Here is a 43,832-nt window from a genome sequence, read left to right as displayed (position 1 = left end):
GTTTAGTCGCGTCGGATTCCTCCACCACTACCAACCGATGTCCAGCGACGAACAAACCCACGTGTTGGGCCACCGCTCGATCCTGAAGGAGAACCCCGGTGACCGACCCCGCTACGCCCGAGCCCTCGACCGGCGAGGCGCGTGCCGAGCAGGGTACGCCCGCCGAGGCGGATCTCGAGATCGTGGCCCGCCAGCTCGGCCGTGAGCCACGCGGGGTCCTCGCGATCGCTTATCGCACGCCCGACGGCCAACCGGCGGTCGTGAAGACCGCGCCGCGCCTGCCCGACGGCACCCCTTTCCCCACGCTCTACTACCTCACCGATCCGCGCCTGACCGCCGAGGCGAGCCGGCAAGAGGCCGCCGGACTGATGCGCGGGATGACCGAACGCTTGGCCGCCGACCCGGAACTGGCCGCCGCCTACCGCGCCGCGCACGAGAGCTACCTGTCCGAGCGCGACGAAATCGAGTCGCTGGGAACGGATTTCAGCGGTGGCGGGATGCCGGAGCGGGTCAAATGCCTGCACGTGCTGATCGCGCATTCGCTGGCCAAGGGCCCGGGGCTGAATCCGCTCGGTGACGAGGCGGTCGCGCTGGCCGCCGATACCGGACTGCGCGGCACCGCGATTCCGCAGGACTGGCCGAAATACGAGCAGTACCAATCGAATACCGATGCGGGAGACAGTGATGAGTGACCGGGTTGCCGCCGTCGACTGCGGCACCAATTCCATCCGGCTCCTGATCGCCGATGTCGGCGCGGACGGCCACCTCACCGACGTGCACCGCGAAATGCGGATCGTGCGACTCGGCAAGGGCGTCGACGCCACGGGCGAACTGAATCCGGAAGCGATCGAACGCACCCGCGTCGCCCTGCACGACTACGTCGACCGCATGATCGAGACCGGGGTGAGCCGGGTGCGGATGGTCGCCACCAGCGCCACCCGCGACGCACGCAACCGCGACGACTTCTTCACCATGACCGGGGTGGAACTGGGCCGCGTGGTGCCGGGCGCCCAGGCCGAGGTGATCACCGGCGACGAGGAGGCGCGGCTCTCGTTCGCGGGCGCGGTCGGCGAATTGTCCAGTGCCGAAGGGCCGTTCGTGGTCGTCGATCTCGGTGGCGGGTCCACCGAGGTGGTGCTCGGCGACAGTTCCGGCGTGCAGGAGGCCTACTCGGCCGACATCGGCTGTGTGCGGATCACCGAACGCTGCCTGCACGGTAATCCGCCGACCGGCGAGGAGGTCGCGTCCGCGCGATTCATCGCCTCACAGCAGCTGGCCCAGGCCTTCGGCGTGGTTCCGGTCGAACGCGCCCGCACCTGGGTCGGTGTGGCCGGCACCATGACCACGATCGCCGCGGTCGCACTGGACCTGCCCGAATACGATTCGGATCGGGTGCATCTGACCCGTCTCACGTTCGATCAGCTCCGCCAGGTCTGTCACCGTCTGATCGGGATGAACCACGACGAACGCGCCGCTCTCGGCCCCATGCATCCGGGCCGGGTCGACGTGATCGGCGGCGGTGCGGTGATCACCGAGGTGCTGGCCGACGAGCTGGCGCGCCGGGCGGGGATCTCCGAGCTGATCGTGAGCGAGCACGACATTCTCGACGGGATCGCGCTGTCGATCGCCTGAGGCGGGCCGGAGGCGGCGCCGCCTGAGGGTGCCGCGACATCCCCGCGTGATCGGCGTTTTGTGCGATCGGTGTCCCTCGTTGCTGGACAATTGCGTCTCATGAGCAGGGTGGAACCCGTCCCGGGAGAGCAGGCGTCGCCGGAGACACGCACGATATTCGGCCATCCCATCGGGCTGGTCAATTTGTTCGGAGTCGAGCTGTGGGAACGGTTTTCGTTCTACGGCATGCTCACCATTCTCGGGTACTACCTGTACTACTCGCTGACCGACGGCGGGCTGGGGCTGGAGAAATCCACCGCGACGGGCATCGTCGGCGCCTACGGCGGGCTGGTGTATCTGTCGACCGTGCTCGGCGGCTGGCTGGCCGACCGGGTGCTCGGAATGGAGCGGACCGTCTTCTACGGCGGCGTGGTCGTGATGGCCGGGCATATCGCGCTGGCGGTGCTGCCGGGATTGACCGGTGTCGGCGTGGGGTTGGTGCTCGTCGCGCTCGGCTCCGGGGCGTTGAAGGCCAACGCGTCCTCACTGCTGGGCACGCTCTACGAGAAGGGTGACCCGCGTGCCGACGGCGGTTTCACGCTGTTCTATCTCGGCGTGAATCTGGGCGCGTTCGTCGGCCCGCTGATCACCGGGCTGCTGCAGACCCACCTCGGATTCCACTACGGATTCGGGGCGGCGGCGGTCGGCATGGCGCTCGGACTCACCCAGTACGTGATCTTCCGGCGCAATCTGGGTACCCACGGGCGGGAAGTGCCGAACCCGTTGCCGCGCAGCCAGATCGGGAAAGTGATCGCCTTCGTGCTGGTCCTCGTGGTGGTGGTCGCCGTCGCGATGTGGACCGGGCTGGTCCGGTTGTCGAATCTGTCGTGGGTAACCACCGGCGTGATCGCGGCGGTATCGATACTCTATTTCGGATTGATGTTGACCAGTCCGAAAGTGGTTGCGGTGGAACGAGTCCGAGTGCGGGCCTTCATACCGCTGTTCATCGCCAACGCCGTGTTCTGGTCGCTGTTCCAGCAGATCTTCACGGTGCTGGCCGTCTACTCCGACGAGCGGATGAACTGGACGCTGTTCGGCTGGACCGCGCCGGCGAGCTGGATCGGCTCGGAGGAACCGATCTGGGTCATCGTGCTGTCGCCCTTGTTCGCGCTCATGTGGACCCGCCTGGGCACCAGAGCCCCCACCACGCCCCGAAAGTTCGCCTACGGCGTGATGGGGATGGGCGCATCGTTCCTCCTGTTCGTCCCCCTGGCCGGCTTCGAGGACAAAACCGTTCCCGCCCTGCTCGTCTTCGTGATCCTGGCCGGCTTCGCCATCTCCGAACTGCTGCTGTCCCCGATCGGCCTCGCGGTTACCACTCAGCTCGCCCCCGAGGCCTTCCGAGCCCAGATGATGGCCCTTTACTTCTTCTCCGTCGGCATCGGCACCTCGATGTCCGGCGTCCTGTCCGAGTTCTACGACACCAGCCACGAAGTCGCCTACTTCGGCATCACCGGCCTGGTCGCGATCGCAGTGGGAATCGTCGTTTACTTCCTAGCCCCGCAGGTCAGCCGCTTGATGGAAGGCGTGCACTGAGCAAATCCCCGGACAATTCCGAGACGGACGTACGACTTAGGTACGCTATCCCAGCCGCCCCCGTAGCCCAATTGGCAGAGGCAGCGGACTTAAAATCCGCACAGTGTCGGTTCGAGTCCGACCGGGGGCACCGAGAAGGTGCCCGGTGGATCGGGCGCAGCGTCCTGGTTGGGCCCCGCGGGAGGACTTGGAACCCTGTGGTGCGTTGCCGCGTCCTATAGTCCGTAGCGAAGTTGTCTGTCGAGCGGGAGGACGTCGGGTGCAGCGACGAGTGGCAGGGGTGGCGGTCGCGATCGGGGCGGTGCTGGCGGTGATGACAGCGGGGTGTAGCTCGACTACGGACGGTGCGGCTACCTCGACCACGAGCGATGCTGCTGCGGCAGTGTGGGATCCGTGCACTGGGATTCCGGAGTCAGCGCTCACCGGCGCAAAGGTCGATCCGAGCACAAAGCAATCCGGCATCGCCGGGGTGCATCAGTCGGGCTGGGAGATCTGTGGTTGGAAAGGTGCGAAGTATGCGATCACTGTCTACTCCACCGCCAAGCACTCGCCTCAGGAGATCGCCAACAAAGCCGGCAATATTGAACAGCGCCCAGTTACGATGGCTGGACGGCAGGGGACCGAATTCGGTGAGCAAGGGGCGGATCGCAACTGTGATGTCGTGTTTCAAACCAGCCAAGGCTCGGTCCAGTTGCAGGTAATCGGTCGGCTGTCCGACGACGTGCCGATCGACCCGTGCCCGACGCTAGCAAACATCGGCGACTCGATCGTGCCGTCGATTCCGCAATAACAGGGGGACAGCGGCGGATGGCCAGCGATCTCACAACCTGGCAGCAGCGAGCAGCCGAAGCCCGGGCCGGTGACCTATACCTCGACGACGAGCAAGTCGCCCGCGATTGCCTGGCGGCATGTAACAAGCGGATCGAGGATTTGGAGGACATGAACATACTTGTTGACCGGGTGAAAATGGTTACCGGTTTCGGTGATTTCGATATGGGCCACATGCTCGAAGGGCAGTTTAAACTTCAGGCCAGCGGCGATGATAACTCCATCGACAAGATCGTTGCCGACCACATCGAGACCGTGAAGAATATGCGGGAGGTCATGGCGATTTCGCTGGCTCGGCTCACCGGCCAGGACTACACGAACTCGACCACACTGAACGGGATCATCGACCAGAACCCCGCGCCGCAGAAGTAGAAGGACTGGACGTTCTGGACCGAACTGCCTTGTCGCACTTCCTATTCGGGGAACCACGGGACGAGGTTCTCGCCGATTCGTGCCAGCAGTTCACAGAGGTCCGGTGGATTATCCAATGCTGCGCGGATCAGTACCTGAAGTTGGATCACGCCCTGCTGTGCAGCGAATGCAACGTTGCAGTTGAGATGTTTCGATGCTCCGTCAAGGCTGAATTGCCGACCGCTGCGGCCGGCGATCGTCACGTCGGTGAAATCGACGTTGCCGGGCTTGTTCTCGAACTGATCGACGGTGCGCGCGGTCGAGTAGACGGTGATCGAGTACTCGGGGCCGCGCCATCCGCAGATCCTCCAGCCGATCTGCTCGATACCGGCGATTCCGGATTCGCTGCTCGACGCATCGCCGTTCGACACGCGCAAGGCATCGGCGGGTATGCCGGTAGACGGGTCCCACAGAGCGGTTGTCTCGGCGGTCGGTGTGGCTCCGGCGGTAAGCCGGCACCCAGCCGCTTGCACCGCTGTGCATATCGCCGTCGCTATGACATGTCGCCGTATTGATTCCTCTACTCCGCCACTCGGACACAGATCAGCCTGAACTGGAGCGCCCCCATGCGGTTCGGATGCTTCCGCGATTGTTTGTAGGACGAAGCGGACTGCCGCATCGAGGCCCCATGTGATCGCGATCGCGACTGCCGCCGGCGCGCGCTGCGCCCACTTGTCGGCGAGGTCGATGCGCCAGGCAGGGTAATTGGGCTTCATTGTTCTCCCTATCATCGAGAGGTTGTGTTCGTGCCGTGCAGGTGCGTGTACGACCAAGGCACAACACAGCTGGTTGCGCGGTGTGCGGAGGCGGCAATGGGCACGCCCGCGTGGCATTTCGACAGCGGACCGCGTCTGCGAGACTGTGGTCTCGGTTAGCCGCTGGTGGCCCAGCGGGCGAAGGACAGCCTTGGGTGGACGGTTTCGACGTCGGCGAGCATCATCACCGCGTTCAGGGTGAGGAAGTCGAAATGATGTGTGGACGGGGCGATTACGGCTTCGGCGCCGGTGGCGCGGACCTGGTCGACCAGGGGGATGCGGCTGGATTCCGGGGCCCAGACAAGGCGGTAGCCGAGACGGGTGGCCAGGCGGCGTACTTGGGCGGTGTCCCAGTCCGGGGCGGTGGATTCGGGATGTACCCAGCCGAGCGCGATCGGATGAGCGGGCGTCACCGCTGGGAGTCCTTGCGGCGGCGTTCACCTCGCAGGGGTAGGCGCGCTAACGCGAAGGTCAGTCCGAGCAGTGCTGCGATGAGCAGCAACAGGATCCAGTCACAGCCTTTCATAACGCACCCCTCCATCCCCTCGGCGGCAAGAGCGCCCACCGCCGAGGAGCCGGGGGTTCGGCCGGCTACGGACCCGGCGATGGGGCCGTATCTCAAGGTATGAGAGGAGTCACGCGCCTTCTGTCCTGAAAGGACAAGGGCGACAAGGGATGCGCTCGGGAAGAGCGCTCGGGGCAGCGCTCGTATACGCCGTGTGGGATCGGCGTACGGACCCGCAGCTCGGACAAGGTGTGCGGGGTCGCGCCAGAAATCGGCGTGCAGGGCCCAGGTGCACGGACTCGGCGTGCGGGCCATGTGCGCGGGCTCGGCGTGCGGGGATGACCTGCGGACTCGATGCTCGGTCGAGGCGCGCCGGGGGCCGACGCGCGGCCCCGCTCTCGGACTCGCCGTGTGGGTTGGGCGCGCGGAATCAGCGGCGGATCTCGCTGAGGTCGGGGCGATGCCGTCGCGTGGACTCGGGATCCGGGGCAGCGCTTGGGCTCAGTGCTCGGGTTCGGCGTGCGGGGGTTAGCGGCGGGTCTCGCCGGAGCGCGATGCCGATTCGCCGCGTGAGGCCGCGTGGTTCGCGGGGGGACCGGCATCGCAGCGGCGGCGCGGAATTGGTCGGCCACTGCTTTTCGGGGAAATCGTCTGCGTAGATGCGTTCGCTCGCCACCGCGGCGGCTGTGGCGCAGGTTTCCGGACTGGCGTCTAGGGCGTTCTGTTCGGATGAGGACGGTGATCTCTCGTCGCGCGGACGAGGCGCTCGCACTTGTCGCGTGGGGTCGACGAGCGGACCCGACGCTCGAACCTTGCTTGCGGCCTGTGGGATCGGCGTGCGGACGTGGCATGTGGGGTCGTCGGTCGAACTCGGCGTGCGGATTCGACGGCTAGGAGGGCAGGGGCCGGCGTGCGGACTCGACGCTCGGGTTCGGCGGGCAGGTCAGCGGCGGGTGTCGCCGGAGTCGGGGGCGATGCCGATTCGCCATGCCAGGCCGCGTAGTTCGCGGCCGCCGGCATCGCGGCGGGCGGTGCGGAGTTGGTCGGCTACCGCTTCCCGCACGAAGACGTCGGCGTGGACGCGTTGGGGTGCAAGGCGTTCCGCTCGCATCAGGGTGGCGATTCCTTCTTCCCGCCGGCGGCGATCCGTCAGAAGTGCTCGGCCGATCTCCATGTGGAATTCGGCCTGCCTCGAAGCGCTCGGCAGCGCAGCCACGTTCACCCGGTGCGCTTGATCGGCCACCTTCCTGCTGTCGCCGAATTCGTTCCCGATCGTGGCCTTCCAGATCCCGACATTCGCGCGACCGAAGAACATATGTCCGAACGAGCCCACCTCCGTATCGAGGCGTCGAGCGATATCGTCGGCCTCGCCGAGATGTGTTTCGGCGGTGTCTCGATCGCCCTGTACGGCTGCTGCCAGGGCCGCGGACAGATGAAGCATCCCGTACGCCTGCACGACATCATCGTCATCGAGATGTGGGCGCAACTCGTCGGCCACGCGCACGGCGCGCCGATACTGTTCCGGCCGTGACAATCCGCCTGTTGCGTCTCCGCGCAGCCATGCCGTGAATCCCTGCCATGCAGGCGATTCCAGAGCCTCGGCGCAGTGCTGCGCCTCTTTGGCTGCCAGCAGAGGAAGGCCGCGGCCGCCGAGGCGCTTACTCGTCCACATCGCAGCTGCATAGCACCAGATCATCCCGATCAGGGTTTCGCGTCGATGTACGGGAGAACGGACATAAACCGCATGCAGTTCACCGAGCAGCTTCGGCATCAACTCCGCCTGCGCAGCGTAATCCGCTGTGCCCTGCGACAGTTCGATCAGCCGCTGGATGTCCGCAGCGATGGCCAGCCACTCCCGCATCGGTAGCCCGGGGTCTTCACCCAGTTCGAAGATGTCGAGCACGTTTTCGATCGCGACCAGTCCGGCATAGGCCGCATCGTTGGCGCTCGGGTGCTCGGCTTGCCATGGCACCGGTGAGAACTCGCTCGGCGCCACGCGTAGCGCGGCCGCGATCGCCTCGAGGGTGCGCCGGTTCTCCAGCGACTTCTCGCCTCGCTCCAACTTTCCGAGGTATCCGTAGGAGATTCCGGCGAGTCCGGCGGCGGCTTCGAGGCTCAGGCCGCGCCAGGCGCGGATTTCGCGCAGGCGGCGGCCGAGGTCGTTCGGCGGGATGCCGCTGTCGTCGTATTTCTGCCCCACACCCATGGTTACCACGCTACGACCAGAGGCTCGTTCGTGCAGTAAGACCGTTGATATGCGCGGGGATCATGAGGCCCCGCTTCGAAGCCGCGCGTCGGCTGCACCACGGCTCCGGCTGTCCGGTCCCGGCGGTGTTGGGGCAGGTGGATGAGCCGGGGCTGTTAGCGCGAAGCAGCACCTGTCGACTTCGCGCTCGAGGCCGATCCAGCGGGGCGCGGTTGCAGTTCGATGAGTTCGGACAGCTTGAGGGTCAGGCATGGGGAACATCCGGACGCCAGCCCGGCGGTAAGGCGCCCATTTGGCCGAAAGTCTTCACGTAGACCGGCAGGTGGCGAAATATATTGCGGGAGAGCCTGTTCAGGGACATCGTCTGCTCTGCGGTCGTCGGTGACATCGCTCACGGCCGGTACGGAAGCTCGGTCGGTGGCGATTTCATGGTCGGGCCGAACTCCCTGCACGGCTCGATCCGTCGAGAAACGGTGAATTAATCGTGCAAACCGACCCTGATTGTGCGGCTTTCTCGCATTCTTGCGGAGGTTTGCACGGATTGTTCGCCCCATCCACAGGCGCGTGCTGATCCACAGGCCTGCCGTTCGCCCAGGTGAGCTTCGGATCCCCCTGTCACCGAGCCGGAATCATCGGTGACCGTGATTCGAACCAGGGCGGAGTTGATGCGCGAAGTCTCGGCGGCCACGATCACCGCTCGCTGTCGCCGCGGGGAATACACACGTGTGTTGCCGGGGATCTATGCGGTCGGGAGGGTTACCCAGCGCACCAGGTGTGAGGCGGTGATCGCATGGTTGCCGGAGGCGGTGTTGAGTCATCGCACTGCGGCGTGGTTGTGGGGAATGTTGCCGGAACCCGAATCGGTCGAGGCGACTGTGCCTCGGGCGCGGTATCGAGCGACGCCGGAGTGGCTTCGGTTGATCCGGCGCAATTTACGGTCCGACTGGATCGATGAGGCCTGGGGGTTTGCGGTGACAACTCGGTCCCGCACGTTGCTCGATTGTCTGCCGATCCTGCCCGCCGCCGAGGCGGGCCGCATGGTCGACAACCATGCCCGTGCGGTGGCCCCCGCCTTGTCGGACCTGACCGCCGGCCAGTACGGCTCGGCGCATTTGCGGGAGCATTTGCGTTGCGCCGCATTCGATGCCGCCTCGGAGCCGGAGCGAATGTTCGCTCGCGCGCTGGCGCGGCGAGGTCTTCGTCTGCTCCTGAATCAGCCGATCGGACAGTACATCGGTGATCTCGTCGATGAACGGTCGCGGACGATCATCGAGATCGACGGTCGTGAATTCCACAGCGATGCACTGAGGTTCCGACTTGATCGGCGGCGTCAGAATGCCCTGCTGGGCGCCGGATGGTTCGTGTTGCGATATGCCGCCGCCGATGTGAACAGGTACCTCGATGCGTGCGTCGAGGAGGCAGCGCGGGTGATTCGACGCAGGCGCAGAAGCCGCAGATAGTGCGGACCACTTTGCCATCTGATACGCCTTGGCTCATCCATGCGGCCGGACAGCGCTCGGATAGCTCGCGGCGCCGCGCAAGGAATTCCGCCCGCATCCGCCACGCGGGTCTGCCCACGTATCCGGAGCATCGGGTGCGGATACGTGAGCAAGGGCTGGAGTCGCGGAGGATCACTCGGCGACAACCGGAGTCGATCGTCCCTTCCAGACCAGGAGCGCGGCCTGGGCGATGAAGAAGACGCCGCCGCCCGTGGCGTATACCGACAGCACATCCAATGTCGGTGCGTCACCGAAAGATTGGCCGATGTAGAACAGGCCCACCAGGAACGAGAGGCCGCCGGCGATCAACATCGGCCACTGTTTGCCCAGTTCGGGACTGCGGCGGTACAGGCCGACGGCGACCTGGGCCGCACCGGAGAGGACCGCCCATACGCCGAAGGTGGCGAGGGTTGGGCCTACGCCGCCGGTGATTGCGGCGGTACCGGCCGCGACGGCTGCCAAGGTGCTCAGGGCGGCGTTGAAGGCGGTTACCCAGCGTTCGGGGCCCGCATCGGTCGCTTTGTAGTCGATCAGCGACGAGACGGCGTCGATCAACGGGTACGCCGCCAGCAAGGCGACGGCGAGGGCATCGAGGGTTTCGTGTGCGGCGGCGAAGACGGCGGCCCATGCGAGGGCGAGCACGCCGCGGCTCACGTACAGGCGGATCAGTGCGGCGCGTTCGGTTTTCGCGGTAGCGAGGGTGGGGGTACTCATCGGATTCTCCTCGGTTGGAACGACAGAACTCACTGTCGTCCGGGAATCCGGCGGCGACATCCGTCGCATCACGCTGATGACGACGTAATTGCGGGGGCCGGGGCTGATTACGTCGCCGACAGCGTCATCCGACGGATGCCTGGCTGCGGGCCGGCCACGCAGAGTGGATCGCATATCCGCACCACTCGTTCGAAGGGCGTAATCACATGGTCGTAGTCGGACGTGGCCGCACGCGGCGGCGCGTTGTCCGGACGGTTTCGGCGGTCGCGGCGGTTGTCGTCGCGGGGAGTGTGGTCGTTGCCTGCGCTGCCGAAACGACATCCCAGGCCGGTCCCGGCGAGGATGCGCCGAAACCGACGATCGTGCTGGAGCACGGCGCGTTCGCGGACGCCTCCAGCTGGGACGGTGTCATAGAGAAGCTGCGCGCCGACCACTATCCCGTTGTCGCCGCGGCGAATCCGCTCCGCGGGCCCGCCGCGGACGCCACCGGGTTGCGTGGCTTGATCAGCCATATCAACGGGCCGGTGATTCTGGTCGGGCATTCCTACGGCGGGTCGGTCATCAGTGCGGCGGGTGCCGGGAATGATCAGGTCAAGGGCCTGGTCTATGTGGCGGCGTTCCTGCCGGCGACGGGGGAAACAGCACTGGGATTGACCAATCGGTTCCCAGGTTCCACCTTGCCGGGCACGCTCGATCCCGTGCCGATCACGAATATCGACGGCAGCACCGGCACAGACCTCTACATTCAGCAGGACAAGTTTCGTGACCAGTTCGCCGCCGACGTCGCCCCGGACCGCGCCGCCCTGATGGCGGCGACGCAGCGGCCGATCGCACAGTCCGCGCTCGAGGAGAAGGCCGCGGTCGCCGCGTGGACCGAGAAGCCCAGCTGGGATGTGATCACGACCGAGGACAAGAACATCCCGGTTGCGGCCCAGCGCTTCATGGCCGAACGCGCCCACGCCCATGTGACCGAGGTAGCCGCATCGCACTCTGTCGCGGTGTCCCAGCCCGATGTGGTGGCCGGGGTGATCGAACAGGCGGCCCGGGACTCCCACTGAGCGACGGTCGGCCGAGGCAGCCGGGAGCAGCCGGCCGGCTCGACCCGAGCACCGCCCCTCGTCCGAGACCCGGATCGGTTACACCCGCCGCGCCTCCAGCAAGTGAACGGGGAGGCGCAGCCCACCGGTCTCGTCCACGTCTGGACGAAAACCCTTCGAGGCAAACAGTTTCCGGATCTCCTCCGGCGGATTCACTGCCTCGATGAACTCCGGTCTCAGGGTCGTGATGTTCCAGTCCGGTGTGGTGAATTCGCTGCGTAGTTCGGGCTCGGACAGCGGGTAAGGCGCGTACAGCCGCGCGTGTTCCGTTGTGGCGAAGCTGAATTGGATCAGGCGGCCGCCCGGCTTCGTCACTCGGGCGAGGGCGGCGATGTGGGAGCGGCGCTGGGTGGGGGAGAGGCAGTGGAGGAGGGCGCTGCTCACCACCGTGTCGAAGTGGCTGTCGTAGCCCGCGAGGGTGGTCGCGTCGGCGACGGCGAAGGTGACGGGGAGATCGCGGCCCGCGGCGCGGCTGCGGGCCTGGTCGATCGCGGTGGGGGCGATGTCGAGACCTGTCACTCGGTAGCCGAGTTCGGCGAGGTGGATGGCTGTGTCTCCCGGGCCGCAGCCGACGTCGAGCACCTCGCCGGTGATCCGGCCGGCGCGTTCCATGGCGGTGAGCAGCGGTTGCGGGCGGCCGATATCCCACGGTGGTTTCTCCAGTCGAAGGCCGGGGGCCAGGGCGGCGCCGCTGTAGAGCTGCTCGAAATCGACCGTCGTGGGATCGATTCCGGAGACGGAGAGGTCATCGGACATGTGCGGTCCTCCGCTCGGATGGGAGCGTCGCCGTGGCGACTGCTCGGCGTACGAATCCACTCTATCCCATATCGTACGAAAACGATATAGTTGGGAAACCGTATTAATTGTCGACCGAGCGAGGCTCCGATGTTCGTCGCCTATCTGACCGTCATGCTCGTCACCATCGCCGCCAACACCTTCTCCGGGGTCGCCGCCGTCACCCGATTCACCCCGGTCATGGCCACATTGGCGCCCGCGATGGAGACCGCCGGGATTCCGCAGTCCTGGCTCACCTTTCCGATCGGAACCTTGAAGCTCGCCGGTGCGGCCGGCCTGCTGCTGGGTGTGCTCGGGGTGCCGTATGTGGGTACGGCCGCCGCGATCGGCCTGGTGCTCTACTTCGTCTGCGCGGCCTATACCCACATCCGCGTCGCCGACTATGCGCAGACCTTCTATCTGGCCGTGGGGCTGTTCCTGCCTCTGGCCATCGCCTGCCTGGTGTTGCAGCTCGCGGACCAGCGCATCTGACGCGGAGGGCCCCGGTCACGCGGACCGGGCCCGTGGCCCGGCGGTCAACTGATCGTGCAAACCGCGCCCGATCGCGCGGTTTTCTCGCATTCTCGCCGAGGTTTGCACGAAAAGTTCGGTGCCGAAGCCGGGCGCAACGGATCCCAGTCCCCTGCCGGTGGTGCGGCAGGGGACTGCGGGTCACGCGTTCAACAGGCCCTTCGCGATGTGCGTGACCTGGATTTCGTTGCTGCCGGCGTAGATCATCAGCGACTTCGCGTCGCGGGCAAGCTGTTCCACCTTGTACTCGGACATGTAGCCGTTGCCGCCGAACAGCTGGACGGCCTCCATGGCGACCTCGGTGGCGGCGCGGGAGGAGTAGAGCTTCATGGCGGACGCTTCGGCGAGAGAGACGGATTCGCCGGCCGCGGTGCGTTCGATGGCGTTGAAGACCATGTTCTGCACGTTGATCCGGGCGACTTCCATCTCGGCGAGCTTGAGCTGGATGAGTTGGAAGTGGCCGATCTCCTTGCCCCACAGCGTGCGCGATTTCGCGTAATCGACACAGAGCCGGTGACATTCGTTGATGATGCCCAGCGCCAGGGAGGCGATGCCGATGCGTTCGGCGGCGAAGGATTCCTTGGCGCTGTCCTTGCCGTCGCCCTTGGCGGGATTCTCGGTTTCGCCGAGCAGGCGGTCGGGCGTCAGGCGGACGTTGTCGAAGACCAATTCGCCGGTGGGGGACGAATTCATGCCCATCTTCTTGAACGGCGCGCTCTGCACGAAACCGGGCATGCCCTTGTCGAGGACGAAGGTCAGCACCTTGCGGTCGCGGCGATCGGTGCCGTCCTCCTCGTCGAGTTTGGCGTAGACGACGGTCACGTCGGCGTACGGGCCGTTGGTGATGAAGGTCTTGCGGCCGTTGAGGATGTAGTCCTCGCCGTCGCGGCGGACGTAGGACTTCATACCGCCGAATGCGTCGGAGCCGGAATCGGGTTCGGTGATCGCCCAGGCGCCGACCTTCTCGAACGTCACCAGCTCGGGCAGCCAGCGCTTCTTCTGCGCGAGGGTGCCGCGGCTGCGAATGGTGCCGACGGCCAGGCCGAGGCTCACGCCCATCGACGCGACGAGGCCCAGGCTCACTCCGGCCAACTCGCTGTTGAGGATGACGCCCATACTGCCGGAACCGCTGAAACCGCCGGACTTCCCCGGCGTTCCGGCTTCCTCGCGGGCCAGCGATTTCGCCAGCCCCTCGCGCGCCATCTCGTCGAGGCCGAAGGTGGCATAGAGCTTGCGGATGATGTCGAACGGCGGCAGTGCCCCGCTTTCGAGCCGGTCGACATGCGGTTCGATCTCCTTCTTGATGAAGCCGCGCACGGCGTCGCGAAGCATCAGATCTTCGTCGGACCACTTGTACATGTCGTCAACTCCCGAGTATCGCCGGAACGGTCGTCTCGAATATAGAACACGTTCTAATTCGGAAGGGCTGCCACGTCGGCGCGCGCGACCCGAGCCGAAGGGAATCGACTCTCCCCACCGGTGGTGCTCGACCGGCTCCCGCGGCACCGCGATTCTGAGATGATCTCGCGGGCAACAGGTCTCATCCCTCGCGTGCGCAGGCACGTCGACAGTCGAAGGGTTCCGTGATGACGAACCGACCTGCTTTTCCCGATGCGAACGAACGCCCCCTCGATACCTGCCTCCGCCTACGCAAGACCGCTCCGGTGGTCGAAGTCGACTTCCCCGGCGGGGTTCCGGCCTACCTCGCGCTCTCCCATCGGGCGGTCGAGGAGATCCTCGCCGGCGACAACAAGACCTTCGCCCGGGATCCGAAACACTGGCCCGCCCTCTACGACGGCTCGATCCCCGAGGACTGGCCGTTCCGGGCGATCGTGCAGGGCGATCATCTGTCGACCAAGGACGGTGCGGACCATCGGCGACTGCGCGGCCTGGTCGGGAAGGGATTCACTCCGGCTCGGGTACGGGATCTGGAGCCGCGGATCCAGGCGATCATCGACGGCCTGCTCGACGGTGTGGCGGCCGCGGGGGATCCGGTCGATCTGGTGCCGGCGTTCTGCGACGCGCTGCCGATGGCGGTGATCAGCGAGCTGTTCGGCGTACCGGAGTCGGAGCGGGCGCAGCTGCGGCAGTGGACGTTGACCTCACTGTCACAAGAGATTTCGGCCGAGGAGGCGTTCTCGACGCAGGTGGCGCTGCGCGGCTATCTCTACGAGTTGGTCGAGCGCAAGCAGCGCGAGCCCGGTGACGATCTGACCTCCGATCTCGTCCGGGCGCGGGACGAGGGCGATCGGCTCACCACGGACGAACTGGTCGCCATTCTGTGGCTGATGTTGATCGCCGGCCACGAAACCACCGTCTACCTGCTCGGGAACGCGGTCGTCGCGCTGGGACGGCATCCCGACCAGCTGGCCCTGGTGAAGGCGGAGGATCGGTGGGCCGACGTCGTAGAGGAAACGCTGCGTTACCGGCACTCGGTGATGATGACGAGTTTCCGATTCACGCTGCAGGACGTGACGATCGACGGGGTTCCGATTCCGAAGGGCAAGGCGGTCGGCGTCGTCTACCAAGCCACCGGAGTGGACACCGCGCAGCACGGTGAGACCGCCGACGAATTCGACATCACCCGCCCGCCGCGGCCGCACCTCGGATTCGGGCACGGACCGCGCTACTGCATCGGCGCACCGCTGGCCCGGCTGGAGGGCCGGCTCGGGCTGGCGAGCCTGTACCGGCGGTTCCCGGACCTGAGTCTCGCCGTGGATCCCGCCGAAATCCCTTATACGCCTTCGTTCTTCACCGTGGGGCCGGTGTCGATACCGGTTCGTCCCGGCGCCGATCGCGGCTGAGCCGACACGACGACGCCCGCGAGACCGGTTGTCTCGCGGGCGTTTCGGGCCGTGGTCAGCCGCGGACCATCTCGGTGTCCTCGACATCCTCGGAGTCGAGGACGACCGCCTCCGAGGAGGCCGAGCGGTTGGGCAGCAGCACCGCCATCACGATGACGATCAGCGCCAGGCCGGCGGATATCCCGAAGGCCAGCCGCATACCCGACAGATGGGCGACGAGCGGTGCGATCCCGCGATCGGTGAGGGTGGTGGCGCGGGCGGTCATCACCGTGACCACCAGGGCGGTGCCGAACGCCGCGGCCACCTGCTGCAGGGTGCCGAGCATCGAGCTGCCGTGCGAGTACAGATGCTGCGGCAGCGCGCCGAGACCGAGGGTGAAGACCGGGGTGAAGGCCGCGGCCAGCGACACCATCAGCAGGATGTGCAGCGCCAGCAACTGCCAGTACGGCATGGTCAGCGAGATGCGGGTGAAGCCGGCCAGCGCCGCCGCGATGCCGACCGCACCCGGAATCACCAGCATGCGCCCGCCGAAGCGGTCGAAGAGGCGCCCGATCGTCGGCCCCAGCAGACCCATCGCCAATCCGCCCGGCATCACCAGCAGACCGGTTTCCAGCGGTGACAGCGACCGCAGGTTCTGCAGGTACAGCGGCAGCAGGATCATCGAGCCCATCATCGCCAGGAAGGCCACCGCCATCAGCACGAGTGCCTTGGTGTAGGTGCCGGACAACAGGATTCGCAGATCGAGCAGGGGAGATCCGGTGCGCTGGAGGTGGATCTGGCGGGCGGCGAACACCGCGATGAAGGCCACGCCGGCGGCGACGATCAGCGCCGGGATCACGATGTTGCCCACCTCGAACCGGCTGAGGCCGTAGACCAGGCTGCCGAACCCGAGGGCCGCGAAAACAACACTGGCCCAATCGATCGCGCCGCTCTCGGGTTCGCCGACGTTCTCCAGTTTCCGCAGGCCGAAGAAGGTCACCGCACCGGCGATGGGCAGCACCAGCAGGAAAAGCCAACGCCAGGAACCGATCTGGAGTACCAGGCCGGAGATGACCGGACCCATGGCCGGAGCGACCGAGATGGCGAGGGTGACGTTACCCATGACCCGGCCGCGATCGTGTTCGGGCACCACGGTCATCAGGGTCGTCATGAGCAGCGGCATCATCACCGCGGTGCCACCGGCCTGTACGACGCGACCGACGAGCAGCACCGCGAACGACGGCGCCGCGGCCGACAACAGGGTGCCGGCGAGGAACACGCCCATCGCGAGCGCATAGGCGCGGCGGGTGGTGACACGCTGCAGGAACCATCCGGTGACGGGGATGACGGCCGCCATGGTGAGCATGAACGCGGTCGACACCCACTGCGCGGACCGCTCGGTGACGTGCAGATCGGTCATCAGGCGAGGGATCGCGTTGATCATGATGGTCTCGTTGAGGATCACCACGAAGGTCGCGAGGACCAGCAGCCGGATCACCGCGGGGGTTCTTCGTCCGGCCGGGTGATGGACTGGTTCGGCGGGCATGTGTACCTCCGGGTGTTGCGACGCAGAATGTCCGACCGACGTCGAGCCACTCCTCTGTGCCTCGAACGCCACACCAGACCTGACGACCGTGACCCACTCAACTCATCGGTGCCGCGCAAGTATTCCGGTGAACCGGACACGTGAGCACGTGGTTTTTCGCGCCGAACCGCACTGATAGCCGCGAGAAACGACTGCTCACCTGCGCCTGTTCCGTGGGGCGCGCAGGGGAGAGACGCTCGTCACACCGTGGTGGCCTGGGCCGCGGGCACCACGGCCTCCGACCCGTCACCCCGGCCGGTCGCGGGCAGCGGACCGAACAGTGCCCGCCCCGCCCGCCAGTTCTCCCACAGGCGCGTGATCAGGATCGTGAACGCCGTGTACCCGCCGCCGAGCAGCACATCGAAGACCCAGTGCTCGCCGCCGTAGACGAGGGTGAAGCCCATCGCGCACGGATAGATCACCAGGATCGCGCGCAGCCACCAGTGCCGCGTGAGCGGCCACAGCGTCGCGGCCACCAGTACCGAGAACGCCGTGTGGAGCGAGGGCACGGCGGCGACGTAGTTGCCGTGGTCCTCGAGCCATTGCGCGCTCACGTTGGGATCGACCACGCCGAGCCCGAAACCGGATATGCGCCGCACGTGTTCCGGGATGGCCCCTTCGCGCCCCGCGTACCAGGGCGGCGCCGCGGGCACCAGCACATAGGTGACCAGCGCCAGATACGACAGCAGCAGAATCCGGCGCATATACCGGACCCACAGCGGCCGGGAGTAGACGTAGAAGATCGCCGCGACCGCCCAGGGCAGGATGAAATGCGTCGTGTAGACCACGCCGATGATCGGCGTCCACGAGGGCTGGCCGTCGCCGGCCAGATGGTCCTGCAACCAGATCGTCGGCAGGGTGCCGCCGAACATCCAGCGATCGGCGGTGACGAGTTCGTGCATGCGCAGCGGCATGCCGAGTTTGTCGGCGAGGTCGCGGGTGTAGTCGTAGACCATGAGCGCCGCGATCAGCGGCAGCCAGTCGGTCAGTACCCGGATGTGCTCGCGCCAGGGCCGGTCGACGGTGAAGGCGAGAACGCCGCCGATCATCCACGCGGCTTCCTGCACGCGGCCACCGGGTAGTGCTCCGGTGATCAAGGCCGCGACCAGTGCTGCCAGGTAAGCGAACCGCACGGCGTAGCGGATCAGCCGCCGTTGGCTGGTCGGCTCCGCGATTTCGGTTGTCTCCGGCTGTACACCGAGCATTCGGCCAGTGTGCCACCCACATTCACGGGCCGGACACATCCATCCGGTTCGCGTGTCGGGGGATGTGGTGTCCCGGAGTAGCGCATACGCACTTCTCATTGCCGCACTCAGCACGGGCAGCACCGCCGTGGCGACCGCCACCGGACTCGCGAGCATGTTCGCCGGAAACCTCTGATCGGCGTTCGCCGGATACCCGGAACGGCGGGGGTCTCTCGGTAGAATCCGTCCCCGATGAGGTCTCACCGGGTCGGATGGGAAGGATGCGGCAGTGCTGGAGGTGTGGGGGCGTCGGACCGCGGTCAGATATGCCGACGGGCGGATCACCACCACGCCGCTGGGCGTCGACGACGATGTCGCCATGGATGTGCGGGTCTGCGATCTGCGTGACGCCTGCCTCGCCGAGGCCGACAGCGGTGACCTGCTGATCCTGCTGTATTTCCGGGCGCCGGACTATGTGATCAAAGGCGTTGCCACCCGGCGCAATCCGGCGACGATCTTCCTCGAACCCGAGGTGTTCACGCAGGCCGCCACACTGGTCCGCGCGATCGGCGACGATCTGCTCGAGATGCGGCGCATCGTGCGGCAGCGGCCGAATCTGACCCCGCCCCGGCCGGTTCCGGGGCAGTACGGTCCGATCCGTCCAGACGTGTCGCGCGCGGCCGAGCGGATGCGCACCCCGGAAATGTGCGCGCGGGAACTGGCGGCCCTGCACGCCTACGCCCGACCGGACGAATACGTCCTCGAATGCGCACCGTGCGGCCATCGCGGGGCGCCGGGGCTGGTGGTGGTCACCACCCTGCGGCTGCTGTTCGTATCGGCCGGGGCCACCTACGAATTCCCGGTGGCCGCGCTGGATCGCACCGATGTGGCCGCGCCGCCCGGATCGGTGGCGACGCTGCGCGTTTCGGACGGCAACACGGATCTGGAATTCGTCTCCACCGAGGCCGAGGATCTGCTGCGCGTCGACGGTGCCGTGCGGCTGGCCTGCGAGATCGAACATGTCGACGGTTCCATCGTGATGGCGCGTCCGTCGTCGCTGGACCTGTTCGGCGAATGGCAGTTGCTGGTGGAGCGGCGCAAACTCGGCATGGTCGACACCGAGCAGTTCAAATGGGAGGGCATCGGCATTCTGCGCGCGATGCCGCAGTAACCGCCGTCAGTGGAACGGGGAGAGGCCGAATACCGGCGCGCCCGGATGCAGCGCCACCCGCCGCCACGGACTCGACGGACGCATCAGCAGGCCGCGGATCATCCAGCGGCGTTCGTCGACCTGTTCCTTGGCCGCGGCGAGGTCCTGGGTGGCCGCCCAGAAGATGGCGCCGGTGAGGAAGCCGGCCGCGAACTGCCGCCAATTGCGGTAGTGCTGCTGGGCTTTGGCGAGCGCGCGGCCCAGCAGCGTCCACGCCTCGTCCTCGTCCAGATATCCGGCGGTGTGCGCGGCGCGGGCGATGAAGACGATGCGCGAGAGGTCCCAGGCGGTGGCATCGGTGTTGAGCGGTTGCGGTAGCCGGTCGACGATGCCGAATTTGATGGCCTGCAACCAGGCGTCGTAATCGCGGTCGATGCCGTTGACGCCACGGTAGCCGCGCACCTCGGACACGGTGTGCAGGAATTCGCGGTGGCTGTCGGCGAGGCCGGTGCGGTCGACGCGGGTGGTGTCCTGGGCGGCCGCGGTCGCCAGCGGATGCACCATCGCGAACAGCGGTGCGTGCATCCCGCTCAGCAACCGGCCGATGGTGTCGCGCGCATCCTCGGCGTTGTCGACACCCCACGATTCGTGCAGGCCCTCGATGGTGGATTCGCGCCGGGTCTCCGAACTTCCGGGGTGTTCCGGCTGGAAGGCGACGGTGTCGTTGTAGGAGCTCCAGCTGCGGCCGTAGTACGCCCCGATCGCCAGCGCCCGGATGCGATCCTCGCCGATCGCGACACCCGACCATTTGTCCGAGCCGGGATCGAAATCCGAACTCGGAAATCCGCTGACGCGCGGAAGTCCGTGCGGTCCGGCGACCATCGTCACCACTGCACCCCCTCGCCCGTGAATACTGTCCGTGCGAGCCTACCGACCGGCCCCGCCGGAGCTCGTGAACCCATCGCGTACTTTCGAACCGAACCCGGCCCGCGAAGGAGTAGGACATGCAGACCGTGACGTCGCAGGACGGCACCACCATCGCCTTCGACCGGATCGGTTCCGGCAGTGCGGGAACCGTCGTGCTGATCAGCGGCGCTTTCGGTTATCGGCAGGTCCCCAACACCGTCGAGCTGGCGCAGGCGCTGGCCGAGAACTACGGCCTGCGCGTGCTCAACTACGACCGGCGCGGGCGCGGCGACAGCGCGGACTCGCCGGGGGTCTACGACAGCGCCAACGAGATCGCCGACATCCGCGCGCTGGTCGAGGCCGAGGGCGGATCGGCCGCCCTGTTCGGCTGGGGCTCGGGCGCGATCCTGGCACTGCTGGCCGCGCGCTCGGGCGCGATCACGGGAATCACCGACGTGGTCGCGTTCGAACCGCCGTTCGTGGTCGACCCTAAGGATCACGTGCCGCCCAAGGACGCGGAGGAGAAATTGCGCGAGCGCGTCGCGGCAGGCAAGCGCAGCGGTGCGGTCCGGTACTACATGACCAAGGTGATGGGTGTGCCGGGGCTGGTCGTCGCGGTCATGCGGATGTCGTCGGTGTGGAAGAAGCTGGTCGCCACCGCCGATTCGACGGCCCACGATTTCGCTGTGCTGAAACCGTTTTCGCGCGGTGAGACCATTCAGCCGGAAGACTGGGCCGCGCTCACGGCGCCGACCCTGCTGCTGATCGGCGATCGTTCCGCCCCCGCGCTCACCAAAGGGGCCAAGAAGATGGCCGAGGTGCTCCCGAATGCCGAATTGCGGGAGCTGCCCGGCGTGAGCAACGATCCGGTCGCCGCCGAACTGGCCCCGGCGATCGGTGAATTCCTCACGCGCACACGGTGATCGGCGCGGCCACGACGACCGGCTAGGGGATGCTGGCGGGTGCTCGCACGACCCGCCCGCCCAGGCGTTCGGTCACCTCGAAACCCTGCTCGCGGAACCAGCGCGCCAGGATCGGGACCGCCGAATCGTCGTCGCGGAACGTGGGGACCAGCTGCGCGACGATATGCATGCCGTGGGCGTCGGCGGTGCGGCACAGATGGCGCAGCGTCGCGGTGCCCAGGCCCATCCGGCGCAGCGGCGGAATCACATCGATGTGATCGAGTTTGACGGTGCTGGCATAGATTTCGAACTGGACCGCGACCGGTCCCTGATCTCCGGCCAGCGTCGCCGGATCCGCCGGCACCGGGCGCACCTCGCCGGGCAGGTGCACGACGAGCCGGCGTCGCGCCTCGTCGTCGGGCGCCATGCGGACGGCTTGCACCACGCGATCGGTGATATCGCTGACGGCCGTGCGGTCACCGTCGGCGGCGAGCGGACGGATATCGGTGGTTCTGCGCGCTGTTTCGCGCAGGGTGCGCACCCAATGCGGATCGGCCTTGCCGTAGCGCTCGGCGAGCTGACCGATGGTGTGCTCGAGTCCGAAACAGCCACCGAAGGTTCCGGTGTCGCCGCCCGACAGCACGCCCCACCGACGGTCGTCGGCCCCGACGCAATGTCGCGCCAGTTCGGCGCGGATCTCGTCGCGGCGGCGTTCGGCCTGATCGACCGCCGCGCCGGGCAGAATGCGCAGCCAGCGTTTCCATCCGTCGAGATTGGCGCGGATCCGGGTACCGGCGAGATCGGCGCAAGCCTGCTGGTAGTTGCTCCAGGCTTGCTCTCGTCGCTGGATCAGCTGCCGATCCGGGCGGGTGGGATCACCGTCCGCGGTCGGCGTGTTGTCGTCCATATTTATCTACGGTACGACGGAAGTGCAGGGTGACCGGGGTGTTGGGAAATCGCCGGTGGTGTGTCGCCGACGCCGGGTGGCAGGCGGCGGAGGATGCCTCGGAGATTTACCGATCGATTGCGCCCGGCGTGTCGGCTCAGGACTCGGTGGGCACCTTGGTGCGCAGCGAACGCAACGACACGGGCAGCAGCGGTTCTTCCGTCGTGGACCGCGGTGCGGTGACGACATACAGGGCGACCAGCAGCACGCTCAGCCACACATAGGTGTCGCCGACCAAATGCTGCCACGGCGTCCAGGCCAGTTCGCGGTTGTTGTCGCCGGGTTCCCAGTTCTGCGGGCCGATGGTGAACACGACCGCGGTCGCGATGATGATCGCGTACCAGATCATCGCCGACCGGCGCGGCAGCCGAGTCGCGACGCCGACGGCGGCCAGCAGGCCCGGCGCGATCCAGACCCAGTGGTGCGACCACGAAATCGGCGAAACCAGCAGGGTGAAGACGGCATTGAACGCCAGGGCCAGCGCCGGATCGGCGACCGCGCGCCGCATCGCCGCCACCACCAGCACCAGCAGCGCCAGACTCAGCAGCGCCCACAGGGCGGTGAAGGCCGGTTCGGGGACCTGGAAGCGTGACAGCACGCCCTGAATCGACTGATTGGTCCGGAAAGCCGACCCGCTGAGGCCCGAGACATTGCCCATACCGCCGAACCAGTACTTCACCGATTCGTGCGGCATCAGGGCGAACGCGATGCCGGTGGCGACGGCACCGGTGATCGCCGCGGTGAGCGCCGAGCGGTAGTCGCGGCGAACCAGGAAATAGAGGACGAAGGCGGCCGGGGTCAGTTTGATCGCCGCGGCGATGCCGACCAGGACGCCGCGCGGCCAGCGGGTGCGTTTGGGCAGGCAGTCGGCGGCGACCAGCACCATCAGCAGCAGATTGACCTGCCCGAAATCCAGTGTCGAATGCACCGGTTCCAGCAGCATGCCCAGCGGAATCGCGCAGGCGCTGGCCCACAGAACCACCTCGGTGCCGCCGCTGCCCCAGACCCGGCGGGCCACCAGATAGAGCGTGATCGCCAGCGCCAGCGTGGAAACCACGAAGAAACTGATCGCCGCGGCGTTCCACGGCAGCAGTGCGAACGGGCCGAGCGCCACCGCGGCGAAGGGCGGATAGATGAACGGCAGACTGATCCCGAGCGTGGTTTTCGGCAGACTGCCGTACATATCGGCGCCGTCCCACATCGCCTGCACGCCCAGGCGATACACCTGGAGGTCGATGAATTCGCGCTTGATCGGCTGCAGGGGCCAGCTGGGCCGCAACAGCCAGAACACGCTCAGGGCGACCAGCAGTACCGGAACCAGCCAGACGAGCCGACCGATGCGGTGGGCTCCCGGCATGCGAGGTCCCGACAGCGGCCGGGCGGATGTGGAGACGCTAACCATCCGGGACGAGGTTACCGACTGCGGGCGCCGGAGCGAAGCTGGGGGCGAATTTCCACCGGAGGCACCCGATAGCATGAATTCGCTATGACGACTCTGCCCGAGCAGCCGGGAGACCGCTCGGCCGAGGCCCCGCTGCTGCTGACGAACGCTCCGCCGCGCACCCTGTCGTTCGGTGATCAGGCCGCGTTCTGGGCCAACCTGGGCGTGAGCCTGATCGGCTTCACCGGAGCCTTCTACGTGCTGCAACCGGCCGGCCATCCCCAGTTGCCGGTCACGGCGGCGGTCCTCGCCACCGCGGTGGGAACCGTGCTGGGCACCGCGATGGTGGCGGCCGCCGGCGCGGTGGGCGCGCGCACCGGCGCGCCGGCGATGGCGAACTTCCGCGGACTGTTCGGCACCCGGCTGTCGTATGTGCCGACCGTGGCCAACATCGTGCAGTGCATCGGGTGGGGTGTGTTCGAGCTGACCGTGATCGCGGGCGGGGTCGCGGCGCTCACCCACGGGAATCTGCCGCACGGTGCGGTGATTGTCGGGGCCGGTGCGTTGTGTACGGCGATGGCGATCTGGCCGTTGAACGTGCTGCGCATTCTGCGCAAGTACGTGACGGTCGCGGTGGCGGTGGCCATGGGCTGGTTCACGATTCAGTTCCTGCGCCAACCGCTGCAGCCGGTGACCGGTACGTCGTGGAGCGGATTCTTCCCCGGCGTCGATACCGCGCTGGCGGTGGCGGTGTCGTTCGTCCCGCTGGCCGCCGACTACACCCGCCACGCCCGCGGCGCTCGCGCCGCTACCGGGGCCACGATGGCCGGCAATTCGATCGCGCAGACCTGGTGCTATCTGCTCGGCATCGTCGCGCTACTGCAGGCCGGCGGTGATCCGGACCGGATCTTCGACACCTTCCTCGGCGTCGCGGCCGGATGGCTGTTCTTCGCGGTGCTCGTGCTGCGGGAATCGGATCAGTCGTTCGCCAATGTGTATTCCACCGCGATGTCGCTGCAGAATCTGCTGCCGCGGGTGGATCGGCGCTTCCTGGCCGCAGCGGTGGGTGCGCTCGCGACCGTGCTGGCGCTGGGGGTGCACGACTTCACCGGTTTCTCGAATTTCCTGCTGCTGATCGGATCGGTGTTCGTCCCGCTGTGCGCGGTGCTGGTGGTCGACTTCTTCCTCGGTCGCGGCCGTCGTGGGTGGGATCTGTCCGAGAACGCTCCCGCCCGTCCGCTCCTGCTGGTGCCGTGGCTGCTGGGCTTCGTCGTGTACCAGGTGCTCAATCCGGGATCGGTGGATTGGTGGGCGCGGATCTGGCTGCGGGTGCAGGACCTCGTCGGTGTGCATCCCGGCTGGTGGTCCTCCGCCTCGCTGTACTCGTTCCTGGCCGCGGCCGCCTGCACCGGTGTGCTGGCCCGTCTCGAACGGCTGCCCGCCCGGGCCGAGCCGGAGCGGACGTCCTGAGCCGGGCGGGAGACGAGTCCGCGGAGACGGGCGATCAGGTCTTCGCGATGGGCGAAAGTGGGTCGGCCGCACCGGCATTCTCCCCGCTGACTCCCGGCGAGCTGGGAGATCTGTTCGCCGAGCCCGGCGCGACACCCGTGATCGAATGGCGCAGCCGGCGGCCGTTGTCGTCCACGGCCCGGGTGCGGCTGGGTGACGGAACGCAAGTCGTGGTGAAGCGGATGCCTTCGGCGCTGCGCGATCCCGGGACCCTCGCCCCCGAACACGCCTTCATGAATCATCTTCGAGCACAAGGCATTCCGATTCCTCGCGTGCGGGCGACCGAGCGCGGCGAGTTCACCTACGAAATCCAGGAACTCGGGGCAGGCGAGGACCGGTACCGCGACGACTTCTCGTGGAGCCCCTATCACTCGGCCGCCGATGCGGCCGCGGCCGGAGCGATGCTCGCGCGCCTGCACCTCGCCGCGGTGGGATTCGAGGCACCGGAGCGCCCGCCGCATCCGTTGCTGGCCGGGCTGTGCACCGATCCGGTCGCGGCCGTCGACCGCTACGTCGCCGCCCGCCCGGAGGTCGGCCGATTCCTGGCCGCCGAGCCACACCCGGACGCGGGACGGTCGCAGGCCGGACCGCCGGTGGATCTACCGGGCGCGACGGATGCCCCCGCATCCGAACTCGCCGCCGCGGTCGCGACGTTGCCCCCGCTGTGGACGCACAACGATTGGCACGGCACGAATCTGCTCTGGTCGGACGGCGGGGTCACCGCCGTCGTGGATTTCGGCCTGGCGAACCGGACCGTGGCCGCCTTCGATCTCGCCACCGCGATCGAACGCTTCGCTGTCGACTGGCTCTCGATCGCCGCGGGCGGCCCGGCCCGGGTGCAGGCCGGGCAACTGGGCGCGTTCCTGCGGGGTTACTGCGAGATCAGGCCGCTGCATCGGGTGGAGCGCGAGGTCCTGCCCGACCTCTTCCCGCTCGTGCACATCGTCTACGAATTGTCCGAAATCGATTACTTTCTCACGATTCCGCCTCGTCGGCAGGTGCGCAATGCCCGGATCGCTTACCGTAACTACTTTCTCGGTCGCTCGGTTTGGGCCGCATCGGCCGAGGGCAAGGCCTTCACGACCATGTTGCGACGACTGACTGCCGAGTGCTGTTAGGTTGCTGTCTGCGGGTCACGGGGGATCGGTGACAACGGAGGAGACGGGTGTGGCTGAGCCGACACCAACGCAGAACACGGCCGGATCGGTGCCGAACCCCCGGCGGGGTGGTCTGCTGCGAACCAAATCGGTCGAACAATCGATCCGGGATACCGATGAACCCCATTCCAAACTCCGCAAGGATCTGACCGCCTGGGATCTGACCGTCTTCGGTGTCGCCGTGGTGGTCGGTGCGGGCATCTTCACGCTGACCGCGCGCACGGCCGGCAATGTGGCGGGGCCGTCGGTCTCGCTGGCCTTCGTCTTCGCCGCCGTCGCCTGTGGACTCACCGCCCTGTGCTACGCCGAATTCGCCTCCACCGTCCCCGTCGCGGGCAGTGCCTACACCTTCTCGTACGCGACCTTCGGCGAGCTGGCGGCGTGGATCATCGGCTGGGACCTGATCCTCGAATTCGCCCTCGCCGCATCGGTTGTCGCGAAGGGATGGTCGCAGTATCTGGGTGAGGTGATGGGCTCGCGCTCGCCGATCGTGCATTTCGGGTCGGTCGAATTCGATTGGGGCGCGGCCCTGTTGATCGTCATCCTGATGGTGCTGCTCGTGATCGGCACCAAGGTGTCGTCGCGGGTGTCTGCGATCGCGGTCGCGATCAAACTGTCGGTGATCGCTGTGGTGATCGTGGTGGGGCTGGCCTATTTCGAGCCGTCGAATCTGAAGCCCTACATTCCGCCGTCTCAGCCCAGCAGTACCGGGGAGGGCCTGCACCAGACACTGTTCCAATGGCTGACCGGCGCCGGTGACAGCAACTTCGGATGGTACGGACTACTGGCCGCGGCCAGCCTGGTGTTCTTCGCGTTCATCGGATTCGATGTCGTGGCCACCACCGCGGAGGAGACGAAGAATCCACAGCGCAATGTGCCGCGCGGAATCCTTGGCTCGCTGTTGATCTGCACCATCCTGTATGTGGCCGTGACGCTGGTGCTGACCGGCATGGTGCCCTACACCGAGCTCGCCGGCAACGACGCCACCCTCGCCACCGCGTTCAAACTGCACGGGGTCACCTGGGCCAAGAACATCATCTCCGTCGGCGCGCTGGCCGGTCTGACCACCGTGGTGATGGTGCTGTATCTGGGCCAAACCCGCGTGTTGTTCGCGATGTCGCGCGATGGCCTGCTCCCGCGTCGCCTGGCCCGGACCGGGCGCTTCGGCACTCCGGCTGCGCTCACCATCGGCGTGGGCACGGTCTGTGCCGTGCTAGCCGGATTCGTGCAGTTCGGCACGCTCGAGGAAATGGTGAACATCGGCACGCTGTTCGCATTCGTGCTGGTGTCGGTCGGTGTGATCATCCTGCGGCGCACCCGCCCCGATCTGCCGCGCGGATTCCGGGTGCCGCTGGTGCCGCTGATCCCGATTCTCGGTGTGCTGGCGTGCCTGTGGCTGATGTTGAATCTGTCGGTGGAGACCTGGTTGCGATTCCTGATCTGGATGGTGATCGGGTTGGTCGTCTATTTCACCTACGGTGTGCGGCATTCGGTGCTGCGCTCGACACCGATCTCCGACACTCCCGCGGCGGCGTCCGAAGGCCGAGCTACCGAGGGCCGAGCTACCGAAGGCTGACTTTCCGGGGGCTGGTCATCCGGAGGCTGGGCACCCGCAGACGCTGCGAAGGCCAGGGCGCGGGCTCGATCGAGCTGGTCGATCACCACCTCCCAGGCGGGGTGCCCGGCATCCGGCGCGTCCAGCAGATCGCGATGGATACGCAGCAGCGTGCGGGTGGCCTCGGCGGTATGCGCGGCCGCCTGCAGCGCGGGGGCCGACGGCACGGTGGTGAAGTGCAGTCCCGCGATCCGATGGGCGAGCCAGTACGCCTCGAAATGCGCCTGGGCGCAATGCTCCTCGCGTTGTTCCCGATCGTCGGTGGCGTAGGTCGCGGTGCCCGGCCCGGCGGCGCGGGCCCGTTCCTCGAGTGCGGTGAGATCGGGAGCGCCGGTCAGGGAGTGGCGTAGATCATCGCCCATCATCCGGTACAGCAAACCGGCGAGCAGGGCGTGTTCGACCGCTGCCGAATCGGTTCCGGACATTTCCGAAATACGGGCTTGCTCGGCGGCTTCGTCGGTATCGGCGCGGAGCACCGCCAGCGCGGCCCGCAATTGCGCAGTGGTAGCCATCGCGAGACAGGCTACCTCCTAGCAAACGTTTTGCCCATACCGTCCGGCGAATGATCCGCGAGGTCCGCCACGGGCGGTCCCTCGGCGTCCCGATACGTGCGCGCGACCAGTGCGGCGCGCAGATACCAGAGGCCGCTCGGCTGCGAGGGATCCAGTCCGGTGAGCTGACCGATCCGTTTGAGCCGATAGTCGACGGTATTGGTGTGCACCTGCAACTGCCTGGCGGTGCGGCGGCGGGACAGGCCCGTGGCCATGTGCCGCCGCAGGGTCTCGAGCAGATCCGGGTGGTCGTCGAGCGGATCCAGCAGTGTCCCCAGCCGTTCCAAACCCGGTCCGGGACGGGTCAATTGATATTCCATCGCCAGATCCGCGAAGCGGTACAGCCCGGGCGGGCTGGCCAGCCGCAGCACGGTGTCGAGCAGTTCGTGCACGCGGTCGGCGGCCGCGGAGATCTCCTCGGTGGGCGTCGCGAGCGCGGTGGCGGTGAGCCCGACCTGCGCCGCCTCGGACAGTTCGGCGATCAGCTCGTCGAGTTCGTCCTCGCCGAACATCGCCTCCGGGACCAGGATCGTGCCGCCGTCCACGCTGAGCAACGACAGCACCCGCCCGCCGCTGCGATTGGCCAGTGCGGTCTGCAACCGGCGCAGTTTGCGGCGCGCCACCACTTTCCCGTCCACGTTGGGATGGGATTCGTCGGGGTGCGGCGGAATGCTCATCGCCACCACGACATACGCGGGTTCGATCTCGATCCCGCTCGCCCGGGCCATCGTCGAGGTGGGGTGCCCGGCCAGCAGCGCCGAGACCAGCGTGTGCACCGCGGTGTGGTGTTCGGTGACCGCGGCCTGATGTTCGCGCACATAGGCCAGTGCGACCGCGGGGGTGATGGTGTCGAGAATCCGCAGCAGCAGCTGCGCCGGATTCTCGGGCCGCTGCTTCGGATCGGTCTGGGTGAGCAGCAGATCGAAGGCCAGCCGGAATCCCTCGTGCACCGCGTGGTGGACGGTATCGATCGGAATGCCCTCGCGTGCCCAGTTCGCGGCCGCGCGCTGCAGGCGCCCGACCTTCTCGTCCGGCTGCCGGCCCTCGAGGATGTCGACGGTCAGTTCCAGGCAGACCCTGGTCACCGCGGTGATGTCGCCGTGCAGGGCGTCGCCGGGCAGTGTGGAGCACGGGGCCACATGTTCGGCGAAATGCCCGACCAGTTGGCGGGAGAGCACCCGGACGTCGTGGCGGGGGCGGGCGTTCATCGTCGTACTACCTTCTCACTGCTCAGGAGGTGACCGGCCGGGCGGGCGCCGGACGCAATCGATGGGCGACCAGCGCCGCGGACAGCAATCGCGATCCGTTCGGATCGCTCGGGTCGACGCCGGTGAGTTTCTCTATGCGGCGCAGCCGATAGCTGAAAGTGTTGGGGTGGATGTGGATTTCGGCGGCGGCGGCCTTGCGATCGGAGCCGTGGCGCAGATGCGCGTCGAGCGTCTCCATGAGATGCGGTGCCCGGCGCAGCGGTTCGATCCGTTCGGCCAGCCGGTCACGAGCCACCCCGGGCCGCGTGAGCTGATACTCCAGCAGCAGATCGTCGAGTCGGTACATCCCGGTCGGCCGCCCGGACATGCGTGCCAGCTGGGCCACCTCCGCGGCCTGATGCGCCGCCTCCGGCACGGATTCACGCCTGGTGCACGGGGTTTCGGCGACGAGGACATCGGCGCCGAACTGTTCGGCGAGTTCGGTTGCCAACTCCGCGCCGGCGCTCTCCGGCCACTCGCGAACGCCGGGGAGCAGCACGACCGCGGTGTCCCCGTCGAAGGTGTGCAGCGCGGTCGGCCCCGCCACCCGATCCAGAACGCGCTGCAGGATGCGGATGCGGCGGCGGACAACGAGATTCGCGGCCGCGGCGGGTTGCGGATCGGTGCGCACCTGGACGGCCAGCACCGAATACCGTTCGGCCAGCGCGGTATCGGCGCGCGCCGCCTGCTCCTCGGCGGGCTGTCCGCCCACCAGCGCCGCGCACAGGGCGCGCTTGGCCTCCCGTTCCGGATGGTAGATCGAGTGTTCGACCGCCGCATAGCCCTCGACCGTGATCAGGTTGATGTGCATGAGCAATTCGAGTGTGCGCGAACCGAACTCGATCAGCTGGTCGACATCCGCGGGCTCACTCAGCGCCACCGCCTCCTGCAGTACCTGCTGGGCGGAGCGGTGGACCGCCTCCATCAGCAGCGGCAGCGGCAGCCGATCCTCCGCATGCCGCTCGATCACCGGTTGCACGAAGGCGGCGACCTCGTCACGGGTGAATTCCCGCTGCTGCGCCATGGCGTGCAGGAAGGCGTGCGCGCATCCGTAGATGGCCGGGAGCACCTCGACGAAATGGTCCGCGGGCAGATCTGCGGCCGATGCGGACGTACCCAGTCCGGAGGCCAGGACGCGTTCGGCGAACTGCGGCAGGCGCTCGAGGATGCGCACGGCGAGACTCGAGGGCGCGGAATTCACGGCAACCGGCATGCGCCGATTGTCGCGGGCCACATGGATTGCGGCAAGAGGTCGCGGCGCCGCGACCGGAATTCGTTTCCGGCCACAAATCCCGCCAGCGGATCTGTGTATCCGAGTGCAGTGACTTTCCCGCCGCTGCCGATGAGGCTGAATGTGGGCCGCCGAAAACGATTTCCGGTGTGCCGGCAGGGAAGGCAGCAATGAAGCTTCGACATCGAATCCCGGCGCTCGCCGCGCTGATCTGCGCGGCCGTCATCGGTTCCGGAACCGCGACCGCGGCGCCGCCGGACACCCCGGAAACGCAGCTGGCCGATCTGATCGCCGCGGGTCTGCATCCCGCCGCGGACGGCGATGTGCCGCAGCCGATCCTGGACACCGGCAGCAGTTCCGGTTCCGGCGGCCGGGTCGGCAGCCACGCGAGCGAAGCGGTGGGGGAAGGTCCCGAAATGACCTCCTACCTGGCCGCATTCGGATACGGGCTCACGCATCCGGATGCCGCCCCGCCGGGCGCGAATCGCTGGGATTGTGTACCGAGCGCCGACCATCCGAAGCCGATCGTGCTGGTGCACGGCACCTGGCTCAACGCCTACGACAGTTTCGCTTATATGGCGCCGAAACTCGCGCGGGCCGGCTTTTGTATTTTCGCTTTCAATTACGGACGGTCCGGTCTTCTCGACGGCGGTGGTCTCGGTGCGGTACTTCCCGGACGTTATGCGGTCGGGCCGATCGAGGATTCGGCGTGGCAACTGGCCGCCTTCGTCGACCGGGTTCGGGCTACCACACATTCCGATCGCGTCGACATCGTCGCGCATTCCCAGGGGGCGCCGGTAGCCGATCAATATCTGAAATTCGACGGCGGCGCCGAAAAGGTCGGACAGCTGGTCAGTTTCGGCGGCACCCATCACGGAACGACATTGCTGGGCATGGCCACACTGGGGCGGATCATCACGAATCTGGGTATCGATATCCTCGGCTTCTACCGTCCGCTGGTCGGCCCCGCGAATATTCAGCAGGCCGTCGGCTCGCCGTTTCTGAACCAGCTCAACCTCGCCGGCGACACCGTGCCCGGCGTGGCGTACACCGTGGTGGCCTCCCGCTACGACGAGGTCATGAATCCGGTGGAACTGGCACTTCTGCGTGCCGGTCCGGATGCCACCGTCGACGACATCACCCTGCAGGACGGCTGCGAACAGGATCTGTCCGATCACCTGACGATGATGTATTCCCCGCGGGCGCTCTCGATCGCGCTGCACGCTCTCGATCCGCAGCGGTATCCGACACTGAGCTGCAGCTTCAACCCGTGGCTGGTCGGCGGCGGGGGTGGATTGTGAGCGGCCGGCGGCCGCAGCCGCCGCGCCCGGACGCCGACCCCTTCCATCGGGCTCCGGAAGGTTTCGAGGCGCAGCCGGCGGGCGCCATCCTGCGCAGCCGGGTCGTGGAGCTGGCGGCCTTCGGTGTCGTGCCACTGCGAATGTCGGTCTGGCAGCTGCTCTATCGCACGAGCGATCTGAACGGGACGGCCGAGGCTGCGGTGACCACGGTGCTGCTGCCCCGGGACTGTGCGCCCGGGCGGCCGCTGGTCTCCTTCCACTGTGCGATCGATGCCGTTGCACCGCAGTGCTTTCCGTCCTACGCGCTGTGGCGCGGCGCCCGGGCGATCGGAGCGATTCCGCAGCTCGAACTTCCCTTGATCGCGGCGGCGCTGGATCGGGGGTGGGTGGTCTCGGTGCCCGACCACGGCGGTAGTGAGGGCCGCTTCGGAGTGGCGCGGGAGCCGGGACACCGCGCGCTGGACGGTATCCGGGCGGCGCTGAATTTCGTTCCACTGGGCTTGAATTCGGGCACACCGATCGCCCTGTGGGGATATTCCGGCGGCGGCCTCGCCACCGCCTGGGCGGCCGAGCTCGCGGAAACCCATGCGCCCGAACTGAATATCGTCGGCGCCGTGGCCGGCTCACCGGTCGGGGATCCCGGGGCGGCGTTCGAGCGCCTGAACGGCACGGTATTCGCCGGATTCGCCATGGTCTTCACGGCGGGGCTGCGTCGCGGCTATCCGGATCTGGATACCGCGCTGCGGGCGGCGCTGCAGCCTCGTTATCTGGCGATGCTGGCCGAAGCCGAAGTGTCGGCGACCTTTCCGCTGCTGGCCCGGCTCGCCCGCCGCGACGTCGGGCGCTACGCCGCGGGCGGACTGCCCGGTCTGCTGGATACCGCGGCACTGCGCACGGTTCTCGCGGATATCCTCCCCGGCCGCCGGGCGCCGCGCATGCCCATGCTGATCGTGCAGGGTGTCCACGACGAGGTGATCGCCGTCGACGACGTCGATGCCCTCGTGCGGCGCTACGAAGCGGCCGGGGCGGATATCGGCTATCTGCGCGACCGGCTCAGCGCGCATCTGCCGCTGGAATTCCTGGCCATCCCGGTGATGGCCGACTGGCTCGCCGACCGGTTCGCCGGACGTCCGACGACTCCCGGGACGCGCACGGTGTGGTCGGTCGCGGGGACCCGGCGCGCGCTGGCGGGGCACCGGCGACTGGCCGCGTTGAGCGTGCGGCTGCTGACCGGGCGTCCGATCCGGGGTGCGGCTCCGGTCGACGCGGCCGAGGGTGTCGAGGTCGGTGCGGCTCGCTCCCGGCCCGCCTCGGTCGCGCGGAGCGGCCGGTCGCGACCATGATCGTCGGCGGACCGGTCAGTTGACCTGGAACCGCAGGTGGCGGCCGCTTTCGCGAATGCGGTGTGTCCGGCTGCGGGCGAGGCGGCCGGTGCGGTTCAATTGGATCTGTTTGACGAGTTGTCACTGCATGCTCTGCGCTCCAACCGGCATCACCTCAGTACCGGCATCACCTCAGCATCCGAGAGGACAACGAACGTGAGCATGGTTCTCGCCGTACACGATATGTACACCACCGTGCTGGCTCAGGTCGGCAACCCCACGCCGGAAACTCCGCCGGCCGCGGACAAACTGCTGAAGCTGGTCCGCTACTTCACCTGGTTCGTCCTGCTGTCCGGCGTCACCGCCATCACCTACGGTGGCGGCCGCTTCGCCTGGGAGAAGTGGAACGGCGGCGGGCTGGAGTCGCCGAAGATGGTGGCCGGCGCGATGATCGGCGGTGGCGTCGCGACCAGTGCGGGCACCATCATGAACGCCGTCATCGGCAGCTGACCGCCCCCACCCACGCGGGCGTGCCGGATAGCCGGCACACCCGCATGCGTGTGGTTTCCGAGCTCGTCCGCGAGCCACCGTCGAACCCGCGAGCCGAACGGCCGGCGAGCCGAACGGCGCGACCGCGGGCGATCAGTTCTGCCCGAGCATCCCGCGCATCTGCTGAATCTCGGCCTGCTGCGCGGTGAGGATGTTGTGCGCCAGCGCCTTCGCGTCGGCATTCGTGCCGTCGGCGAGCTCGGTATTCGCCATATCCACCGCGCCCTGATGGTGCGCGATCATCATCTGCAGCCACATCCGGTCGAAATCGGCGCCGGAGGCGTCGCGCAGCTGGGTCATCTGCTCGGACGTCATCACGCCGTTCATCGGATGGTTCATGGTCGCCTGTGGAGCGGGCTTGCCGAAACTGTGCAGCAGCGCGGCGAACTGCTCCATCTCCGGGGCCTGCGCCTTTTCCACATTCGCGGCCAGGGTGATCAATTCCTGATTCTGCGACCGGCCGGGCACCAGCTTCGCCATCTCCACCGCCTGCGCGTGATGCGGATACATCATCGTCAGGAAGCTGACGTCGGCGTCGTTGTAGTCGGTGCGGGTCGCGGTGGACGGTGCGCTGTTGTGATTCATCCCGGGCATGTCGGCCATCGGCGAATGCGACGACGTGGCCGAGGGCGACGGGTTCGAATCGCCGGAGTTGTCGCTGCTGCAACCGGCGACGATCAGGGCGGCCGCGGCGAGGGCGGCGGCCGGCAGCATGCGGAGACGAGAAGTGAACATGATTGTGCTCCTGGGGAATTGAGATGGGCGAGGACCTGTCGTGCCGGTATCCGCGCGCGTTCGCACGCCGATCCGGCGGGCCGGTCAGATCCGCAGAATCGCCAATTCGGCCAGGGAGAGCACGGTCCACGGCGGTGGTCGCGTCCGGCGGCGCAGCCTGAAACGCGCGAGGCGCCCGGCGCCGAGTATCCGAGCGGCGCCGAGCCAGGCGATCACCGCCAGGCCGAGGGCCAGCGCAAGGGTCACCAGCACGAAAACGCAGGCGTGCATACCGGCGTGGGTGGTGCAGCCGTCACAGTCGGAACCGTCGGCTATCGCGGCGGTGCGCATCGGCGCGGCCTGCGATCGGTCCGCGGCCGGGGCTTGCTCGTTTCGGGCGGCCGCCGCGACTCCTCCGGGTGCTGTGACGGCCGGGAAGTGGCTGCCGTGCGGCATCGGCGAAATACCCGGGGCGGCAAGCGAATTCGCGACAGCGGGCGAAGCTACCGCCGGCTCGACGGCGGCGGCCATCGCGTGCCCGGTGGAGAAGACCACCGCGTGCATGACGGCGACGCCGATCAGCAGGGTCAGCACACCGAGCACCCGGACGAATCCGGGCGCGCGACGGAGGCGACCCATGGCGAGCACGGCCCCATTCTACGCATCCCTCGGTTACCCCCGGGCGGTATGGGTGGCGAAGATCATCCGGTCGCGATGTCCACGACCAATCGCACGGGCCGGTCCAGGGCGGTCACCGAGAACGGCGGCCGGTCGGCGTTCACGCCGATGAACGATTGTGTGGTGCCTTCGTAATCCTGGGCCCCGTAGACACCGGCGATGCCCGGCGCGCTCGGATCGGTGGCCGGGTTCGGGCCGCTGTAGGGCGCCACCCCGCTGTCCCAGGGATAGGCGGTGCCCAGGATCTGCACCTCGAGGATGGAGGTGCCGGCGATCTGCAGTTCCCGGCCGCTGCCGTTCTGCACCGCGCGATCGGTGTATCGCACATTCCATCCGGGCGCCCCGCCGGTGCCGCCGAACTGGTACACCACCCGGTCGTAACCGTCGTGGTGGCCGATGCGCACATCGGTCACGGTGAGCCGGGTGTCGGTGGCCGGGTCGGCCTGCTGCGGTGAGGTTCCCGAGGGCGGCGCCTGATCGGGTTCCGTGGTCGCCGTGACCGCCCCGGTCGTGGGCGGCATCGGCGTTCGAGTGGCCGGAGTGGAGTCGCCGTCCGAGCAACCCGCCAGCAGTACGAGCCCGGCGACCATCGTCAATGCCAGCCTGTTACGCATGGGGCCGATGGTATGCCGTCGGGCGCCAGGGGTCGTGGTGACGACACGGCAACGGTCTAGCACACTGTAGGAATGCTGGAGGTCGACGACATACTGAGCCGATTGCGGCGCTATCCGGATGTGGAAGCGGTAAACCTCTACGCCGTCGACGCGGCGGACCGACTGATCCTCGACACGGCCGCGGATGTGCTCGCGGCGGCCGGACCGGGGCGGGTCGCGGTGATCGACGACTGTTACGGCGCACTGACTCTCGGCGCGGCGGTCGCGCACGATGTGCGCGACATCCGCGTCCACCAGGATCTGCTGACCGGTGAACAGGCGCTGGCCAACAATGCCCGCGCGATGGATCTGGCCGACCGCTACACCTCGCACGATCTCGGCCCGGAACTGCTCGAGGGGGTCGGCGTCGTGCTGTTGCGATTACCCCGCATGCTGTCCGGGCTCGCCGAGATCGCCGAGACGATCGCGCGATACGCTGATCCGGAGGTCACCGTGATCGCCGGGGGGCGCGACAAGCATCTGACGCCGGCGATGAACGACGTACTGGCGGAATACTTTTCGAGTGTGCAGGCCAGCCGGGGCCGGCAGAAGTCGCGGACGATCACGGCGACCGGGCCGAAAACGCCGGGAGCGCCGCAGTTTCCGCTGCGTGACCACCTCGACGAACTCGCCCTGCAGGTGGTGGCGCACGGTGCGGCCTTCTCCGGGCCGCGGCTCGATATCGGCACCCGCTTCCTGCTCGAACACCTCGATCGGATGAAACCCGACGCGCGCGAGGCGATCGATCTCGGCTGCGGCACCGGCATACTCGCCACGGCCCTGGCCAAGGCGCGCCCGCACATCACGGTGGTCGGAACCGATCAGTCCGCGGCCGCGGTCGCCTCGGCCCGGGCCACCGCCGCCGCGAACGGCGTCGGCGATCGGGTGACCGTGGTCCGCGACGACGCGATGGCGGCGGTGGGCGACCACAGCGCCGATCTGGTGCTGTGCAACCCCCCTTTCCATGTCGGCGCCGCGGTGCACACCGGCTCGGCGATCAAGATGTTCTCCGAAACCGGGCGGGTGCTGCGCCCGGGCGGGGAGCTGTGGACCGTATACAACAGCCATCTCAACTATCGCGGCGTCATGGACCGCCTGGTCGGCAAGACCGATGTGGTCGGGCGTAATCGCAAATTCACCGTGACTCGGTCCGTGTGTGGCCTGCACACCGCCCGGCGGGAGTAGATTACGGGCAGTACAGTCTGATATGTCCGATTTGATGTCCGGTTCGGGAACTTGCTCCCGGAGCGGATCGTTGGATACTCAGACGGACACGACGGACGTGGACCGCTACTTCGGAAAGGCACGGGACCTTGCGCACCACAAGTAACCCGATCTTCAAAAATTTGCCGCAACAACAGGGCGGTGGATACGCGGGATTCGGTTCGGCGGCAGCGGGCGCCGGGCAGTTCGCGCAGTACGGACAGCAGAGCCCGTACGGTGTCCAGCAGCCGTATCAGCAGGCGCCGGCCACCCGGCCGATGACGATCGACGATGTCGTCACCAAGACCGGCATCACCCTCGGCGTCGTCACCATCGCCGCGATCATCGCCTACGGTGCGACCGCGGCCAACCACGCGCTGGCCCCGCTGTTCGTGATCGTCGGTGGTCTGGTCGGCTTCGTGCTGGTCATGGTCGCCACCTTCGGCCGCAAGCAGGACAACAAGGCCATCGTGCTGAGCTACGCGGCCGCCGAAGGCTTCTTCCTGGGCGCGCTGTCGTTCATGTTCACCAATGTGGAATTCGGTGGCGTCGGTGGCGGCGGTCTGATCGCCCAGGCGGTACTGGGCACCTTCGGTGTGTTCTTCGGCATGCTCGTGGTCTACAAGACCGGAGCCATCCGGGTCACCCCGCGCTTCACCCGCATGCTCGTCGGCGCCATGATCGGTGTGATCGTCCTCATGCTGGGCAACCTGATCGCCGCCTTCTTCACCCCCGGCGGCTTCGGCCTGCGCGACGGCGGCACCGTGGCGATCATCTTCAGCCTGGTCTGCATCGCGATCGCGGCCTTCAGCTTCCTGCTCGACTTCGACGCCGCCGACCAGCTGATCCGCGCCGGTGCGCCGGAGAAGGCCGCGTGGGGCGTCGCCCTGGGCCTGACCGTCACCCTGGTCTGGCTGTACCTGGAGATCCTGCGCCTGCTGAGTTATCTGCAGAACGACTGATCCCGCGCCCGACAGCGGGCCCGAACACCGACGAGGTGGCTGCCACACCGGCAGCCACCTCGTCGCGTTTCGGAGGTGTCGGAGATCTCCGCGCGCGGGCCGTGCGCCGCGGCGACATTCAGGCGAGCAGTTCGGCCGGGAGCACATCGGTGGCGACGTGGTCGTCACCGCAGTGATCGGCCAGAACCGCGACTCCGCCCGCGTTGTTCAGTCGCAGCGGCAGGATCTCCAGATATTCCGGCGAGGCGTACCAGGCTTGTGCCGCCTCGTAATCCGGGAATTCGATGACGATCGCGACGGCATCCGTGGGCCCTTCGGCGACCAGCTGCCGGCCGCCGTGCACGATGAACTTCCCGCCGAACGGCGCCAGCGTCCCGTCGATCCGGCGCAGATACTCCACGATCTCGGCGTTGACACCCACATCGTGCAGGTGGGCCACAGCGTAGGCAGGCATCTCGAACTCCTCGAACCGAGTTGTGTTGACGCCATTGATATTTCCGCGCCGGAGGCCGGAGAACGATTACCCGCCAGGTAATGCGCGCCGAATCCGGGCCGCCGGGCCAAAACGCGAATCGGCCGGTCCCCACCTTTCGGTGCGGACCGGCCGACTGATTTCGTCAGAACATGGGTAACTCATCGGGCACGCCCAGAGGCCACCTCAGCACTCACCGCCGCCCCGCAACGCAAATCTCGCGGCACCCACTCGTCCGCTGAATTGTCGGAGAGGCGGGGGAGATCAGCTCAGGCGCTCGATGACCATGGCCATGCCCTGGCCACCGCCGACACACATGGTCTCCAGACCGAACTGCTTGTCGTGGGTCTGCAGGTTGTTGATCAGGGTGGCGGTGATGCGCGCGCCGGTCATGCCGAACGGGTGGCCGAGGGCGATGGCACCGCCGGAGACGTTCAGCTTGTCCAGGTCCATGTTCAGCTCACGAGCCGAGCCCAGCACCTGCACGGCGAAGGCCTCGTTGATCTCGTAGAGGTCGATGTCGTCGATGGTCTTGCCGGCGATCTTCAGCGCCTTGCGCACGGCCTCGATCGGGCCCAGGCCCATGATCTCCGGCGACAGACCGGACACACCGGTGGACACGATGCGCGCCAGCGGGGTCAGGCCCAGCTCCTTGGCCTTGGTGTCGCTCATGATGACCAGCGCCGCGGCACCGTCGTTGAGCGGGCAGGCGTTACCGGCGGTGACGGTGCCGTCGGGACGGAAGACCGGCTTGAGCTGCGAGATCTTCTCGTAGGTGGTGCCGGGGCGCGGGCCGTCGTCGGTGGAGACGACGGTGCCGTCGGGCAGCGTCACCGGGGTGATCTCACGTTCGAAGAAGCCGGCCTTGATGGCCTCCTCGGCGCGGTTCTGCGAGCGCACGCCCCAGTGGTCCTGGTCCTCGCGGGAGATGCCGGTGAACTGGGCGACGTTCTCGGCGGTCTGGCCCATCGCGATGTAGACGTCGGGCAGATCGCCACCCTCGCGCGGGTCGGTCCAGCCGCCGGAGCCGCCCTCGGCGCGCTTGACGGTACGGGCCTCGGCCTCGGCGAACTTCTCGTTGTGGGTGTCCGGCCAGCCGTCGGAGGTGCCCTTCGGGAACCGCGACACGGTCTCGACACCGGCGGAGATGAACACGTCGCCCTCACCGGCCTTGATGGCGTGCAGCGCCATCCGGGTGGTCTGCAGCGACGACGAGCAGTACCGGTTCAGGGTCACGCCGGGCAGGAAGTCGTAGCCGAGCTGGGTGGCGACCACCTTGGCCATGTTGAATCCGGCCTCGCCGCCGGGCTGTCCGCAGCCGAGCATCAGATCGTCGATGTCGGCGGGGTTCAGCGCCGGAACCTTGTCCAGGGCAGCGCGGACCATCTGGGTGGCGAGGTCGTCGGGACGCATGGTCACCAGCGAACCCTTGCCTGCGCGGCCGATGGGGGAGCGGGCGAACGAAACGATGACGGCCTCTGGCATGAGGACTCCTTATATCGAGGTCGCCGAATCGGTCAGCCGACCGTTTCGGTACAGGGGTACGACAAATTCAACCCCGAATCTACGTCGCCGCCGTGTGGCTCGGAACACCCGGTCGGGACTGATCCCGTTCATCGAGTTCGCGCAGCAGTGCCGGGAGCAGATGCCGGGCCGCCAACGCGTACCCGGCCGGCGAGGGATGGAACCCGTCGGCGGAGAAGAGCACCTCCGGGGTGCTGCGGAAGTCGTGGCCGAGCAGATCGCCCATCGCGACGGGGGTGCCACCGGCCGAACGGACCGCACCGACCTGGGCTCGGGCCAGCCGCGCGCTCCAGCGGTGCACGACCGTGCTCAACGGCTGCGGGATCGCGGCCACGGTGCCGAGATCCGGGCAGGTACCCACCACCACGACGGCGCCCGCCTCGTGCAGGCGTCCGACCGCGTGCCGCAGCCGCTGCGCCGAACGCCAGATCGAATGTTTCTTGGTGACGTCGTTGGCGCCGACCAGGATCACCGCGGCGTCCGGCGGCGGGCCCGCGATGAACATGGCGTCGACCTGTCCGGCCAGCCCCTTCGAGGTGGCTCCGGATATCGCCTTGGTACTCAAGCGAATTCGCCATCCGGTGGCATCGGCCAGACCGCGGGCCACCAGGACGCCGGGTACCTGTTCGGCGTCGGCGCAGCCCACTCCGGCGGCGGTCGAATCGCCGAAGATCATCAGATGCAGGTCGAACGGCACGCCCGCGCGCCACGGTTGCGGGGCCCCGCACTCGCGGGTGTACACCCCGTCGGCCTCCGGAGGCTTGGAGGTGTCGCGGCCGATCACGGTGCGCGCCGCGCGGGCCTGTGACATCAGCAGGCGGTAGGTCGCCCAGCCCGCGGTGCCCGCCCCCGAGCCGACCGCCACCCCGGCGGCCGCGCTCGCCGCGACGGTTCGCCACGTCCTGGAAGCCACCCGCCAACCTCCCGTCTCGCGTCCGACGCTGTCACCGACCGGACCCTCCGCGGCGGGCTTCGCGCCCGCGGCGGTGCGAATCCGGTGTGGCCGCAGGGGGCGCTCCCGGTCCGGTCCTACCGATTATGCGGCGCGTGTGACGCGCCGACCAGGGACGGGTCCGGTGCGGGTCAGAAAACGTCGAATGCGCCGTGTGCGGGAATGTTGAGGTTGTTGGTGGTGACCGTGACCTCGATATGACCCGGTCCGGTGTTCTGGAACTCCGCGTACAGGATGCTGCCGTAGATACCGGAGACGACGTTCAACCGGTACTCGCCGGCCGCCCCGGTGTTGGTGTTGCGCCACGCGACCGTGGTGTCGACGTTGCACAGCGGGGCCAGCGGATACTGTCCCGGGCCCACACCCTGGATCGCCAGGGCCTGGACGTTGAACACCGCCCGCCCCGGCCAGTCGGGACTGGTATCGACCCAGGTCCGGATATTGCCCCCGCACAATCCGCCGTAGAACACACTCGGCGTTTGGGGGAATTCGACGGTCTGTGCGCTGGCCGAGGCGGACGCGATGGTGGTCACGGCCCCGACGGTCGCGGCCACGACGGCGGCGGCGCGAGCTGTCTTCGGCATCCTCACGCCCCGCATACTAACCGCAGCGTTATCGCCTCGCTGGATCAAACGCAGCGCTCGCCGTACCAAACGCAAGTCGTCCGCCCGGCTCTGCGACGATGTAGCTATGCGTATCGCGAACCACGTCGTCGACCTGATCGGAAATACCCCGCTCGTTCGGTTGAACTCTGTGGTGGGCCCGAACTCCGGGGTGGTGGCCGCGAAGATCGAATATCTCAACCCGGGCGGCAGCTCCAAGGACCGCATCGCGGTGAAGATGATCGACGCCGCCGAGGAGCAGGGATTGCTGAAGCCGGGCGGGACCATCGTGGAGCCGACCTCCGGTAACACCGGGGTGGGGCTGGCCCTGGTCGCCCAGCAGCGCGGTTACAAATGCGTCTTCGTCTGCCCGGACAAGGTCAGCGAGGACAAGCGCAACGTGTTGCGCGCCTACGGCGCCGAGGTGGTCGTCTGCCCGACCGCGGTGCCGCCGGAGCATCCGGACAGCTACTACAGCGTCTCGGACCGCCTCACCCGTGAGATCCCGGGTGCGTGGAAGCCCGACCAGTACTCCAACCCGGGCGGCCCGGCCAGCCACTACGAGACCACCGGTCCCGAGATCTGGCGCGACACCGAGGGCACGGTCACCCATTTCGTGGCCGGTGTGGGCACCGGCGGCACCATCACCGGTGCGGGCCGGTATCTGAAAGAGGTGTCCGGCGGCAAGGTCAAGGTCATCGGCGCCGATCCGGAGGGGTCGGTCTATTCCGGCGGCACCGGCCGGCCGTATCTGGTCGAGGGCGTCGGCGAGGATTTCTGGCCCTCGGCCTACGACCCGTCGGTGCCCGACGAGATCATCGCCGTCTCCGACGCCGACAGCTTCGAGATGACCCGCCGCCTCGCGCGCGAGGAGGGGCTGCTGGTGGGCGGTTCCTGCGGTATGGCGGTGGTCGCGGCGCTGCGGGTGGCCGAGCGCGATCCGGACGCGGTCGTGGTGGTGCTGCTGCCCGACGGTGGCCGCGGTTACCTGTCGAAGATCTTCAACGACAACTGGATGAGCTCCTACGGCTTCCTGCAGACCCGGCTCGACGGCAGCACCACCGAGCCGACGGTCGGCGACGTCCTGCGCGGCAAGTCCGGCGCGCTGCCGGATCTGGTGCACACCCATCCGCAGGAGACGCTGCGCGACGCGATCGAGATTCTGCGCGAATACGGGGTCTCGCAAATGCCGGTGGTCGGCGCCGAACCGCCCGTGATGGCCGGCGAGGTGGCCGGCAGCGTCACCGAGCGCGATCTGCTGTCGGCGGTGTTCGAGGGCCGGGCGCATCTCACCGATCCGGTGTCGAAGCATATGAGCCCGTCGTTCCCGCTGATCGGCTCCGGCGAGCCGGTGTCGGCGGCGACCAAGGCGCTGGAATCCACCGACGCGCTGATGGTCGTCGAGGACGGCAAGCCGATCGGCGTCATCACCCGCCATGATCTGCTCGGCTTCCTCAGCGGGGCGGGTCTGCCCACACACTGATCCCGTTCGGCAGCCAACTGCCGAGTTCGCCCAACAGCACAGTTCGCCACGATCACCCGGCCGCGCACGCGAGCCGGGTGATCGCGTTTCCACGTGCCCCGGGGCGCGGGCGCCGGATCTGCCGGCCGTTCACCGTGCCGCGCCGCCCGCGGACTCCCTCCGAGGGCAACCGATCGGTCCGCAAACCTTGACTATCGACTGCATCACGGCGGGGGTTACGAAGCGTTATCGATCGTTACCGAACAGTTGCCAAAGGCTCAAAAAAGCGGACAAAACACCCTCAAACGCAACGACACTCGTTATTTTTCTGTGATGCGCAGCACGTGCCCGTGAGGCATGGATTCCCAGGTCAGCGCTATATAGCAAGTTGCAATCGATGCGAAACGCGAGTAGGCGCGCCGTCTGTTCATTTTCAGTTCAGTTTACGTTTACCTACCGCAACCATCCTGTGACCTCGTTGGTTGTCAGACGCGAGTCTGAGTCAGTAGCCGGATCGTCATCCGAAAAAAGCATGCAGTGCGCGAGGTGAGTCCCACAGGGGCCCGCCCTGGTCCAGTGCTGCCTGCCGCAGGCCACCGAGGCCGACACACAGTAGGGAAGAACATCGAATGTCGAAGACCACGACAAGCAGTAGAGCCAAGGCGGTCGCGCGTACCGCCGGATCAGCCACCCTGGCCCTCGCCGCTTTCGCCGCCATCACCTCCGCCGGTGGCCACAAGACCGACGATGTGAAGCCGGCCGCG

Annotated in this window: 41 protein-coding genes and 1 tRNA gene; 21 read left to right on the top strand and 21 right to left on the bottom strand. The window is 67.4% G+C overall.

What is annotated here, in order from left to right:
• The first annotated feature begins 98 nt into the window (after positions 1 to 98).
• From A5780_RS20180 to A5780_RS20155, 6 genes are all read left to right on the top strand, one after another.
• Positions 99 to 692 carry a DUF501 domain-containing protein gene (locus tag A5780_RS20180; protein ID WP_063009365.1) on the top strand — a complete coding sequence of 198 codons (594 nt, stop codon included), beginning with the start codon at positions 99 to 101 and terminating at the stop codon, positions 690 to 692.
• Positions 685 to 1,632 carry a Ppx/GppA phosphatase family protein gene (locus A5780_RS20175; protein WP_030515253.1) on the top strand — a complete coding sequence of 316 codons (948 nt, stop codon included), beginning with the start codon at positions 685 to 687 and terminating at the stop codon, positions 1,630 to 1,632. The genes A5780_RS20180 and A5780_RS20175 overlap by 8 nt, the downstream gene beginning before the upstream one ends.
• 99 nt (positions 1,633 to 1,731) lie before the next feature.
• Positions 1,732 to 3,207 carry a peptide MFS transporter gene (locus tag A5780_RS20170; RefSeq protein ID WP_063009369.1) on the top strand — a complete coding sequence of 492 codons (1,476 nt, stop codon included), beginning with the start codon at positions 1,732 to 1,734 and terminating at the stop codon, positions 3,205 to 3,207.
• A 56-nt stretch (positions 3,208 to 3,263) separates the two neighbouring features.
• Positions 3,264 to 3,337: transfer RNA gene (locus A5780_RS20165), tRNA-Leu, on the top strand.
• Positions 3,338 to 3,487: 150 nt separating this feature from the next.
• On the top strand, positions 3,488 to 3,997 hold the full coding sequence (locus A5780_RS20160; RefSeq protein WP_156769576.1) for a DUF3558 family protein: 510 nt from the start codon (positions 3,488 to 3,490) through the stop codon (positions 3,995 to 3,997).
• Between the two features lie 17 nt (positions 3,998 to 4,014).
• Complete coding sequence (locus A5780_RS20155; protein WP_064909253.1) at positions 4,015 to 4,407, top strand: hypothetical protein; 393 nt, start codon at positions 4,015 to 4,017, stop codon at positions 4,405 to 4,407.
• A 41-nt stretch (positions 4,408 to 4,448) separates the two neighbouring features.
• Here the strand turns inward: A5780_RS20155 and A5780_RS39225 are convergent, their stop codons facing one another.
• The 3 genes from A5780_RS39225 to A5780_RS20140 form a co-directional block, all read right to left on the bottom strand.
• Positions 4,449 to 5,162, bottom strand: a complete 714-nt coding sequence (locus tag A5780_RS39225; protein ID WP_197521812.1) for a DUF3558 domain-containing protein — start codon at positions 5,160 to 5,162, stop codon at positions 4,449 to 4,451.
• Between the two features lie 155 nt (positions 5,163 to 5,317).
• A complete protein-coding gene (locus tag A5780_RS20145) occupies positions 5,318 to 5,614 on the bottom strand; it encodes a hypothetical protein (RefSeq protein ID WP_030518204.1) in 297 nt (98 codons plus the stop codon).
• A 1,035-nt stretch (positions 5,615 to 6,649) separates the two neighbouring features.
• Positions 6,650 to 7,912: a helix-turn-helix domain-containing protein gene (locus A5780_RS20140; RefSeq protein ID WP_064909251.1), complete on the bottom strand. Its 1,263-nt coding sequence runs from the start codon at positions 7,910 to 7,912 to the stop codon at positions 6,650 to 6,652.
• An 842-nt stretch (positions 7,913 to 8,754) separates the two neighbouring features.
• On the opposite strand from A5780_RS20140, the gene A5780_RS20135 reads away from it, so the two are divergent.
• Complete coding sequence (locus A5780_RS20135; RefSeq protein ID WP_197521811.1) at positions 8,755 to 9,372, top strand: endonuclease domain-containing protein; 618 nt, start codon at positions 8,755 to 8,757, stop codon at positions 9,370 to 9,372.
• Between the two features lie 171 nt (positions 9,373 to 9,543).
• Here the strand turns inward: A5780_RS20135 and A5780_RS20130 are convergent, their stop codons facing one another.
• Positions 9,544 to 10,125, bottom strand: coding sequence for a DUF308 domain-containing protein (locus A5780_RS20130; protein ID WP_064909249.1), 582 nt, complete (start codon positions 10,123 to 10,125; stop codon positions 9,544 to 9,546).
• Positions 10,126 to 10,331: 206 nt separating this feature from the next.
• On the opposite strand from A5780_RS20130, the gene A5780_RS20125 reads away from it, so the two are divergent.
• On the top strand, positions 10,332 to 11,183 hold the full coding sequence (locus tag A5780_RS20125) for an alpha/beta fold hydrolase (protein ID WP_063009385.1): 852 nt from the start codon (positions 10,332 to 10,334) through the stop codon (positions 11,181 to 11,183).
• A gap of 78 nt (positions 11,184 to 11,261) precedes the next feature.
• Here the strand turns inward: A5780_RS20125 and A5780_RS20120 are convergent, their stop codons facing one another.
• Positions 11,262 to 11,978 (bottom strand): class I SAM-dependent methyltransferase, encoded by a 717-nt coding sequence (locus tag A5780_RS20120; RefSeq protein ID WP_064909248.1) that lies wholly within the window; start codon positions 11,976 to 11,978, stop codon positions 11,262 to 11,264.
• Between the two features lie 129 nt (positions 11,979 to 12,107).
• Between A5780_RS20120 and A5780_RS20115 the strand changes: the two genes are divergently transcribed.
• Entirely contained in the window at positions 12,108 to 12,488 is a 381-nt protein-coding gene (locus A5780_RS20115) for a DoxX family protein (protein WP_063009389.1), read from the top strand.
• Positions 12,489 to 12,668: 180 nt separating this feature from the next.
• Here the strand turns inward: A5780_RS20115 and A5780_RS20110 are convergent, their stop codons facing one another.
• Positions 12,669 to 13,886, bottom strand: coding sequence for an acyl-CoA dehydrogenase family protein (locus A5780_RS20110; RefSeq protein ID WP_063009391.1), 1,218 nt, complete (start codon positions 13,884 to 13,886; stop codon positions 12,669 to 12,671).
• A gap of 227 nt (positions 13,887 to 14,113) precedes the next feature.
• On the opposite strand from A5780_RS20110, the gene A5780_RS20105 reads away from it, so the two are divergent.
• Positions 14,114 to 15,331 (top strand): cytochrome P450, encoded by a 1,218-nt coding sequence (locus tag A5780_RS20105; RefSeq protein ID WP_082976590.1) that lies wholly within the window; start codon positions 14,114 to 14,116, stop codon positions 15,329 to 15,331.
• A 55-nt stretch (positions 15,332 to 15,386) separates the two neighbouring features.
• On the opposite strand, the gene A5780_RS20100 is transcribed toward A5780_RS20105, so the two are convergent.
• Both A5780_RS20100 and A5780_RS20095 read right to left on the bottom strand, forming a co-directional pair.
• Entirely contained in the window at positions 15,387 to 16,856 is a 1,470-nt protein-coding gene (locus A5780_RS20100; RefSeq protein WP_064909246.1) for an MDR family MFS transporter, read from the bottom strand.
• A 239-nt stretch (positions 16,857 to 17,095) separates the two neighbouring features.
• Positions 17,096 to 18,100: a phosphatase PAP2 family protein gene (locus tag A5780_RS20095; protein WP_064902079.1), complete on the bottom strand. Its 1,005-nt coding sequence runs from the start codon at positions 18,098 to 18,100 to the stop codon at positions 17,096 to 17,098.
• Between the two features lie 268 nt (positions 18,101 to 18,368).
• Between A5780_RS20095 and A5780_RS20090 the strand changes: the two genes are divergently transcribed.
• The gene (locus A5780_RS20090) at positions 18,369 to 19,250 is read left to right on the top strand and encodes a hypothetical protein (protein ID WP_064902078.1); all 882 of its coding nucleotides are present in this window, start codon (positions 18,369 to 18,371) and stop codon (positions 19,248 to 19,250) included.
• A gap of 6 nt (positions 19,251 to 19,256) precedes the next feature.
• Here the strand turns inward: A5780_RS20090 and A5780_RS20085 are convergent, their stop codons facing one another.
• Complete coding sequence (locus A5780_RS20085) at positions 19,257 to 20,111, bottom strand: DUF1266 domain-containing protein (protein ID WP_063910627.1); 855 nt, start codon at positions 20,109 to 20,111, stop codon at positions 19,257 to 19,259.
• A gap of 122 nt (positions 20,112 to 20,233) precedes the next feature.
• Here A5780_RS20085 and A5780_RS20080 point away from each other — a divergent pair, with 122 nt between their 5' ends.
• The gene (locus A5780_RS20080; protein WP_063009399.1) at positions 20,234 to 21,058 is read left to right on the top strand and encodes an alpha/beta fold hydrolase; all 825 of its coding nucleotides are present in this window, start codon (positions 20,234 to 20,236) and stop codon (positions 21,056 to 21,058) included.
• Positions 21,059 to 21,080: 22 nt separating this feature from the next.
• On the opposite strand, the gene A5780_RS20075 is transcribed toward A5780_RS20080, so the two are convergent.
• Together A5780_RS20075 and A5780_RS20070 are read right to left on the bottom strand one after the other, a co-directional pair.
• A complete protein-coding gene (locus A5780_RS20075) occupies positions 21,081 to 21,944 on the bottom strand; it encodes a hypothetical protein (RefSeq protein ID WP_063009401.1) in 864 nt (287 codons plus the stop codon).
• Positions 21,945 to 22,080: 136 nt separating this feature from the next.
• Positions 22,081 to 23,385, bottom strand: coding sequence for a glycosyltransferase 87 family protein (locus tag A5780_RS20070; RefSeq protein ID WP_082976589.1), 1,305 nt, complete (start codon positions 23,383 to 23,385; stop codon positions 22,081 to 22,083).
• A gap of 84 nt (positions 23,386 to 23,469) precedes the next feature.
• Between A5780_RS20070 and A5780_RS20065 the strand changes: the two genes are divergently transcribed.
• The 3 genes from A5780_RS20065 (at position 23,470) to A5780_RS20055 (ending at position 27,606) form a co-directional block, all read left to right on the top strand.
• Positions 23,470 to 24,834 (top strand): cytosine permease, encoded by a 1,365-nt coding sequence (locus tag A5780_RS20065; RefSeq protein ID WP_064909244.1) that lies wholly within the window; start codon positions 23,470 to 23,472, stop codon positions 24,832 to 24,834.
• A gap of 47 nt (positions 24,835 to 24,881) precedes the next feature.
• Positions 24,882 to 25,991, top strand: coding sequence for a phosphotransferase enzyme family protein (locus A5780_RS20060; RefSeq protein ID WP_064909243.1), 1,110 nt, complete (start codon positions 24,882 to 24,884; stop codon positions 25,989 to 25,991).
• An 88-nt stretch (positions 25,992 to 26,079) separates the two neighbouring features.
• Positions 26,080 to 27,606, top strand: coding sequence for an amino acid permease (locus A5780_RS20055; RefSeq protein ID WP_064909255.1), 1,527 nt, complete (start codon positions 26,080 to 26,082; stop codon positions 27,604 to 27,606).
• Here A5780_RS20055 and A5780_RS20050 read toward each other — a convergent pair.
• Genes A5780_RS20050 through A5780_RS20040 form a run of 3 tightly spaced genes read right to left on the bottom strand, consistent with a single transcriptional unit; the run spans position 27,504 to position 30,656 of the window.
• The gene (locus tag A5780_RS20050; protein ID WP_063009407.1) at positions 27,504 to 28,157 is read right to left on the bottom strand and encodes a hypothetical protein; all 654 of its coding nucleotides are present in this window, start codon (positions 28,155 to 28,157) and stop codon (positions 27,504 to 27,506) included. The genes A5780_RS20055 and A5780_RS20050 overlap by 103 nt on opposite strands.
• A gap of 11 nt (positions 28,158 to 28,168) precedes the next feature.
• Entirely contained in the window at positions 28,169 to 29,404 is a 1,236-nt protein-coding gene (locus A5780_RS20045; RefSeq protein ID WP_063009409.1) for a CdaR family transcriptional regulator, read from the bottom strand.
• 22 nt (positions 29,405 to 29,426) lie between these two features.
• Positions 29,427 to 30,656, bottom strand: a complete 1,230-nt coding sequence (locus tag A5780_RS20040; protein WP_063009476.1) for a CdaR family transcriptional regulator — start codon at positions 30,654 to 30,656, stop codon at positions 29,427 to 29,429.
• Between the two features lie 188 nt (positions 30,657 to 30,844).
• Here A5780_RS20040 and A5780_RS40100 point away from each other — a divergent pair, with 188 nt between their 5' ends.
• From A5780_RS40100 to A5780_RS20025, 3 genes are all read left to right on the top strand, one after another.
• Positions 30,845 to 31,975, top strand: coding sequence for a triacylglycerol lipase (locus tag A5780_RS40100; protein ID WP_064902071.1), 1,131 nt, complete (start codon positions 30,845 to 30,847; stop codon positions 31,973 to 31,975).
• On the top strand, positions 31,972 to 33,318 hold the full coding sequence (locus A5780_RS40095) for a lipase family protein (RefSeq protein ID WP_064909242.1): 1,347 nt from the start codon (positions 31,972 to 31,974) through the stop codon (positions 33,316 to 33,318). Before A5780_RS40100 ends, A5780_RS40095 begins: the two co-directional genes overlap by 4 nt.
• A 201-nt stretch (positions 33,319 to 33,519) precedes the next feature.
• Complete coding sequence (locus tag A5780_RS20025; protein WP_030518181.1) at positions 33,520 to 33,807, top strand: hypothetical protein; 288 nt, start codon at positions 33,520 to 33,522, stop codon at positions 33,805 to 33,807.
• A gap of 132 nt (positions 33,808 to 33,939) precedes the next feature.
• Here the strand turns inward: A5780_RS20025 and A5780_RS20020 are convergent, their stop codons facing one another.
• From A5780_RS20020 to A5780_RS20010, 3 genes are all read right to left on the bottom strand, one after another.
• The gene (locus A5780_RS20020) at positions 33,940 to 34,581 is read right to left on the bottom strand and encodes a DUF305 domain-containing protein (protein WP_064909241.1); all 642 of its coding nucleotides are present in this window, start codon (positions 34,579 to 34,581) and stop codon (positions 33,940 to 33,942) included.
• An 84-nt stretch (positions 34,582 to 34,665) separates the two neighbouring features.
• Positions 34,666 to 35,199: a hypothetical protein gene (locus tag A5780_RS20015; RefSeq protein WP_064909240.1), complete on the bottom strand. Its 534-nt coding sequence runs from the start codon at positions 35,197 to 35,199 to the stop codon at positions 34,666 to 34,668.
• A 62-nt stretch (positions 35,200 to 35,261) separates the two neighbouring features.
• On the bottom strand, positions 35,262 to 35,852 hold the full coding sequence (locus A5780_RS20010) for a hypothetical protein (protein ID WP_064909239.1): 591 nt from the start codon (positions 35,850 to 35,852) through the stop codon (positions 35,262 to 35,264).
• Positions 35,853 to 35,924: 72 nt separating this feature from the next.
• On the opposite strand from A5780_RS20010, the gene A5780_RS20005 reads away from it, so the two are divergent.
• Positions 35,925 to 37,076: a class I SAM-dependent methyltransferase gene (locus A5780_RS20005; RefSeq protein WP_064909238.1), complete on the top strand. Its 1,152-nt coding sequence runs from the start codon at positions 35,925 to 35,927 to the stop codon at positions 37,074 to 37,076.
• Between the two features lie 128 nt (positions 37,077 to 37,204).
• A complete protein-coding gene (locus tag A5780_RS20000; RefSeq protein WP_030518176.1) occupies positions 37,205 to 38,056 on the top strand; it encodes a Bax inhibitor-1/YccA family protein in 852 nt (283 codons plus the stop codon).
• A 118-nt stretch (positions 38,057 to 38,174) separates the two neighbouring features.
• Here A5780_RS20000 and A5780_RS19995 read toward each other — a convergent pair whose 3' ends face one another.
• The 4 genes from A5780_RS19995 to A5780_RS19980 all read right to left on the bottom strand — a co-directional run bounded on the left by A5780_RS19995 (position 38,175) and on the right by A5780_RS19980 (position 41,588).
• Positions 38,175 to 38,510 (bottom strand): DUF1330 domain-containing protein, encoded by a 336-nt coding sequence (locus tag A5780_RS19995; RefSeq protein ID WP_064909237.1) that lies wholly within the window; start codon positions 38,508 to 38,510, stop codon positions 38,175 to 38,177.
• Positions 38,511 to 38,792: 282 nt separating this feature from the next.
• Positions 38,793 to 40,013, bottom strand: a complete 1,221-nt coding sequence (locus A5780_RS19990) for an acetyl-CoA C-acetyltransferase (RefSeq protein ID WP_063009423.1) — start codon at positions 40,011 to 40,013, stop codon at positions 38,793 to 38,795.
• Positions 40,014 to 40,092: 79 nt separating this feature from the next.
• A complete protein-coding gene (locus tag A5780_RS19985) occupies positions 40,093 to 40,965 on the bottom strand; it encodes an SGNH/GDSL hydrolase family protein (protein WP_063009425.1) in 873 nt (290 codons plus the stop codon).
• A gap of 170 nt (positions 40,966 to 41,135) precedes the next feature.
• Positions 41,136 to 41,588 carry a hypothetical protein gene (locus tag A5780_RS19980; protein WP_227462953.1) on the bottom strand — a complete coding sequence of 151 codons (453 nt, stop codon included), beginning with the start codon at positions 41,586 to 41,588 and terminating at the stop codon, positions 41,136 to 41,138.
• Between the two features lie 106 nt (positions 41,589 to 41,694).
• Between A5780_RS19980 and A5780_RS19975 the strand changes: the two genes are divergently transcribed.
• A complete protein-coding gene (locus A5780_RS19975) occupies positions 41,695 to 43,089 on the top strand; it encodes a cystathionine beta-synthase (protein ID WP_030518171.1) in 1,395 nt (464 codons plus the stop codon).
• The last annotated feature ends 743 nt before the right edge of the window (positions 43,090 to 43,832 follow it).

This window comes from Nocardia sp. 852002-20019_SCH5090214 (assembly GCF_001665865.1).
In the GTDB taxonomy this organism is placed as follows: domain Bacteria; phylum Actinomycetota; class Actinomycetes; order Mycobacteriales; family Mycobacteriaceae; genus Nocardia; species Nocardia nova.
This window is presented reverse-complemented; position numbering and strand designations above follow the sequence as displayed.

What these genes read in the sequence shown, in the direction of transcription:
- A5780_RS20005 (WP_064909238.1), top strand. Translation starts at nt 35,925, where the DNA reads ATGCTGGAGGTCGACGACATACTGAGCCGATTGCGGCGCTATCCGGAT.
- A5780_RS39225 (WP_197521812.1), bottom strand. Translation starts at nt 5,162, where the DNA reads ATGAAGCCCAATTACCCTGCCTGGCGCATCGACCTCGCCGACAAGTGG.
- A5780_RS20045 (WP_063009409.1), bottom strand. Translation starts at nt 29,404, where the DNA reads ATGAACGCCCGCCCCCGCCACGACGTCCGGGTGCTCTCCCGCCAACTG.
- A5780_RS19975 (WP_030518171.1), top strand. Translation starts at nt 41,695, where the DNA reads ATGCGTATCGCGAACCACGTCGTCGACCTGATCGGAAATACCCCGCTC.
- A5780_RS20080 (WP_063009399.1), top strand. Translation starts at nt 20,234, where the DNA reads ATGCAGACCGTGACGTCGCAGGACGGCACCACCATCGCCTTCGACCGG.
- A5780_RS20085 (WP_063910627.1), bottom strand. Translation starts at nt 20,111, where the DNA reads ATGGTCGCCGGACCGCACGGACTTCCGCGCGTCAGCGGATTTCCGAGT.
- A5780_RS20070 (WP_082976589.1), bottom strand. Translation starts at nt 23,385, where the DNA reads ATGGTTAGCGTCTCCACATCCGCCCGGCCGCTGTCGGGACCTCGCATG.
- A5780_RS20115 (WP_063009389.1), top strand. Translation starts at nt 12,108, where the DNA reads ATGTTCGTCGCCTATCTGACCGTCATGCTCGTCACCATCGCCGCCAAC.
- A5780_RS20175 (WP_030515253.1), top strand. Translation starts at nt 685, where the DNA reads ATGAGTGACCGGGTTGCCGCCGTCGACTGCGGCACCAATTCCATCCGG.
- A5780_RS19980 (WP_227462953.1), bottom strand. Translation starts at nt 41,588, where the DNA reads ATGCCGAAGACAGCTCGCGCCGCCGCCGTCGTGGCCGCGACCGTCGGG.
- A5780_RS20135 (WP_197521811.1), top strand. Translation starts at nt 8,755, where the DNA reads ATGTTGCCGGAACCCGAATCGGTCGAGGCGACTGTGCCTCGGGCGCGG.
- A5780_RS20155 (WP_064909253.1), top strand. Translation starts at nt 4,015, where the DNA reads ATGGCCAGCGATCTCACAACCTGGCAGCAGCGAGCAGCCGAAGCCCGG.
- A5780_RS20095 (WP_064902079.1), bottom strand. Translation starts at nt 18,100, where the DNA reads ATGCTCGGTGTACAGCCGGAGACAACCGAAATCGCGGAGCCGACCAGC.
- A5780_RS20010 (WP_064909239.1), bottom strand. Translation starts at nt 35,852, where the DNA reads ATGCGTAACAGGCTGGCATTGACGATGGTCGCCGGGCTCGTACTGCTG.
- A5780_RS20065 (WP_064909244.1), top strand. Translation starts at nt 23,470, where the DNA reads ATGACGACTCTGCCCGAGCAGCCGGGAGACCGCTCGGCCGAGGCCCCG.
- A5780_RS20100 (WP_064909246.1), bottom strand. Translation starts at nt 16,856, where the DNA reads ATGCCCGCCGAACCAGTCCATCACCCGGCCGGACGAAGAACCCCCGCG.
- A5780_RS20110 (WP_063009391.1), bottom strand. Translation starts at nt 13,886, where the DNA reads ATGTACAAGTGGTCCGACGAAGATCTGATGCTTCGCGACGCCGTGCGC.
- A5780_RS20075 (WP_063009401.1), bottom strand. Translation starts at nt 21,944, where the DNA reads ATGGACGACAACACGCCGACCGCGGACGGTGATCCCACCCGCCCGGAT.
- A5780_RS20170 (WP_063009369.1), top strand. Translation starts at nt 1,732, where the DNA reads ATGAGCAGGGTGGAACCCGTCCCGGGAGAGCAGGCGTCGCCGGAGACA.
- A5780_RS20015 (WP_064909240.1), bottom strand. Translation starts at nt 35,199, where the DNA reads ATGGGTCGCCTCCGTCGCGCGCCCGGATTCGTCCGGGTGCTCGGTGTG.
- A5780_RS20130 (WP_064909249.1), bottom strand. Translation starts at nt 10,125, where the DNA reads ATGAGTACCCCCACCCTCGCTACCGCGAAAACCGAACGCGCCGCACTG.
- A5780_RS20140 (WP_064909251.1), bottom strand. Translation starts at nt 7,912, where the DNA reads ATGGGTGTGGGGCAGAAATACGACGACAGCGGCATCCCGCCGAACGAC.
- A5780_RS20020 (WP_064909241.1), bottom strand. Translation starts at nt 34,581, where the DNA reads ATGTTCACTTCTCGTCTCCGCATGCTGCCGGCCGCCGCCCTCGCCGCG.
- A5780_RS40100 (WP_064902071.1), top strand. Translation starts at nt 30,845, where the DNA reads ATGAAGCTTCGACATCGAATCCCGGCGCTCGCCGCGCTGATCTGCGCG.
- A5780_RS20125 (WP_063009385.1), top strand. Translation starts at nt 10,332, where the DNA reads ATGGTCGTAGTCGGACGTGGCCGCACGCGGCGGCGCGTTGTCCGGACG.
- A5780_RS20025 (WP_030518181.1), top strand. Translation starts at nt 33,520, where the DNA reads ATGGTTCTCGCCGTACACGATATGTACACCACCGTGCTGGCTCAGGTC.
- A5780_RS20050 (WP_063009407.1), bottom strand. Translation starts at nt 28,157, where the DNA reads ATGGCTACCACTGCGCAATTGCGGGCCGCGCTGGCGGTGCTCCGCGCC.
- A5780_RS19990 (WP_063009423.1), bottom strand. Translation starts at nt 40,013, where the DNA reads ATGCCAGAGGCCGTCATCGTTTCGTTCGCCCGCTCCCCCATCGGCCGC.
- A5780_RS20120 (WP_064909248.1), bottom strand. Translation starts at nt 11,978, where the DNA reads ATGTCCGATGACCTCTCCGTCTCCGGAATCGATCCCACGACGGTCGAT.
- A5780_RS19995 (WP_064909237.1), bottom strand. Translation starts at nt 38,510, where the DNA reads ATGCCTGCCTACGCTGTGGCCCACCTGCACGATGTGGGTGTCAACGCC.
- A5780_RS20060 (WP_064909243.1), top strand. Translation starts at nt 24,882, where the DNA reads ATGGGCGAAAGTGGGTCGGCCGCACCGGCATTCTCCCCGCTGACTCCC.
- A5780_RS20105 (WP_082976590.1), top strand. Translation starts at nt 14,114, where the DNA reads ATGACGAACCGACCTGCTTTTCCCGATGCGAACGAACGCCCCCTCGAT.
- A5780_RS20040 (WP_063009476.1), bottom strand. Translation starts at nt 30,656, where the DNA reads ATGCCGGTTGCCGTGAATTCCGCGCCCTCGAGTCTCGCCGTGCGCATC.